Source organism: Streptomyces sp. NPDC048349 (assembly GCF_040651925.1).
In the GTDB taxonomy this organism is placed as follows: Bacteria; Actinomycetota; Actinomycetes; order Streptomycetales; family Streptomycetaceae; genus Streptomyces.
Genome location: NZ_JBEZLA010000053.1, coordinates 1 through 55,810, shown reverse-complemented (window position 1 = coordinate 55,810; position 55,810 = coordinate 1). Strand labels below are relative to the sequence as shown.

Sequence of the window (55,810 nt, the reverse complement as noted above, 5' to 3'; positions counted from 1 at the left end):
AACGCTCGACTGGGAAACCCCAGCCGAGCGCCTGCGTAAACTCCTCGCGACCTGATCAAACCGACTACGTGTTGCGACGATCCCTAGAAACCGCCAAGAATCCGCCGGGCCCTTACAGGGGGGTGTGGTCAGGATGTGGCGGCACGCCGCTGTGTACGGCGTATCCACGTGGGCAGAACGCTCAGCTGATGGATTTGATCGCGGTGTTCCAGCTGGTGGCGCCGACTTCCTCGGCGGAGCCGTCGATCGGATGGCCGGAGCCGTTCGTGGCGCCCTTGTAGAAGAGCAGCCGGCCCGTTCCATCCGACGTCGTGGCCCACATGTCCGCGATGCCGTTGCCGTCCGCGTCGGCCGCGCCTGCGATCAGCGGGCGGACGTCCGTCGTGTAGCCGTAGCCGTACTGGGTACGGGCTCCGAAGCCGCCGCCGGCTCGCCCGGGGTAGAGCCACACCTTGCCCTCGTCGGTCCCGCTGCGCTGCCGGGCCAGCAGGTCCGGCAGGCCGTCCCGGTTGGCGTCACCCGCGCCGCTGATGTCCATGACCCCCCAGCCGCCACTGCCGATCTCGACGGGAGCCTCGACGGCGGGTTCGGAGCTGCGCTTGCCGTTGTACCGGTACAGCTTGCCGGAGTTGGAGACGACCGCGTCAGGGACGCCGTCAAGGGTCAGGTCGCCGACTCCGGCGACCGTGGCGTTCAAGGAAAGCCCCGAAGCGACCCGCACCGGACTGCCGAGGGTGCCGGCGCCGAGGTTGGGGTAGACGCGCAGCTCGCTGCCGACTCGGGCGAGCAGGTCTTCCCGGCCGTCACCGTTCCAGTCGCCCCGGTGCGCGACGGAAGCGCCTGTCCATCCGCCCAATCCGATCTTCTGGGGCGGGGTGGTGATGCTGCCGTCCCCGCGGCCGGCGTAGAGACGCAGGGCTCCGTCGCTGTCGACGGCGACGAGGTCGGGCTTGCCGTCCCCGGTCATGTCGCCTGGGACCAGGGCGCCCGGCACCGGGGCCTGACGCAGGGTGGCGATGACCGGGGCGTGGTCCGACCATCCGTCGGGCTCGGTGCCGGCCAGGTTGTGGGTGCGGTCCAGCGCCGCGTGGTCCACCTCGCAGGAGGAGCCGAGCCAACGCGTACCGGCGTTCAACTTGTTCGCAAAGAAGTGGTCGAGGGACCACGTGCTCGGCGCCGAGGCGGTGGGCGCCCAGGTCTGCGCGGTGTGCTTGTCCGTCTCGCAGGGGTCCAGTGCTCCGGTCAGCCCGGCCAGGTCAGGGTCCGTCAGACTGCCGTTGAGGTCCCCGCCGATCACCACGTCGGGCGCCCAGGAGTCTCCGCCGAGCTGCTTCTTGAGTTCGGCCACCTGCTTCGCCTGGTCCGAGTTGCTGGAGGCCGACAGGTGCGCGGTGCACAGCAGATCCGGCCATCCGGTGAGCCGCCCGCAGACTGCCTGCTGGGAGTTGCCCGCGGGGTCTCCGGGGAGCGTCTCGATCCGCCGGACGTCCTGCAGCGCCCCCTTGACCGCGATGAGTACGCCGCGTTCTCCGCCGATCTCGCCGTATCCGGGCGAAGTGGAGTTGCGGCAGTAGGACTCCTTGTCCGTCGACCTCAATCCGGGCGCGTGGGCGAACGTCCACCCGGGGAGCTGCTGCTGCAGGTACGCCATGTGGCTCTTGCTGTTCAGGCCCGGGAACGGCGACGTGTCCCCTGGTTCACGCGGCGCCTTGCGCACCGCCATGGCATTGACGTCGCCCTGGTACCCGCAGACCTCCTGCAGCATGATCACGTCGGCGTTGTGCGTCGTCGCCAGTTCCGCGACCTTCTTCGCCTTGCCCTCGACGTCGGGCCGGTGCGGGCAGTACCCGGGTGCACTGCCGCGCAGTACGAGGTTCTCACCGCAGATGTTCCACGTCAGCACCTTGAGCTCGCGCTTGACCGGCCCACCATCGCCCTCCACGGCCTGCGCCGGGCTGGGCGTGAGGGCTACCAGGGCCGCTGCCGCGGACAAACCGGCCAGCACCCTCTTCAATCTCTTCAAGTTCCCCCCAAAAAACGGCACACCCGTATTCGGCCCTCTCCGGGCCGATCAAGGTGTCCTTGGCATCACCCGGAGCATAACCAGGTCCATCCACCGTCCTGGCCAGGGCCTCGCGACGGTCGCGAGACGGTTGGCAGGCACCGTTGTGGTGAGGGGGCTTGACGATGGAGGTCCTCCAGACGGCGGGAAGCAGCGCGGCAGCGGTCCCCTGCTCATCCCACCCAGCCGTAGCCACACGGAAGCGCGGTCACAGCCCGAATTTTCCTCAGAGCTACGCTTCGCCCCAGTTGGTTCACGGAGTGAACCAACCTGGGGAACGTGGGGAGCGGAGAGCCGGCGTGACGTGGCTGCTCTTCGACTGGTGTCAGAGCTGTAGGGAATGATCAGGCCATGCTGCAAGCGAGAGACGGGCACGGTCGTCAGGTGAGGAGTCCCGGGGCCCACGGCCTTGAGCCGGATGGTGGCGAATCTCGGGCGGGGCAACGCCTTCGTGATCGTCGAGCGAGTCGATGATGAGGCGGACGGCGACTGGTATGTCCAGGTGTGGCTGAGGGATGACAACACCTATCAGCTGGAGTTCCGTGACGGGACGGCGGCAGAGCACTACCAGACCAGGACGATCTCCCATGAAAAGGTGATCATCGCCCTGAATGGCTGGGCCAAAGGGCGCCCGGATTGGAAGGGCCTTCATGTGGAACAACATCGGTGCCTCGTTCGAAAACGCCGACTGACCCTGCCGCCCCCTGGGGCCGACAAGGTCAGCGAAGCGAGGTGGCCTGCGGTTGGGAAGGTGCTGCCGTCACCGACCTCGATCAGGATCCTGGCTCCGGTCCTGACGCCGACTCCCGGCATCGACCTCAGGACCTTCGAAAGAGGGTGGGCCTCCAGGAGTTCCTCGATCCGTCCGGCCAGAAGTTTGCGCTGGTCAAGCACGGCGGTCAGGGAACCGGCCAGGCTCGGGACGATCAGCGCGGCAGCCTCGGTCCCCGGAACGGTGACGGTCTGCTCGTCTAAGAGCCCATCTCAATTGGCGGCTCCGCTCACCGGTGCAAGTGGTCCAAGCCTCCTTCGGGCACTGGGTAGGAATGCTCTGCGGGTAGGAGGCGTCGTGCTGCAGTCAGGTCCCCGTCCCGTACGTGGTCGTGAATCGTGTGCGCAAGTGTGGTGATGTCGGTGATGGAGACGGTCCACTCGTCCGCGTAGCGGTGTGCGGCTTCTCCTGTGAGACCGAGCTGCAGCGAGCGGTGAGGAAGCGGCTGCAGGTGGAGGTCACGTTCCGGGTCCCACTGCACCCGGGCCGGAGACCGCTTCAACTGGCGTTTCCAGGTCGTGCGGTCAGGATGTAGCCCGTGCTCATAGTGGGCCAGGCAGGCATGTTCCAGTGCCCATTCGAAGCCTTCTCGGGTGATCTCGATGGCGAGGACGGTTTCCTGGCCGGCCTTGGAGCTCCATCCGCAGCGGTACATCATCCAGAGGAAGGAGGGCTTGATCCATGTCATCCGGTCCCGCTGCCAGGCCGCCGGGAAGCGATCGTCCCGGGCCGCGGGGAGGCCGATCTCCGGCCCGTAGGCCTGGTAGACGGTGACCGTGGAAGCCGTGTACAGGGCGCGGATCTGGTGCTTGGGTTCTACCACGGTGCCCAGCGTGGGGGCACCGTTCGATGCGCGCCATCGAATTAGCGGCGCACTTGGCTGTCGAGCCTGCGGTAGCAGATGAGGGTGCAGGCGATGCTGCTGAAGGCCAGGAAGTGTTCCGCCTTGCGTTCGCAGCGTCGGTGGAGGCGTCGACAGCCGGCGAGCCAGGCCAGGGTGCGTTCGATGGTCCAGCGGTGGCGACCCAGTCGCTGCGAGGTCTCGATTCCCTTGCGGGCGATGCGGTGGCTGATGCCGCGTCCGCGTAACCATCGCCAGGTGGGAGTAGTCGTAGCCCTTGTCGGCGTGCAGCTTGTCCGGCCTGCGTCGTCGGCGCCCTCGGCGCGACCGGATGGGTGGTATGCCCTTCACCAGGGGGATCAGAGCCTGGCTGTCGTGCAGGTTCGCCCCCGAGATTCCGACGGACAGGGGCAGAGCGGTCCGCTCGGTGATCAAGTGGATCTTCGAGCCGTACTTGCCCGGTCCACAGAATTCGGACCTGTCAGGTCCCCCTTTTCAGAGCCCGCATGTTCACCGAGTCGATCGCGCAGCGGGACCAGTCCAACTCGCCGCGGGAGCCGAGCTCGTCAAGGACCAGGCGGTGGAGCTTGGCCCACACCTTAGCCTTCGTCCACTCGGAGAAGCGCCGATGAGCCGTTGCCCCCGACGGTCCGAACGACGCTGCCGGCAACTGCTGCCACGTGCAGCCCGACGTGGCCACGAACACGATCGCCGCCAGTACTCCCGGTCGCCATGCCGGCGACGGCCACCACCCTGAGGCTGGTCTGGTGGGCGCCGCCGGCCGCGGCGGCGTCTCCGGATAGCTGCGTCGCAGCCGAAGGACGAGTTCTGGTGCGTACAGGCACGGCGACGTGTATGGCAACAGGTGCCGGATCTCTGGCCATCGCCTCTGGCGGATCCAGCTCCGCGGAGGCGACAGGCGGGAGCGGCAACACCGCCATCGCGATCGGCGAGCCGGTCCCCCTGGACGAAACGAATAGCGCGACGACGTTGGCGCGGGCGGTCCAGGGCGATGCCAACACCGCCGTCATCATCGGCGACGGCGGCTACGCCGAGAGCGGGGTCGGTAACCAGAACACCGCCGTTGGACTCGGCGACACCCCTGCCCTCGACTTCCACCAAACCGGCGCGCAGGCCGGCAATGGCGATCGGAACACCGCCCTCGCCCTCGGTGACGGAACAGGCAACTGGCTTCGACCGGTAAGCCGGCCGGCACCACCAGGCCGGGCAGGGGTGAGCCGGCTCGCGGGGCCTACGAGGCGTTCATGCTGCCGACGCTTCTCCCGACGGCCTGCGCGGCTCCGAGGGCACCTTCAACCTGTCAGCTTCCTGTACGTAGAGGCACTCGCCCGCGCCGGACGCCTGACCCAGGCACGCTACGCCTTCTCCAAAGTGCTCACCTACGCCAACCACGTCGGCCTGTTCGCCGAAGAGATCGGCCCCTCCGGCGAGCAGCTCGACTTGGGTCCTGGCTCCCGAGCCGGGAGACGGCCAGCTCTGACCGTGTCAGACCTGTGACGGCCTTCCACGCCCGGCTGATGGAGATGAACGGCATCACCATGCAGGGCGCCATGGTGCTGTCCGCCCTCAGCGCCGCGACGCTCGCCGTGATGACCCGCGGCACCCCGCGATGGCTGGCCGGCGGGGCGGGGCTGCTGGTACTGGCCTCCTTCCTGATAACCCGGCTGGGCAACGTCCCCATCAACGGCCGGATCAAGGGGTGGGCCGTCACCTCGCCGCCCGTCGATCACGCCGAGATCCTCGATCGCTGGGAGATCTTCAACCTCGCCCGCACCGGTACCGCGTTCGCGGCCTTCGCTCTGCTGATCCTGCTGGTCCTACGCCAACCCGGCGCCGAGCACGACGCGAAGTGACCGGCGCAGGGGCCATGCCGAGGCGGCGCGCACGTGGCTGCACGCCGAGGCCGAGGTCGTCGACACCACGCACCTCACACCCGCCCAGGGCGCCCAGCAGATCGCGGACGCCGTCAAGAGCTGAGAGAACGACCTGCCGGCGCGCGTCCTCGAAGGAGGACAGCGGCCTGCATCGAGCCGTTGCTGCCGGGCAGGTCGTCAAAGCGGGGTGGTCGGTGGCGGGAGCACCGGCTCCGACCGCGGCGCCCGCCATCCTGGCCGGCCAACCGGCCCGGCCGGCACCGGGCGCCGGTCGGACCAGCGCTCACGTCACCAGGCGCAGCGACGTCTCCGCGATGCCCAGGCGTACGCTCTGGCCCCAGGTCAGCTGCAGGGCATCGGCCTCCATGCCGTCGCCGAAGACCACGATCCGGTCCGACTCCACGGTCAGTCGTAGTCCCTGTCGCTGCTCCAGATGGCCGCAGACCCTTGAGGTTCCGGTCGCGGGCGACGGCCAGGCCTCGCGTACGAACCACAGGAGCCGTCGGTCGCAGGGAGCGGGCAGCTGCGCGGTGCCTCCGCGTTCCAGCCACAGGGAGCGCAGCCAGCCGGTGGCTCCGGTGCCGGTGCCGACCAGTACGCCGGAGGACGCCTGGGCCTCGCCCGGACCCTTCTCGCTGTCGGGGCCCAGGCGGTAGCGGGCCGTCTGGTGGCCGGGCGGACCCAGGTAGATCTCGTTCAGCGCGAGAAGACGCTGTGTGTCGTCGGCGACGGCCTCGACCATGGTCAGGTCGTCCGTCCGTCCCCCGGCGGTCGCGGCACGAAGGAGGGCGCCCGTGTCGGCGCAGCGGTGACGGACCAGGACTCCGGGGTTGCGTCCCGGGTCGGTGTCGATGCCGACCACCGGCTGCCCTGAGAGGTACTTCGCGGTGTTGGCGACCAGGCCGTCCTGCCCGACCACGACCACCACGTCCTCCGGCGCGAACAGGAAGCGGTCCAGGTCCGCCCGTTCCACCTGGGAGCTGCGCCAGGTGAGTGGCACGGCCGCAGCCACCTCGCGCAGTGCCTGGCGGGTCCGGTCGTGGCGGCTGACCACCTCGTCGATCGAGCGTCCCCGGCTGGAGAGGAAGAACGCCGCCTGCCCGTGTGTCCCGTGCCGGCCGATCAGTTCCTCGTACTCGGTCCTGCGGTGCACGAGCACCGCCCGAGGGGCCAGGCTCACGCGTCCGCCCCGGGGTCCGGACGCCCGAGCCTGCCGAGGAGGCCGGTGAGGACGTCCGGGGTGAGCGTGATGCTCTCGATCCGGGGCAGGTTCTCTGCCAGCCGGGTCGCCGCCAGGGCGTACAGCGTGCCCGGGCCGGTCTCGCCGTGCACCTGGAGCCAGGCAGCCTGGGCCTCGGCCCGCGCCGAGCCCGTCTCGCGCGCAGCTTCGGCGTCCGCCCGGGCCAGGCGGACCTTGCGGGCCGCCTCGGCCTCGGTCCGTACGCTGTCGGCCGCCGCCTTCTCCTCGGCCTCGCGACGCGAGTTGATGCCCCGCTGCTCGACCAGCTGCTCCTCGCGCCGGGCCAGTTCGATCTGACTGGCCAGCTCGTTCTCGGCGATCGCACGCTCGCGCTCGACGGCGACGGCCCGCCGTTCGTACGTGGCCCGGTCCGCCTCCTGCTGTATCTGCTCGCGGGCCGGTGTGCGCAGGGCGCGCTCCACCTCGGCTTCGGGTCGGATCGCGACGACGCGCACGGCCACCACGTCGATGCCGGTGGCCGGGAGTCTGGGCTCGGCGGCGAGACCGGCTGCGACGCTCTGCCGTACGGAGGCGACGCCGTCCACCAGGGCGACGGCCAGCGGCGTCCGGGCCAGGACGTCCAGCGTGTGCTGCTGTGCGGTCTCGGTGAGGAGGGTGGAGATCTGCTCCAAGGGCGCGCCGCGCCAGCTGCCGGTGTCCGGGTCCACGGAGAAGTCGAGCCGGTCCGCCGCCTCGGCCGGGTTGCTGATCCGGTAGGTGACGGTGGCCTGCACGGTGACGTCCTGGAAGTCGGCCGTACGGGCGTGGAACGCCATAGCCAGCTCCCGGTCGTCGACGGGCACTTCGGACAGCGCCGCAGACAACGACCGGTACCAGAAGCTGAGCCCCCGGCCGTCATGGACGAGCCGGCCGCGCTTGTGGTGGCGGATGTGGGTGGTGGGCGCGGATCGCAGATGACGCCAGCCAAAGCGCCGGGTGATGTCGGCCATGATGAACCCCCTGATTTCGTCACTATGACGATAACGGTCGGCATTCATATCGTCAAGTGGACGAAAAGAAGGGGCCGTCCCGAAGTCGGCAAGCCGTGGCAGCTGCTGTCGGGGATCGTCGAGCAGGTCCTCTGCAAACAGGCATGGACACGGTCCGGCCCCCCAGTCCGGTGACGCTGTCGCCGACCGGCCGCAGCGGTCAGCGCGTCTGCGATACCGAGCGCGTCCAGTCACCCGCAGGGCTCGGTCAGAAGCGTGACGCCGAGCGGCGCTGCGGCCGTTCACACCCGGCGCCCGCGGCCGGGGCCGTACAAGGAGACCGCGAGGCTACGGGTGTCGTTCCGGAGTGAGCGATCGGGTGGGGTTACCTCGGGCCGATCGTGACCTTGTATGTGGTTCCGCCTCGTCCAGGTGTTCACGGTGACGGTCTGGCCGTGGCCGTCCCACCTGGCGTGGCCGCCTTGGGCCGTGACGCGGTAGCCGTCGGGGTAGGTGTCCTCGGGCACGGTGATCTGGGTGGGGCCCCGGCATGGTCGCGGGTGCGGAAGGTGAGGGTGTAGATGCGTGTGGCGGGGGTCGTACGCGAGGCCGAGCGGGTCACCTGCGACGGCCCGCGCGGAAGGCTGGACGAGCAGCCGGGCGTTCGGCTTCGCCGTGCCTGTCTGGTCGAGAAGCAGTAGTCGCCGCCCCGGCACCACTGCCAACCCGTCCAGCCGCTGGAGAAGCGGTCCAGGGAGGCCGTCACGTCGGTGACGAACTGGCTCGCGTGCGCCACGTAAGGGTTGGCGCCCCACTTTGACGATCACCGGCATGCGGTTGCGGGTCGGGTAGTCGCTGATCGCGGCCTCGTAGGCGGGGATGAAGGTGCCGTTGGGGTCGTAGGCGGCCCCGGTTTCCATCGGGGTGTCGTAGAAGTGCGGCGCGTACCCGGCGTGCAGGGCGTCGATGTGCCCCATCCGGGTGGGGACGCCGAGACCGACGATGACGGTGGGTTCGACGAAAACCCACGACTTCTGGTCTACCAGGCGGGTCGCGCGCGCAAGGCGGTTCCCCATGTCGGTGAGCTCGCCGGCCTCGAAGCGGGCCGCGGCGGCGGGGAGGTCTTCGCCCTCGAGGAACTTCGCGAACGGCTCGTTCATCAGGTCGTAGCCGAGCAGCGCCGGATGCCGGCCGATGGCTGAGGCGACTGTCATCCACATGCGGGCTCAGTCGGGGACGCCACGGGAGCCGAAGTGCGGCCCGTATACGTCCTGGTGGGCGTCGAGTATGACCTTGACGTGGTAGCGGTCGGCCCAGTCGAGGATGCGGCGCAGCGAGGTGTGGGTCCCCTTACGTGTGCGCTGGATCCGTCGCTGTGCCACCCTCCGAAGCCTTTACAGCGGACCCCACGGCGCTGACCTCCTTGCGCTGGGCGCTACTCACCAGGACCTCGGCAGATGATCTCCACGCCGGGGTGACGGATCAGCCAGGCGGCCAGGGGTCCGGCTGCTCGAAGGCGGCGTTGGCGGTGTCCCACACGATCCCGAGCTCCTCCAGCTCGGCCGCCCGTTCCTCGTTCATCGGCCTGCTAGCGGCCGTACTGTGCTGAGCCTGCTCCGGTCAGCTCGAAGGTTCACCGGCTGCGCCACCGGCGTCTCGGAGCGTGTCCATGGCTTCGGTGTGTCACCGGCGTCGGCGGCACGGTCGAAGCCCTCAGAGTCTTCCGTCCCTGCGTCCTGAAGGAAGTCGAGGATGTCCGAAGGTTGCTGGGCGCCACCGATGGAGTCGCCGTCTCTAGGATGAGCCGTCTGCGGATCTCATCGGGCGGATAGATGACCGAACGGGGCGTGGGGGGCATGCCCCCACCCTCGACCGGCGCCCGCCCGCGATCATCCCGTTCCAGCCGGACGTGACCCGCGGCGTCGTGATCCAGAACGTTTCCGAGACGCTGATGGGCGACAACGTCGCCCCGAGGGGCAGAACAGGACGAACCTAACACCGAGTGGGACCCGCCGAAGAACACCTCCGGCCCCGCAAATACGAGTACCGGCTGCCCGAGATCAGAGCACGAGAGGTTGACCGCAGGAAGTGAGTCGAAGACAGGCCACCCCGCAGGACCAGGGCGGCGACTCGATCCGGGTCTCCGGCCCCCCGCCCCGCCGCTTCACCAGCTCGCCGGTGAGGTCCGCAGATCCGCCAGGCGCACGGTTCGGTCAGTCCAGCAGGCCGAGGGCGTTGTCGGGGTTGCAGTAGGGGCAGGCCTCGATGTCGTCGGCGAGCATGCGGCGGGCTTGGTCGCGGTCGATGGGCTTGCCCTTGCCCATGGTGCAGTCGCCGACGTGGATCCTCAGAGGCTTGGCGCCGGCCGCCGTGCGTATCGACTCGGCCTTCCAGTCCGGGGGCGGCGGCAGTGGCCGGCGGGACTGCTCGGCGGCGAGCTCCGCCTCCAGGCCGCGGATCCTCTCCTCGACCTGCCGCTGCTGCCACTGGAGCCAGGCCCGCACGGCCCGCCACTGGTCCAGGCGCGCCTGGACCCCGCTCACCTCGACCGCGCCCCTGCGCCGGCCGCGGCGAACCCGTCACGGGCGTGTACCGCCCCGCGCTGCGCTGCCTCGGCTGCCTGACGCAGCTCGACCCGGCCTGCGGTGGACCATCCGGACGCTTCCCAGTAGGGGTGCGCGCTGATCCGGCACGACAGCCCGATCAGCTCCCGCCGGAGCTCCGCTTCCCTGTGCCCGGGCCGGTCGGCGAGGCGCCGGTAGGCGGCGGTCCACTGCTGCTGGAGCTTGATCAGGTCGGCGGGGAACGGGAAGGACTTCATCCACTTATTCAATCACGTGTTCGAATTATTGTGCGAGTCCCCGCTGGGGCTCGTGGCGCCGGGGGACTGTTGGTGGCGGGTCTGCGATCCGGCCGTGACTGATACCTACTCTCTGCCGACTTGATCCACGCACAGAAACGCTCCGACTTGCCTGGCCGCAGCTCCGCGCCGTCCAGGACCGTCACGGCCCACCTTCTCGGGACGGCGGCTGGTCGAGGTGGCCCATGAGGAGTGGCGGGCCGCCTGGCTGGCCTGGGGGGTCCGGGCCGCGATCGAGGCGTGCCGCGGAGGGCGGGCAGCGGCGCATCGATAACGAGACCCATCAAAGGCGAGGTCCGAGGGGCAAGGACCCACAGGAATGGCCGCAGGAGTGGCAGCCGCTCGGGCGACAGGGCCGGCCCGTTCGGCAGCGCCCGCCGGGCCTTGGCCCGGCCCGCCGGTCATGCTGGGCGTGCCAGGCCCGACGCGGCGGCGAAGGAGGCCGCCCCGAGTGCCTCTGCTTCCGCCCCTCGAGCCGATGCTCGCCCAGGCCGCCGAGTCCGTCCCCGGATCCGGCGGCCTGGCGGGCGACCTGGCCTTCGAGCAGAAGCTCGACGGGTATCGGGTGCTGGTGTCACCGCGGCCGGGCCGGGTGGGCGGGCGCTGCTCCAGACCCGCCGCGGCGCTCTGGTCCAAGGCGCGTTCTCCGATCTCGTCGCGGCTGCGGAGGCGCAGTTGCCGCACGGCTTGCTCCTCGATGGGGAACTGCTCGTGTGGGACAGCGAGGCCGGCGCCCTGTCGTTTGAGGGGTTACAGCGCCGGGCAGCCGCCCGTGCCGGCAGCGTTCCTTCGCTGGCCGCGAACCTACCGGGCTCGCCGTCCGCTATGAGGCGACCGTCCTCACCGCAGCCATCAACGAGTGGCTGTGACCCATGCCCATCGGCCCTGGCCTCGGCCGTGCCTTACCTCTTATGCTGCGTGATCCACGTCGTTCGGGGGATCATGAACTTCACGCGGTATCGCAGGCCGTCGGCCTTCCTGCTGCTGACGGTGTCAGTCGTCCTCGGTGCTACGGCCGTGGCCGGACTTGAGTCGGGAGACGAGGGCTCGCTGACCCTGCTGATCGGGATCCGTGAGTACATCCTGTTGCTGGGATGGCTCGCCCTGGCCGCGCTGACAGGGGCAGTCCTCTTGGGGCTGACGAAGTCTTCACTGCGCGTGCCTCTGATCACCACACTGCTCGTCATCGGCGCACCGACGTTGCTTCTCGGCGGCTTTGTCTCGGCTGCGTTCGGTGGCTCGGACGAGGAGGTGAAGACTGAGCCGGCCCCCGATCGCGGCGACCGCCAGCTGCTCGTGGTAGCGCGGAGCGGCTCTCTTGACCCGGTTTGGTGCGTCTACGTCGACCAGGGGAAACCACCGCTGGAACGCCGCTGGAGTGTCGGCTGCTTCAACAGCGACTCCGAAGACAATGCGCTCAGCGAGACCGTGTGGGCGGCTCCCGGCCGAATTCGCATGACAACCCAGGCAGGCGCGGTCCACGAAGTGACCATCGCCCCAAACGGTCGGCCCGACCGGGTCCTTTCCGTCGGCTAGCGACCGGGGCGCGGCGCGTCTTCACACCGCTGATGGCTGTGCCTGAAAGCCGGGCGACCTTCGAAGACTTTCCGAACCAGGTCACTAGATCACTTCCGACACACGGCCTGGCAATGTCCCCTGCACGGCATAAGCCCGCTGGCGATGTACGACAGATCTCACTGCCATGGAAGACAACAGGAGGGCATCCGACCAGGATTTCAATGGGTGAAAGCACTATGTGGGTGAACACCACTAATCCCGTAGCGCATGGGCGGTGCCGCCGACCGTGATGGTCCACGCCGGCGATGGCGTGTGTTCGGCCGGCGCCCTCGTAGCAACGAAATCCCGCCATTCACCTACGAACCTGACCGCTCGCCGGCCGTTCCTCTCAGTAGGCTGCGGGTCGGGGATCAAGATCAACCGGGGGGGTGGGGCATGTCATTTGACGAAGAGTGGTCGCAGATCAGGGCCGAGCAGGCCGGGATGCGTCTCACAGCTCGATGGCGGCGCAAGCGGCGGAACTGGCAGCGAGGGGGCGCCCGACCTGAAGACTTCGGCCGGTGGCAAGAAGGCCGCAGCGGAGGCGATCCGGCAGGTCCTGTGCCCGGACACCGCCCGTGCAGGAGACCACGCCGACACCGCGACGACCGCCGCCCGGACCGCCTTCGGCGGCTGGCAGACGGCCTCCGCCCTCCAGACGGTCGAGGAGACCCGGTCGGGCCAGGTCAAGCTGCTCCTGGGCCGGCTTACCGGCGAAGCGAATGCGCTGAGCGGCTCCGGCCTCCTCTTCCAGCAGCAGGATCTGGCCGTCAGGGACGGGTACCAGCAGCTTCTGGGCGGTGGGGACGAAGCTGATGCTGAATTACCACGAGGTGACCACGGACTTCACCACCTTGGGCACGGCCGCCGCGGCCTGGGATGCCATGGCCGGGAAGTTCGAGTCGCTCAGGACGACGTACGAGAAAAAGGTGCCGTCGACCACGACGAGCGGTGCATGGCTGGGTCAGGCCCAACAGGTTCGTGAAACACGCCTCAGACATTCGTCCACCACACCCTGAAGTTCCCCGACTACGACGACGAGAGCCCCTGGTCAGGGTTGAAGCCCTGAACCACACCGGAGGACCGACCGCGCCGGAGGCCCCGTCCGCCCCACGCATGTCACCGCGTCCCGCGGGTATCCGCGCCTGCACAACAGTGGTCGTGGAGAATAGGAGCGCCCGTGCTGCCCTTCGAGGTGACCGAGAGCGGTGTACTGATCATCCGTCTGCGTGCCGACCTGGACATCGCCGGGCGGGCCGCCGCCGCGTGGGAGATCGACGGCAGCCTCGCCGCCCACCGGTCCGCGCCCCTCGTACTGGAACTGTCCGACGGCCCGGTGAGCGACGCGGCGGTCAGCACGGTCATACGGGCCCACCGCATGTGTCGGTACGCGGACGTGCCGCTGGGCGTCGTCGCTGCCGACCCCGAAACCCGCCGGAGCCTGGCGGCCGCAGCCGTGAGGGGGGCACTGGACGTTTATGACGGCCGATCGCAGGCCCTCGCGGCACTCTCGGCCCCGGTCGCCGTGGCGGCCTGACCCGCCGGGCACTCCTCCCGCTCGACGCCCGTGGGAGCCACGGCCCCCACGGGCGTCGACGCGTCTACCGAGCCGGCTCCTTGCCGGGCCAGTGGTCGTGCCATCGGTACGGGTGCGTGCACCCGGCGCCCGTCCACCCGAGTGCCGGTGGCGTGGCCGGATCACTTGGCTCCGGAACCCTCTTCGGTGCGCTCGACCAGCCGCGTACGTACGCCGGAACCGCGGGCGGGCACACGGTCGCCGCGGCGGGTCAGGCGGTGCCACCAGTGGTGGCGGCGCGGGTGGACGGCGCGGCCCATCCGGCGGCCGAGGACGAGGTAGCCGAGAAGCGCACCGGCGACGTTCAGGAGGACGTCGTCCACGTCGAAGGCCCGTCCGGTGACCAGGGAGCCCTGAATGAGTTCCACCAGGGTCATCACCACCGCCGTCACCGCCGACAGCCGCAGCACCCCGCGTGCTTGCGGGATGAGGACCGGGAGGAGCACCCCGAACGGCACGCCCAGCAGAACGTTGCCGCCGAGCTGTTTGACAGCTTCCCGAACGGACGCCCCGTCGAGGTAGAGGCTGATCGAGGCGCCCGGTCGGGTATTGCTGTGCACCACGCCTGCCGAAGCCGCCGAGGGCTCCAGGGTCACCCGCGCCAGGAGCAGGCTGAACAGCACCGTCCCGACGAAGGCGGCCAGCATCGCAAGGGCTCGTACCACCGGACGAGCGGGAGACCGAACCACGGCTACGGTCTCCCGCGTCCGCTCCCCCCGCTGCGCCCGCTGCGCCCGCTGCGCCCGCTTCGCGGCGAGATACTCGCGTACATCCATGTGAACGGCTCCCTCGGTGACGAGCTTTGACGGTGGATGCCCGTGTACCCACTGACGGCACCGCCGTGCGGATGAGCATCAACTCGGCAAGGTTTGCGTGGGGCGCCACCCGTGCCCACCAGCAGGTCCGTTTCGCCGACCTCACCGCCGACTCCCACGCCGACGATCTCCTCCAGCAGGCCGATGGCGGTACCGGCGTCTACGGCTTCAACGGCGGCGGCTCCGACCCGGCTGGCTGGACCCAACTCGGGGCCTCCCTCGAACGTCCTGCCTGATGACCACGGAGAGGCGCCGAAGGCCGAGCTGTAGCCCGTGTGCTCGATGGCCGCGCTGCGCCCTGGGCGTTATGCCGTGGCGGCTATGCCGATGGCGATGAAGAGCCAGCCGGTGGTGAGTTCCCAGCGGTGCCGGAAGGCGGGGCGGGCGAGGAGGCTGCGCAGGCGGGTGGCGAGGGCGACCAGGACGCACGCGACTATTACGTGACCAACCACCTTTGCTGGCCAAGAATTGGCCAGGTTCGCTTGCGTGGCGCTGCAGCTTCACCTACGAGGCCCCAGCGTTGGACTTCTCCGCAGCCGACCCGAAGGTGTCCTGGGCCCGGATCGAGGCCGGCACCGACGACGAGACGCGGGCGACCGTCGCAGTGATAGGCGGCGACGCCTGGAACCTGTGGGTGCGCGCCCTCGCCGCCCGCCACCTCCTCGCGGACAAGTTCACCACCGTGGCCCTGACCTACGTCGGATCGGAGGTCACCGCGCCGGTGTACCGGAAGGGCACGATCGGCGCCGCCAAGGAGCACCTGGAGCAGACCGCCCGCGACCTGACCAACTCGACCTTGCTCAAAGAGAAGGACGGCCGCGCGTTCACCGTCGTGGCAGGCGCAGCCGTCACCCAGGCATCCAGCGCGATCCCCTCCATCGCCCTCTACACCGCCTTCCTCCGCACCGTCTTCGGTGAGCACGGATTTCGTACCACGGCCGAGCAGGCCACTGACCTGTGGGACCAGCTGGAGGGCCACACCCCGCTGGTTCTGGACGAGGCGGGGAGGATCCGGCTTGACGGCTGGGAACTCGACGACCAGGTCCAAGACCGCGTCCGCCAGCTGGGGGCGGCCCTGAACAGGGCCTCGAAACAGCGCGCACCGGCGCGGACTGGTTCATGAACCAAGTCCAGCAGCTCTACGGCTGGGGCGTCGACGGCACGGTCTACGGCCAGCCGGTCGAGCCCGACCTCGCCTGGCCCGCACCCCGGTAAACCGGCAAGCACTCAAGCACGGACGGCGGGTCCGCGCACGACTGCCAGCAGCCCACGCAGACCCGGCCCCCGATCCCACACCGGTCAACCGGGCGACGCCGCGCCCGCACAGTGCAGGTCCTGGAACGTCGCGATCTCGGCCTTCAAGGTCCGCCACGCCGCCCGCTGCCGCTGCTCGCACTCTCCCCGCCCCACCAAGGCCTGGAGCGTTGAAATCTGCTTGCGGATGCCTGCGGCGCGCTGGCCGTCGAACGGCCGGAGCACCTCCACGCGGCGGGCGGCCTCGGCGAGCCGCGACGCGATCGGCATCGGCGCCCACGACGCAACCGCGGCCGGCGCCGAGCCCGGATCGAGCAATACCTCATTCGTATCCAAGCGCATCACCCGCCCCCAGTACGCCGCCGTGACGGGCCGAACACTGACGTACCAGGACGCCGCATCACCCCCAATGCCTCGACACCATGGCGGTTGCCGCACAGCTCACGCCACAACAGCCAGCAGAAGACTCCCGGCGCGGGAGCGACCAAGGTTCTGACGACCGGCTGGTCCGGATTCCGTGCGCCTGTACTGACGGCTGATCTCACGACGCCCCCCTCACGTCCCGTGATGCGCGCTGTTGCTCCTGCCCCAGGCGCCGTGCTTGTCAGCCGTTGGCCTCGATCACCCGTACGGATCCGGGAATGAGCCCCAGACACGGCTTTGGCCGAGCATCCCACCCCGCTTCCTGCTCCACACAGCGGCTGCTGTCGAGATCGAACACCGCGCAGGGCTGCCCGTTCAACGATGATGTGTAGAGCAGTCCCTGAGCGGGGTTGTCCGGATTGAAGACCTTGAGCAGGAACTCCGCGACCACCTGGGTCGGCACGTAGTCGATCTGGTCGTAGCCGTCACGAACTGGCTTGGCCATCTGCTCAATGAACTGATGCAGAAACAGCAGGGTGCGCCGCTGGTGACCGTGCTCGAGGTCGAACATCGACGGAATGTCGGGTAGCCGGGTGAAGTCGACCACCATGCAACTGCGGGAGAGCTGGAAGGCGCCTGCCGCCAGCCGTCGTCGCTCGCCGCGTGTTACCTCCTGCACCGCAGTGTCCTGATCGAACGAGCCATAGAACATCGGGATTCCGGCCGGGCTCATCCGGTTGGAAGTCCGTGCGAACTGCCGGGGCGCGGTGCCGAGGTCGGCGGCACCCCAGCCGGATGCTGCCGACACCTCACTGTCCCGGACCTCGCGAGCACGCCACAGCGCAGTGCCTGCGGGAAGCTCTCGGACCAGGTCGAAGTCCAGGATGTGGCGACCGATCTGATCAAGGATGCGTCCCGCGGGGATGTCTCCCCAGCGCTCCTCCTCCTGGTCCGCGTCGTCGCGGCGGAGCCAGAAGACGTATCGGGTCTTGTGCTGGATCTGTTCACAGAAGCTCTGCCAGCTGGAGCTGAGCTGCTCGTTGTAACGCAGGAGCTGCCACCCGACTTCAGTCCACATCTGTTCGCCGATCGAACCACGGACCGCCTCGAAGACTCTCTCGTTGGCGAATGCGTCGTAGTACTCCCCGACCAAGTCCCAGGTGTCCCAGGTAGCGGCGACCTGGTAGCCGCCTTCGGCACTGACGTAGGGGACTCCCTCGTCATCCGCATTGGCGTACTCGGTCCTCAACCCTTTGACGAACGCCCCGGTGAGAACGTCCAGCTCGGCGGCAGGGCTGTGACCGCAGAAGCTGCACTGCTCGTCGTCCTGGGCGGAATCAGAGATCACCCTCTGGAGAGCTGGCTCGTTGAGGCACCGTGCGCACACGTGCTCCCCGCTGGAGGACCACCCTCGGTCGAACTCCAGCTCCATCTGCCGTTTCGCAGCACCCATGTCCAGCAGCCTACGCGCGGCAGCGGCCCCGCCGTTCACCGGCTGAGCCGGATGTGCGGCCCCCACGCGAACTCGAGGTCGTCCAGGAAGGTCTCCAGCTCCTGCTCCCACAGCCCACGTAGGAGCATCGGAACGGTCTCCATCCGCTCGAGGATGGCCAGGGTCTCGGGCTGTCCGATCAGTGCGTAAAACCGAGGGTAGGAGCTGTGAACCCGGGTCGAGCAGGCTCCGCAGCCCGGGCAGGCGGCGCCGGCCGTGGTGCATTGCGTATCAAGGCGCACTTTCTCCATCTCCACGTCCACCGACAGCACCGCGATGTCCGCGACCGCCGGGAACAGCAGCTCCTTTAGCCGGAGCACGACCTCTTCCACGGCCCGGACTGTCCGCCCAGCGGCCCTGACCACCATCCATTTTCGGGCGGCTTCGCATGCCGCTCGGGAAAGCCCAGCGGTCACTCACCGTGGCGACTGCACGGAACCTGAGCCAGAACCGGTGGAGGTGAACATCGCGACAGCGCGCGTTGATGCGCGATGCACCGCCGGGGGTGCCTCATGTCCGGGATGCGGGAGGTGGTCCGATCAGGTTCACGGCTCCTACCTGCGGCTTCCTGCTGACGCTCCAGTGGCGGACGAAGCGCCGTACTCCAGCTGCGGGTTCGCCGGTTCACCAGCCGGAACGCCGAGTGCGGACGCCGCACACTCGTTGAGCACGGCGATGACCGACATGCGGATGGGGCTGCAGCGGGCTCTGTGGAAGATTCGCCAGGACTTCAGTCGCACGATGCTTCGCTCGCACGGCGCAGCAGGCCATGTCGCATGCCTTGCTCCCGCCCTCCCGTAAGGATCTCTCCCGTTCAACCCCAGAAACCCCGGAAGAAGGAGGAGGGTCACCCTGACGACAACACTGACGGTAGAACCGTCGGCAAGGACGTCTGCGTCACCGTGACGGCCGCCATGGGCCAAGAAGCGAGCCGCCACTGGCCACCGCGCGCCGTGGGAGGCGTGGTCGGCAGACGTCGGGCGGTGGGCGGGGTACTCGCCCGAACGGGCTGCCCGGCGGGCAGTGGCCTTTCGGTGGCCGCAGAATCGGTGCGGGACAAGCCCACGACGGGAGCTGATCAGGATGCCGAACACCGCCGGTCGCTCAAGGAGGGCCCGCGTCGTCGTGGTCTCGGGCGTGCTGGCTCTCGCCTGGGCCGTCGTAGCCGGATGCGGTGGCGGGGCGACAGACCGCGGGCAGGAGCCCGGGGCAGGGCCCCACCCACAGCCGGCGCGCTCCGGGCGGGTCACGGTCGTCTACGAGACCGGCACGGTCGCACCGCAGGACCGGGAGGTCGTGGCCCTGATCCAGAAGGCCCGGGTGCTGGAGCGGACAGCGGACTGGGTGAACAGAACGCTCACCCTCCCGCACGATCTGGTCGTGAAGGTCACCGGCGACGTCCCACGCGGTGTCACCGACGCCGTCACCCAACCCGACGGCAGGACCGTCTTCGTCCCGCCGTCGTTCCTGGCCGAGATCAAGAAGGCCTTCGCCGACGTCGTGAAGACCGTCGAGCGGCCCGACCCGTTCCCGGCGTCGGAGTACAACACCGACGATCTGACCGTGCTGTCCACCGAGTTCATCTTCGGCCACGAGATGGGCCATGCGCTGCAGCGCCAGCTGCTGCTGGCCAACCTCGGCCTCGAAGAGGACGCGGCCGACGGCTTCGCGTCCTTCTACACCGTCGACGAGGTCGGGCCGGGGCCATCGCTGGCCGCCGCGATCCTCTTCGACGAGATCGCCCGCAAGGAGGGAACGCCGACCCTGGAGAGTATGTCGAGCGACCACCCCGTCACCCAGCAGCGGGCCTACAACTTCCTGTGCTACCTGTACGGCAGCGACCCGCAAAAATACCAGCGGTCCCTCGTCGACAGCGGCCGTCTCCCCAAAACCCGGGCCCCGCTGTGCCCGCAGGCGTGGGCGATGCTGGACTACGGCTGGTGGACGCAGCTCCGGCCGCACTTCAGCCCGGCGTTCAAGGCCCGGGGCGACGAGGAGCAGAAGCAGGCGCAGGCGCAGTTGAACGAGCAGACGCGGGAATTGGCGAAGCGGATCGACGACATCCGCAGCAGCCAGTGAGCCTTCACAGCGCTGACACCCCAGGCTGAGGACGGCTGCTGCGATGACGGTCATGCCGTTATGGCTGCAGCGGGCTCTGCGGGCGTTTCGCCAGGACTTCAGTCGCGCGATGCGTCTCTCGACTGGTGCTCGCGCTGCTGACAGGACCCGGTTGATCGTTCGCGGGGTTGCGGTGAGGTCTAGGTTCGGGAGCCGTCTGTTCGGTGTGGTCACCCAGGGGCCGGCTCGGATGCAGGCGCGGTCGGTCGGCGAGGACGGGAACGCCCTGGCGTTCGCAGAGCCGGGTGATGCGGTGGGTGCGGGCGGCGGTCAGGTTACGGCCGGGCAGCGCGGGCGAGATAAACAGCAGGTTGGCCGCGGACTGCGCAGCCACCGCGAGCGGCGCGCGGCCACCACAGCTCTGCCCCCGGAGCTGTTCGAAGAGCCTGTTGGGGAACTGGCCGCGCTGCCGCCGGCTCCGCCGCATCCGGGGACATCGCGGGCCCGACGCCCGGGGCAAGAGCGCCACCACCGTCAGCGACATCCTCGGTCGCACCACCGCGACCTATGAGGGCATAGCAGTCGACCCGGCCAAGCAGGTCGACTTCGCCGCGCAGGACGGCGGTGATCGCGGCAGCGGAGAGCAGCCCGCTGTACATGGCCAGGTGCACGCCGGTGGACAGCAGCGGGTCCAGGAAGCAGGCGGCGTCGCCGGCGAGGTACCAGCCCGGTCCGCAGAACGCTTCGGCGGTGTAGGAGTAGTCGCTTTCGGTCTTCAGCGCGGAGTCCTGGCGCGCCCCTTGGAGGATCCGCCTCAGCAGCGGGCACCGGCCGAGTGCTTCCTCGTAGACAGCGTCTATGGAACCAAGGGTGTCGCGGGCCTGCTGGAAGGAGCGTTTGTCGGTGACCAGGCCGACGCTGAGGGTCCCATCGTGGAGCGGGATGGCCCACAGCCAGCCATGGTCGGGCAGTGAGAACACGCCGATCGAGCCTTCCGGGGCCTGCGGCAGCGCAGTAGCGCCGCGCCAGTAGCCCCACACGGCGACGTTTCGGAAGACGTCGTGGACCCGCCGCACCCCCAGCTGCCGGGCCCCCAGTACACCGGCCCGGCCCGTGGCGTCGACCAGCTGGGTGAAGCCGATGCACTGTCCTCGTCCCCGACGGTGATGTCCAGGACCACCAGGCCAGACTCCGTGGTGTGCTGCTCGTCAATGCTTCGTGAGCCCTGCGACGGCGGTGGAACCGACGCGGTTCGCCGCCGGACCCGGGTCCACCCGCAGGAGGGACCGGCTCAAGCCGTGGGCATCTCCACGGTCGGCAAGCCCTGTCGGGGTGCAGCCCCCGTCGCGGCCCCGTGGCCAGGGCCGCACCCCGTACGTCCGAACGTACTCTGCGGCCGACCACCGGTGTGGCTGCCCGCGAGAGGCCGCGATCTGCTGCCCCACCCGTTTTCGCGCGGCCGGTGCCGGTGGGGAGGGCGGGGAAGAGACTGCGCGCATGGCCGTACCCCTGCGGCTGAGCCGCAGGGGTACGCCACCGGCTACGGCGAGGCGTGACCGCTCCCTGGTGTGAGCGTTACCCGGGCATGGATTTCGACGACTTGATGAATCAGCCCGGTGACCGGCTGCCGCTACTGACTCGCGGTGAGGCTGAGGCCCTCGTGCGGCTCCTCGCCCAGCTCGACGGCGCCGATGAGGACGTACAGCGGGCCGGGCTGGAGATGCAGGCCAGGATCGCGATGCGGCTGCCCGCTGCGTAGGGGCGCCGCGGGGCCGGAGACGGCGGCCCCGCGGCGTGAACCCCGGAGCGGCCGGCTGCGCTACTTCGTTGCGGCCGATACGCACTCGTTGTCCCAGGACTCCAAGGCCCGCCACATCATCGGCCGTACGGCGCCGCATGGCCACTCAGGTGCGCGCCGTGTCCAGAGCGACCGCTGACGGCCGCCAAGCGGACACCTCTGGGGGGCGTCCGCTTGGCGGCCTCATGGATATCCCGCGACGCCCTGGCGACGCGACCCTGGTCAGCCCGGGCTTGGTGGCGGAGATCAGCGTCGACCGGTCCATCGACCGCGGCGGCGTCTACAGACATCCGCTCAGGTTCCAGCGGCTGCGCCTGGATGTGGAAGTAGAGGACGTTCCGGCTTTCGGGCAGGGTTCTGCTGCCGCAGTTGGCTGCAGCCGACCTCCAGGTCCTGCTCGAGAACGAACAGTTGCTGAGTTCCGCCGTTACGCGGCCGGGTTACTCGTGTCCTATCTCACATCGCAGTGCGCGTAATGTCCAAACACTCCGATTAACAGACCCGCTCCTCCGCTTATCGGACAGCGGCTAAAGCGTCTCATGTGCAGATATAACGGACAAGTTGCCCTCGAATTTTAGTGTTGAAACATCGTTGACTCAAGATCAGGCCATTGTTAGCATCGCCGCCAGTTGATCATTGGTTCATACTGCGTTCATAAAGCTTGCGTTATTGGAATCGGTCAGCTCGTAAACGATTCTACGAATGAAACGTGTACTGCATGATGCTCCTGAGGGTTTCACCAGCAAGGCCAGAAGCCCTTGCGAGGGTCTACCTATGTGCGCATGCCGGAGGCTCTTCTGCCGAGTTTTCAGGGTGGGACGATCCTGCCCGCTCGGTCGAGTTCGTGGCGGTGCAGCTACCTGGGCGCGGTGCGCGGTTCGGAGAACCCTCGATCGCGAACGTTAAAGAAATGGCGGAAGAGATTGCGTCCGCCATCTCAGATGACCTTCCGTACGGCTTCTTCGGGCACAGCTTTGGGGCTTTGCTGGCGTACGAAGTGTGTCGCGTGATCCGCGCTCGGGGGATGCGCATGCCCAGGTGGCTCGGCGTGTCCGCCTTCCCGCCACCGGACGGGATTCCAGCAGCGCCGGCGTTGCATATGCTTCCTGGACTGGAGCTACTGCACGAGCTTTCCAGGCGGTTCGACGCTATTCCTCGCGAGTTCCTCGAAGACGAGGAACTGGGGAACGTAGTGGTCGAGTACGTCCGCGCCGACTATGAGGCCCTGGAGACGTACGTATTTGTGCAGCTAGAACCGCTGGCGCTTGCCATCGACGTCATGGCGCCAGTGGATGACTATCAGGCGCCGCCTCTCCTCGGGGGCTGGGGTCGGCACACAAGCGGGGACTGCCGAGTTTTCGAGTTCACCGGAGGGCATTTTTATCTGCGCTCCCGCGGGAACAGGGAACGGCTCTGCAGAATTATCGCCACCGGCTTGCTCGATGGTGGCGCTGCGTAATTTTGGGGGAATTCTGTGAGTATTGGTCGTGACACGATCGAGGTGCTGGTTGCAGCACAGTGGGAGAAGGTTCTCGGCGCTCCGCCGGTCTCCATCGACGACAACTTCTTCAGCCTCGGAGGAGACTCTTTCAAGGCAGCTCGGGTTGCCAGCGGATTGCGTGTGGCACTTGGCAAGGAAGTCCCGCTGCACGAGATGTTCGAGCGTGCCAGCGTGCGTACGCAGGCTGAGTTCCTCCGGTCGAAGGACACCGCAGGCGCCCGGGGGCTGGTCACCATGAAGGCCGATGGCGACGGTGCGCCGCTTGTCCTGCTGCCTGGCGGCGGCGGAAGCCTCGTTGGCCTGGGAGCCTTTGCTGGCAGCGGATTTGACCGGCCGGTGTACGGCTTGCGCGCTCCTGGGCTGTGCTCGGGAGAAGACTCCGTCGAGTCCATGACCGAACTCAGTGCCCACTTCGTCGACGTGCTCTCGGCTGCGGGGATACCCCGCCGAGTTCACCTGGCGGGCTACTGCTTCGGCGGTGTGTTTGCCTACCACCTTGCCGAGGTGCTGACCGGGCTTGGCTGGGAGGTTCTGAGCGTTACGCTGCTCGACTCCTCCCTGGCCGCACCCGATCTGCCCCACGGCGAGATCGTTGGGCAGCGTCTGGCGCAGCTCATGGCGGGCGCCGGGATTGACGAGCCGAACAACGGCCCCCTGACTCCGGAAACGTTGTTTGCCCGCTTCAAGGAGTCTGGGCGTGATCTCCTTGAGGAGGACGCCGCAGCCTTCCAACGGCGACTGAACGTCTACGCCTCGCTCTGGCGGATCGTCGTCGATTATCGGCCGCAAGCGGTTGGCTTGCCAGTGCTCCTATATTCCCTGCCCGACCGCCTGGACCTCGCCCCCCAGACCCCTGCCGCCCCGGGCGTCCTGGACTGGTCCGAGCTGGGCTGCACCCGGTTCCGGCAGGTGAACTTGCCAGAGCTGGACACATCCCTGACGGCACACCCGCCGGTCCTCGAAGGCGTGGAGAAGTGGCTGCAGGAGAACGAGGGCACGGCATGTTGACCCAGCAGGACGTGGCAAGCCTTCCCGGATCGCACAGCGGACCAGCGATGGAGGGCGACAGCACTATTTGGGAACTCCTCGGCCCGGTGTTTGCCCAGCACGCCACAGGCCTAGCGGTGAGGGCTGACGACGCCACACTGGACTACGCCCACCTATCCTTGGCCGTCGACTCGCAGGCGGCGAGGCTGCGAGCGAGCGGCGTTGTGGAGGGTGACGTCGTGGCCCTGGCGCTCCCTCGGTCGACTGCTGAGATCGTGGCCGTCCTCGGTGTCCTCAGAGCCGGAGCCGTCTATACGGCGATCGACCACACGACGCCCGACGCCCGCCTGGTCTCGTTGCTGAGTCGTGTAGAACCGCGCGCTGTCATTGGCGACGGCGTTTCTGGGGGAGCTGCGGAACGTATCTCCCGGCTGACCCCTGGCGGCTGTCTTCGGGTGGATCCCTACCATCCGTCGGAGCAGCCGCAGCCCTTTACGGCCACGGTGAACCTGACACCGGACAGCCCCGCCTACATCGCCTTCACCTCTGGTTCCACCGGTGTGCCGAAGGCTGTCCGCATTCCGCACCGCGCTGTGGTCCGACTGGCCCTCGGTGCCTCGTACCTGCTCTGCGGGCCCGCCGAGCGTTTCCTGCGGCTCGCACCACTCGCCTTCGACGCCTCGACGCTGGAGATCTTCTGCCCGCTCGCCACCGGCACGGCCCTGGAGGTATTTCCCGACGGTCCCGTCGCCCCGGTAGAGCTGGCCTCTTTCCTAGACGAGCGCGAGGTAACGGTCGCCTGGCTCACCGCTGGACTTTTCAGACTCGTCGCTGACGACGCCCCGCACGCCTTCTCCCGGCTACGGCAGCTCGTCACCGGCGGGGACGTAGTGCCAGCCGACCACGTCCGCAGGATGCTCATGGCTCACGCGGGACTGAGGATCACCAACGGATACGGACCCACCGAGAACACCACCTTCTCCTGCACGCACAGTGTCCTGTCCGCTGCGGAGGTCGAAGACCCGCTCCCCATCGGACGAGCCGTGGCTGGCACCACCGTGATGGTTGTCGACGCTGACGGCCAGCCGGCTGCGGCCGGAGAGCCGGGCGAGCTCCTCGTGGGCGGCTCGGGTTTGGCGCTTGACTACCACAATGACCCTGTGGCGACGGCGCGGGCCTTCGTCACTCTTCCCGGGAGTTCCGAACGCTTCTACCGAACGGGTGACCTCGTACGGCGCGACGAACGCGGCCGCCTGCACTTCCTCGGCCGCAACGACCGCCAGGTCAAGGTGCGCGGCTTCCGTGTCGAACTCGGCGAGATCGAAGGCTGCCTGCGTACTCACGCGGCCGTTCAGGACGCTGTGGCGGCCGTACGGACGGATCCATCGGGGCACAAGCAGATGGTCGCGGCCGTGACCTCGACAGCGGGCCACGAGCTGGCGGAAGGCCTGCGCGCGCACCTTAGAGGCCAACTGCCGGAGCCGATGATCCCCAGCCGGTTCGTCGTGGTAGGTACCTTCCCGATCACCGCCAACGGCAAGGTCGATACCGAGAAGCTCTTCGGCGACAGCGAGCCCACTGGGGGCACAAGCGCGGCCGTGCCTGCCATTCCAGACGCGACACACAGCATGGGGCAGAGCCCTGTCGACTTCGAGGAGCTGATCGCCGGCGTGTGGGCCACCGTTCTGGGGACCACTGACTTCGAGTACGACGAGGCTTTCTTCGATGTGGGCGGCGACTCGCTGACCGCAGCGTCCGTCCACACCTCACTGCAGGCGGCGCTGCCTAGCCACGCCATACGCGTGGTCGACATCTTCAAATTCCCGACGATCGAAGGACTGGCGGAACATCTCCGCAGCGGTGACGCATCATGACTGACGCCACGGAACAGGGCCGCCACGACGCCGACACAGCAAACAGCGGTGTCGCGGTGATTGGCATGAGTCTGCGTGTGCCCGGCGCGAACACGCCCGAGGAGTTCTGGCGGAACGTCGCCTCGGGGACCAAGAGCACAACCCGATTCACCACTGAGCAGTTGGCCGAAGCCGGGGTCCCCGAGTCCGATTACAGTCACCTGGACTATGTGCCCGTGCGGGGAGTCCTCGCAGGGGCAGAGGAGTTCGACGCAGAACTGTTCGGCCTCTCCGCACGCGAAGCCCAGATCACGGATCCCCAGCAGCGGAAGTTCCTCGAGTGTGCCTACGAGGCCCTGGAATCCGCGGGCTACGGCCGGCAGGCCGAAGGATGCCGGGTGGGGGTCTTCGCCGGAACCGGCAGCAACACCTATCTGATCCGCCACGTCCTTCCGAACATCGACATTGTGAACGCCCTCGGAGAGACCGCGCTGCTGGTTGCGTCCGAGAAGGATCATGTTGCCACCCGGACGGCGCATAGGCTCGACCTCCACGGCCCTGCCATCACGATGCAGACCTCGTGTTCTACGTCGCTGGTCACCGTGCACATGGCCGTGCAGAGCCTGCTGCGTGGTGAGGCAGACATCATGCTCGCGGGCGGCTCCTCGATCTTCTTCCCGCAGAACTCGGGATACCTTTTCAGCCCCCACGACATCGCGTCCCCGGACGGCGAGTGCCGTGCCTTCGACAACGCGGCGGCTGGCACGGTATTCGGCAACGGTGTCGCGGTCGTCGTGCTGAAGCGGCTCGACGCCGCGCTGCGCGACGCGGACGTGATCCACGCCGTCATTCGAGGCAGCGCGATCAACAACGACGGTTCACGCAAGGTGGGGTACACGGCACCCAGCGTCGACGGTCAGGCAGCGGCCATTCGGTCCGCCTTCGCGGCTGCAGGCGTCTCCGCGGATACGGTCAGCTATGTCGAGACCCATGGCACGGCCACGGAGATCGGCGATTCCATCGAAGTCGAGGCACTGCGAGAGGCCTTCCGGCACGACACCGAACGAACAGGCTTCTGCGCACTGGGAACCCTGAAGCCGAACATCGGGCATGTGGACAGTGCTGCCGGAGTGGCAGGGTTGATCAAGGCGGTGTTGGCACTCAGCCATGGGCAGCTGCCGCCTTCTATCAACGTGACCGAGCCGAACCCCGACCTGAAGTTGGAAAACAGCCCGTTCTACATCAACGATGTGCTCCGGAGCTGGCCTGCCCAGGAAGGCCCCCGACGTGCCGGGGTGAGCGCGTTCGGCCTCGGAGGGACCAACGCCCACGTCGTACTTGAAGAGGCCCCTGTTCCCGCACCGCGCCCTCGCGACCTCTCGACACCGCGTCTCTTCCCGGTCAGCGGGCGTACGGACATCGCAGCCCACGAGGCGATGGCCCGGCTTCGGCGAGCCGTCACGGACAATCCTGAACTGAATCTCGCCGATGTGGCCTTCACGCTGCAGGAAGGGCGTCGAGCGCTTCCCTTCCGTGCTGCGGTCGTAGCGTCAAGCAAGGACGAGTTCCGGCGGGAACTGACCGCGACGCCGGCCCGACTCGCGCGACGTTCCACGTCCGTCGGCTTCATGTTCAGCGGGCAGGGCAGCCAGTGGCCCGGGATGGCGGCGAGTGCCTACCGTGCCTTCCCGGTGTTCCGCGATGTGATGGATGAGTGCGCGGAACGGCTTCTGCCCGCCCTGAGCCTGGACATCCGCCGACTCGTCTGCAAGGTCCCCGACGATGTGGCGAGCGTGCAGCAACGCCTGGACGACTCTCTGATCACCCAGCCAGTTCTGTTCTCGGTCCAGTACGCGCTCGCCGAGTTGCTGCGATCCTGGGGCCTCGAGCCGAAGGTCCTGGTTGGGCACAGTGCGGGCGAGTACGTAGCGGCAAGAGTCGCCGGGGCGATGTCGCTGCCCGACACCCTGAAGCTCGTGGTTGCCCGAGCTCGGCTGATGAACGAATTCGGCTTCGGGGCGATGACAGCCGTACTCGCCGACACTGCGATGGTGACGTCGCTCCTGACGCCCGGGGTCTCCGTCGCCGCGATCAATACTCCCAGCTCCCTGGTCGTATCAGGGCTTCCCGAGAACATCGCCGTCTTCGAAACAGAGCTCACGGCGCGGAAGGTGAAACACCGCAGACTGCCCATCCCTTTCGCCGCGCACTCCTGTGCCATGGACCCCGCGATGGAGGGAATGCGGCGGGCCGCCGCAGAAATCGAGTACCTCCCGCTGCGGACGCCGGTGATTTCTACACTCACTGGTGCTCGGATGGACCAAACCTCTGGTTTCAGCGCGGACTACTGGGTACGGCACCTGCGCGACACTGTGCGTTTCGGTGAAGCGGCCACGCAGCTGGTCGCCATGCGCAACCCCTTGCTGATCGAGGTCGGGCCGGGTCACGCACTGGCTCACCTGGTACGGCAAATCGCCGGCACCAAGTCGGTGACGGCCATCGCCACGCTGCCGGGCCGGGAAGACCCGGGTGATGCACTGCGCGCCCTCCTCCAGACTGCGGGTGAGGCGTGGACCGCGGGGGCGCAAATCGACTGGCCAGCCCTCCGGACCGAGGACGACGGCCGCCGTACGCCACTGCCCGGCTATCCGTTCGAGCGCCGCCGACTCTGGCTTGATGCTCTCAGTGTCCAGGAGTCCGCAGCGGCGCGCCTCCCGGTGCCGCTTGAGGAGAGTGGCAGCGGCATTGGGGATCCCGTACCCGCAGGAGCCCCCGCGTCTGCCCCCTCCCCGGAGGAGCTGGGTGACATGGAGCAGAGGGTCGCGGACACCTGGAAGGAGTTGCTCGGTGTCGACCACGTCGGCCCCGAGGACAACTTTTTCGCACTCGGTGGCGATTCCCTGTTGATGGTCCGGTTGATCGCGAAGCTTCGTACGAACTTCAGGGTCAGCATCCCCCTTCGAGTGATCGCTGCCATGCCGACCTTGCGCATGGTCGCCCAGCTCGTCACACGTGCACAGAGCGAAGGACAGCGATGAACGTTGCCGACACATCCCGACCGCTGGTCAGCTTGAGCGCGCTCAGCTCCGGCGACGACGCTCCTGTGGTGGTCGTCGATTTCAGCAAGTTCACCGGTGAGAAGACCGTCTCGGAGCTGCTCGGTTCGCTGATCGAGGACCGTCCTGTGCTGAAGGTCGACCCGGTAGCGGACCTGAGCGTTACCACAGCTTGGCTCTCCCTTCAGGAACTTGCTCGCGCCTATACGGAGCTGCTGTGCGAGCTGGAGCAGTCGCCTGCCCTCCTCGTGGGCTATTGCAGTGCGGCTCCGCTGGCACTGGCCATCGCGGAGGAGCTAGCTGCCGCAGACCGGACGGTTCCGGTCCAGCTGATCGCGCCGGGCTTCCCGGACCGTCTGCTAGTCCATGAGGAACTAACCGAGATCCGGCAAAGCATCGGCGCACCTTCAACGGCAGAAGACTTCGGGTTGGACAGCGACTCAGGCGTGGCAATGGATCAGATCAGAGCTGTCTTGCAGCGAGACCTGGTGGCCGCCGCAGTAGCCAATGGGCTGTCCGTCGTGGAGGCCGAGATCCTGACCGAGGAGCTGGGAGCCCGGTACGGTGCCTGGCTGGCCTATGTCCTGTCCGCTGCCGACGCAGCGCCGCCGTGCGTCCCGTCTGATGTGCGTGTCGTGACCAGCCACGATGTCTGGAGCGCCCCTGCGGAGGGATGGCCGTCAGCGGCACGCATTCAGATTGGGGATGAGCTGCGACCGCAGTTCCTCGACAGCGAGCGGGTCGCGCAGGCTGTTTCCGATCAGCTCGGTGAGCTCCTGTGACCCGGCTGGCCGTCGTGGTGGCACGTTCGGCCGTCACACCCGGTGATCTCCTAGTCGGGGTCGAATGGTGCGACGAAGTGCTCTTCGTCGGCGAGCAGTCGGACTACGTGGACTCGATTGCCTACCTGCTCGAGAACGCGGGCAGCCTCGTTCTGATCGACGAAGACGAGGAGGCACTTACCCGTCGCGTAGCGGCTTTCGCACCCGACGGAATCGTGACGTTCAGCGAACACATGTTGCCGCTGGCGGCGAGGATTGCCGAGCGTCTGTCTCTCCGTTTCCACACCCCGGACACCGTCATCGGTCTTCGCGACAAGACCGTCCAGCGTGAGCGGCTGCGTGCCGCTGGTGCCGACGACCTCCGAGTAAAACCGTTCTCCACCGTGTCTGAGTGGCCGTCCGTACTGGAACACGTGGGCCTGCCGCTCGTGCTCAAACCGAGCCGAGGAGAGGGCAGCCGCGACACACATCTGGTGACCGATGCTGCCCGCGGTACCCAACTGGTGACGGAGCTCCTGACCGGAACCTTGGTTCCGGGACGCGAGTTCATCGCAGAGGAGTACCTCGTGGGACGTGCATCAGGGCCGTTCGGCGACTACGTCTCGGTCGAGAGCATTGTCTGCGACGGGCGAATGGTTCACCTAGGTGTCACCGGAAAGCTGCCTCTCCTCGTTCCGTTCCGTGAGACGGGGCAGTTCTACCCGAGCGGACTGCATGCGGCCGACGAGAGGGCCGTTCTGGATCTGGTGGAAGCAGCTGCGGCCGCACTGGGCGTGACCCAGGGTGTCCTCCACACCGAGATCAAGTTGACCGCCGCGGGCCCCAGGGTGATTGAGGTCAACGGCAGAATCGGTGGGTACATCCACGAGCTGTACTCCAGAGTCTGGGCCACCGACATGGTGGAACTGGTGACTCTCGCGGCCTGCGGTGCCGCGTGGGAATTGCCGGACCTCCCGCAGGAAGGCGTCCATTTTCAGCACACGAGCCAGCCTCACCCGCAGGCCGTGAGATTCCTCGGGGTGGATGGTTCCCGCACCGTGACCCGAATGGCCGGAGTCAGCGGGTACCGTCGGCTGGCGCGACCTGGCAGCGAGTTGCCGTCGGATTCCCGCACCCACGATTTGGATCTGCTGAGTGGCTGGGCGTTGTCACACGACGCGATGCTGACACTGCTGGACGAGTGCCGGCGACTGCTTGTCTTCGAATTTGCCTCGCCTGCCGGTGCCCTTAGGTGCACAGGGCAGGAACTCTTCTCGGCGAGCGGTGCGGCCGATGAGTAGGCCCTCGAGGGGAGCTACGGTCGAGTTGCTGCGGCACCGCCCCTTCCGCAACCAATTCCTCGCGAACGCGCTCTCCATGGTCGGCAGTGCGCTCACGCCCGTGGCCCTCGCCTTTGGTGTGCTCCACGTGACTGGTTCAGCGGGGCAGCTCGGCCTGGTGCTAGCGGCCTACTCCGTGCCGCAAGTGGTCCTCATGATCGTGGGCGGGGTATGGGCCGATCGGCTGCCGAGGCAGCGGGTCATGATCACTGCTGACGCTGTACGCATGTTGACCCAAGCGGGGTTCGGTGTTCTGCTCGTGACTGGGTGGTCGCCGCTGTGGGCCATGATGGCGCTACAGGCCCTGTGCGGGTCGGCGACCGCGTTTTTCCTGCCAGCATCGGTCGGGCTAGTTGCGGACACGGCCCCGCCCGACCGGATCCAGGAGGCTAACGCCCTACTCTCTCTGACTCGCAACCTGACGGGGACAGTCGGACCCATCGTTGCGGGCGGCCTCGTGGCGGTCACGGGCGGGGGATGGGCCCTCATCATCGACGGGATCACGTTTGGAGGAAGCCTGCTTTTCCTGGCAATGCTCAGGCTGCCGACACGCGAAGCGGCCTCGCACAGATCTGACTTCCGCGCGGAGTTCATATCCGGATGGCGCGAAGTATCCCAGCGTTCATGGGTATGGAGCACGATCCTCTACTGCATGGTGTTCAATCTGGCATTTTCCAGCTATCAGGTACTGGGGCCAGCCGCGTTCGCTGGCCAAAGCGGCGGATCAATGGCTTGGGGCGTTATGGTCGCGGGCCTAGGGATCGGCCAATTGGCGGGTAATTCGATTGCGCTGCTGTGGAAACCCAGCCAACCTTTGCTGGTAGGCCGGCTGATCATGCTGGGCGGGGCTCCGGTATTCTTCTTCATGGGCTCGGATGCCCCCTTCTGGCTCACTCTCGCAGCTTCGTTTGTCTGTGGTATTTCCATCAGCTTCCCGGATACGCTCTGGGATGCAGTGCTACAGCAGCACATCGACGGATCGGCTCTTTCGAGAGTTTCGTCTTTTGACTTCCTTGGATCGTTTCTGCTGCGACCGGTGGGGTTCGGCCTGTCAGCTGGCGCGGCAAGTTGGTTCGGGGCTGACAACACACTCACTGTGAGTGCGGTGGTAGTTATTGTCGCGACGCTGGTGAGTTTGACCGACTCGTCCATGCGACGCCTTGGCCGGGAACCGGCAGAGGATTCTGCTGGGCATCTGGTCCAAAAACATTGAATAGGCTTGCGGAGGGGGATCCGGGAAATGTCGGCTCATGTATTGGCAGGACTGCCGCCTGCCGTCAAGCAGCGCACTTCCTTCGTGGCAACGCTCGGGCCAGCGGGAACCGATGCGCAGGCCGAAGCGAAGCGGCACTTCGAGAACGTCCTTCTGGCCGATTCATTCGAGGGAGCGATGCGGGTCGGACAGGACGGGGGCGCCTACGTACTGGTGGCCGCCGGCTTCCTGGAAAGGGATGGAAATGACGTCGTCGACTCATGGGTCGACATGCATTTCCGGAACCACGGCAGGATGCGTCTTACTGCAACCTGGGAAAGCAACACCAAGGTGATGTGTGTCGCCACGAATCCGGCTTCGGCAGAAAGCCCGGAGGAGGTGAGAACGCTTGCCATTCACCCCGCAACAGTGGCGTTCGCGAAGCGTTTTGTTCCTCTTGCTTCACACGCTTACGTGAACGCCAAGCCCATCGCTGTGCAAATGGCTGCAGAAGGACGGGCCGACGGTTGCATAGGTTCTCTCGATGTTGTACAGCAGCAAAAGTCACTCAAAGTCCACCAGATCTTTCGGCCGACGATGGTCTGGTGCCTGTACGAGCCTGTTGGCGGAGCATGAGGCCGCAGGCGACGCAGCCATCGACCGGCAACCGCTAGGCTGTGACGCGCAGTCACAGCCGTCGCAGCAGGCGACGTCGATCTGATCTGAATAGGAGTCACCAATGAAGGTACTTATCGCCGGTGGTGCCGGTTTCATCGGCAGTACGATTGCCTCTGCCTGTGCGGATGGCGGTATGGAACCCATCATCCTCGACAACCTCGTGACGGGCCGCCGTGAATTCACAGAGGACCGCACCTTCTACGAGGGCGACATCGCCGACGGGGCACTGCTCGACCGCATCTTCTCGGAGCACCCGGAGATTGAGACGGCCATCGACTGCGCGGCGCTCATCGTCGTGCCGGAGTCGGTTTCCGAACCTCTCCGCTACTACACCGAGAACGTGGCCAAGGGCATCCAGTTCCTCGGCCATCTCGCTCGCAACGGCTGCCGGCGCCTCATCTTCAGCTCTTCCGCGTCCATCTACGCGGCCGGCGACGACTTCGCTGTCGACGAGGACTCCGCCCTGGCCCCGCTGAGTCCCTACGCGCGGACGAAGGCGCTCTTCGAGACCGCTCTCGAAGACATCAGTTCGACCGGGGACATGCACATCATTTCGCTGCGCTACTTCAACCCGATCGGTGCGGACCCGAAGATGCGGACCGGCTTGCAGGTGCGCCGGCCCACGCATGCTCTCGGCAAGATGATCGAGGCCTACCAGAACGGTGACACCTTCCAGGTCACGGGCGTGGACTGGCCCACCCGTGACGGCTCTGGCATCCGTGACTACGTGCACGTCTGGGACCTCGCCCGGGCGCACATCCAGGCCCTGACCCGGTTCGAAACGGTCTTTCCCGAGGGCGGCACGGAGACGTACAAGGTCATCAACCTGGGCACCGGGACCGGTACCACGGTCTTCGAGCTTCTCGAGGCCTTCGCCAAGGTGACCGGGCAGCGGCTGCCTTCGGTCGAGACGGACCGGCGGCCCGGTGACAGCGCCGGCGCCTTCTCCCGCGGCACGCGCGCTTCCTCCCTGCTCGACTGGCGTCCTGAGCGTTCCATCGAGGAGGGCATCCGGGACTCCCTGACCTGGTTCGACAAGCGTGACTCTGTTATCGGCACGGAAGGCTGAGGGACCGACACGCCGTGAGCCTGCCTGAGATATCCCGAGTCGGTATGGATCTCCCGGCAGCGACTACCAGGTCGCTGTTGGCCACGAAGTACCCGGGCGCCATCGGCGCATGGGTGGCGGAAATGGCTCTCGGCGTGTCGGAGCCCATCCAGGAAGCCCTGTTGAGGGAAACACGCAACGGCACCCTCGGGTACAACGACCCCACCAGCATCCAGTTGGGCCGCGAAGCGGTGGTCCGACGGATGGCTGACTGCTACGGCCTCGACGTCGCCCCGGAGGCTGTGGGCTTCGTCAGCGATGTGGTGAGCGGCTTCGCAGCTGTGCTGCGGCACTACCTCCCGGCGGGCGAGGCGGTGGTGGTCCCCACCCCCGCCTACACACCCTTCCTCACCACTCCGCAGCAGTTCGGCTACCCGGTCGTCGAGGTGCCCGGTACCTACGGCCCGAGCGGCCACCACATGGACCTTGAGGGAATCGACCGCGCCCTGGCCAGGGGGGCCCGACTGATCGTCCTTTGCAACCCGCACAACCCCACCGGCCGCTCCTTCACCCACGAGGAGCTCGCGGCGCTCGCCAAGGTCGTCGAATCTCACGGTGCACGCGTCTTCAGTGACGAGATCCACGCGCCCCTCGCGCTTACCTCCCGCCGACACGTGCCCTACGCGTGCGTAAGTGAGGCAGCCGCTAACCACAGCATCACGGCGACCTCCGCCTCGAAGGCGTGGAACATAGCAGGCCTCAAGTGCGCCCAGCTCATCTTCACATCGGCGAGCGACGCAGCCCTGTGGAACACCGTCGCCGACTTCTACGTGCGCTCCGTCTCCCGACTCGGAGTGGCTGCCTTGATAGCCGCGTATGAAGACCAGTCCGCATCCGAGTGGCTTGCCAAAACCCTGTTGCGGCTCCGTAGTAACAATGCCATGGTGGCCGACGCCGTCGCCGGAAGCATGCCAGGCGTGGATTATCGCCCTGCCGAATCCACGTACCTGGCCTGGCTCGACTGCACTCGTCTGGGCGTGGACACGCCAGCCGCCCTCCTTCGTGAACGGGCCGCAGTGGCCATGTGCGAGGGGGCGGAGTTCGCTGGCCCGGGGTACGTGAGACTCAATTTCGCACTGCCCGAACCCGTGCTGAACCAAGCCCTGACCGCGATGGGACGGGTCGTACGAGAGGTGATGAGGCAATGATCAATGTCCTGGTGGCGGGATACGGCGTGATGACGCGCGGCGTCATCCCGCACATCGTGCAAAAGGCCAGTGGCGAAGTCTTCTTGATGAGTCGACATCTGAATTCTCCGCCGCCGGGGGTGACGATGAAGAAGACGAGTGAGCTTCAGGACGCGCCCCCCGATGTGATTCTTGGATGCTTCGAGAGCGACGGGCGGAGCAAGGAGTTCTGGACGACCCCCGAGGTGCTCGCGGCCGTCGCCCGGCGCGGGATCGTATGTATCGAGATGTCCACCCTGACCCCGGGGTGGGTCGAAGACTGGCACGAGCTCATACGCCGCAACGGCGGCTCCACGGTTGAGTGCCCAGTGACCGGCAGCAAGGTTGGAGCAGCGAACGGCGCACTGTCCGCGTTCCTGTACGAAAGCGAACCCGACCCGCGCGCCGCGCAGGTCCTGGACACATTCGTGAAGAAGAAGTACCACTTCAGCGCGCCCGGCAACCCGGCCCGCTTCAAACTTGTCTACAACGCGTGGGGGGCTGCGCTGCTGCACACGCTCACGGCCTTCATCCCTACCCTGCAGGACGAGCTAGCTGAGGACTTCGGCGTCGCCGCTGACATCGTTACGGGTGACGGCTGGATGTCGCTCGTCGCCGCTAGCAAGCTCGAGCGAATGATTGACCAAGACTTCGGGGACCCGGATTTCGCTCTGAAGTACATGTTGAAGGACCTTCGGTACGCCCGCGGAGTATTGGGCGAGTCTAACTCCTTGGTGAATTTGGTCTATCAGACTTTCCTCAATGCGGAATCAATTTACGGAGGGTCCGCGGATTACACCGCGGTCACGGGGGAAAAGATTCGTGAAAATATCAGAAATAGATGAACTCAGGCCTTTTCTGCACGCCATATTTGCTCGGGCCGAGAACATGTCGGTAGCTGTATCAGGCTCTATTTCCCGAGGCGACTTCCGGGTGCGTGAAGGTGAAGTGGACTCAGACGTCGACCTGATTCCTGTGGTCGACGACAGGGCTTACGTCGCGGCTGCCCGGCGGCAGTTGCTGCCCGCGCTGCGGCAGATATCTGACAGGTTCCAGGTGACATGCACGGCGGCTATCACCCTGTCTGGGCATTTCCTGCGTACCAGGCACGCGGGCTACGTCACCAGCATGAGCGCCTCCCCGTTCGTCTGCGACGCGCTGGGTTTGCAGACCCGGCTGGATAAGGGGCCCGTTGTCCAAGGCAGTCCGCTGCCCTGGCGTGCGCAGCCTGTCACTTACTACTTGGCCAAGGCCGGCTCATCCAAGCCAGCCCAGAACCTGGCGAAGGCGCGCGCCGCCAGCGAGCGCCTGCTTAGCGACGCCCCCGTATCCACCGGAGCTCTCGCCGCTCTGGGAACAGAGCCCGGGCACGACGAGATCCGGGCAGCGTGCCTTGACGTGCTCCAGAGTGTTGTCGCGGCGCACAACGTGCAGCTCCTGCCTTCCTCTCAGGAGTTCCTGGCGGGCATAAGAGCTGGCAGGGACAGTGCAGAAGTCTTCGAGGCCGTCCGCAGCAGGGCGTTCCTGGAAAACCAGGGCATTCCTTTCGAGCAGTCATCACTGATGGCGCAACCGACCGCACTTCTAGGGAAGGCGTAAGACCGATGTCCGTAGTTCTCCCCAACACATTCTCCTGCGCTGCACGCACAGCAGTGTTCGAGTCTTCGGACCCTGTCGACTTTCGTTACCTCGCCCAGCCCGGCCTACCCGCCGAAGTTCGTGACCAACTTGAGGTGAATCGTTTCCTGGTCACCACTTCACGTGTCAGCTCGACCGTGTCCGAACACCATTCGATGGATTTCGTCGAAACGCTGCTGAAGGTCCCCGTCACTGTCAGGGGTACGGAGTACCTCTTCCCTGTGGTCACGTACGTAGACCACGAGTACTCACTCATCCGAGGCTATTTGATGGGCTTCAACAAGCTCCTCCGGAGCCGACCGGAGGGCGCAGACCCCCTGACGCTGCAGCTATCTGACCTCGACATCGACTTCCGGTCGGCGCCGGAGCCTGCCCACGAGAAGCCACTGCCGCGTGAGCAGGACTTCCCCATGCTCCTGTGGACTGACTACTCGGTGGGCCGTGTGCAATCGCGCGGGTTCGCGACACTCGCCATCGAAGACTACGAGCGCAAGAGCCTGGTCACACTAAACGTCCTCCGCAGCGAGCAGACCATCGCGGGCCGACGGCTGAATGTCAAAGCACTTTACGAGATTCACGACAGCTTCGTGATCCCTCGAACGACGCCTATTGAGGGTGAAGCGACCTGGATGCGGAACTGACCGGTTCCCCCTGAGCGGACTCGGCGCCCCGTTATCGAGCTAACGCAGAACCCGCCGTACCAGGTACCGCGGGCTGATCCGATCTGTCGACCAAGGTGAGATCACATGCCGGAGAAAATCCCTCAAATCCTTCCTCCGCATCCACTTCGACCCGATTACGACCGCAGCCTTGCACCAGGGGACATACGCGATGACTTCCAGAAGAGGTTAGAGCCGCAAAACTTCAATGTGGCGTATCTCAGTAGGCTCGCTGCAAGAATGTCGGAGGCTCTGAAGCATAGCCCGGACGATCCGTCACTGCGCTACCAGCTGGCGTTCGTCACGATGCAGAACGCGCCGACCACCTCAGGGCTCGCTCTGGCCGACGAACTGCTCGCTGGTATTCGCCGGCGCAGTGGCACCGACGCGGCGGCTGTCGCCCGTCTTCGCCAGCTGCTCGATGGCATGCTGTCGCGCGCCAGCAGCGCGCGGCCCAGTGACTATACGGTCCAGCGAGTCAACTGGTCGATTAACAACCGTTGCCCTATGGCGTGCCGCGGTTGCTACAACCCTTTCGTGGACGATCAGATCACCTTGGGTCAAGCCACGATGATCGTGGACAAGCTTGCCCGCCACGGCACCACGGATTTGGTCATTGCCGGCGGAGATCCGTTGCTCTGGGAACCGATCTTCGACACGGTCGACTACGCCATTGGAACGGGCCTCCAGGTCGCCCTCGACACCACCGGCTACACGCTGACCCATGAGAAGCTGGAACGGCTGACCAGGCTGTCGACCCTCCGCCTTCCCATGGATGGCAGCACACATGAGGTACAACGGGCCTTCCGCCGGAGCGCGGACCGTGACCTGACCAGCCGATTCAAAAAATCACTGCAGATGTGTGACGACGTCGGTTTCCGGCGCGTGCGGGTCCACACGGTCGCGTCACGCCAGAACGTCAATGACCTCGAGGCCATAGCGGAAATCATCTTCGGCTATGAGTCCGTGCAGCAGTGGGTTGTGTTCCAGTGGTGGGGCAGGCGTGCTTCGCGTGCACTGTCAGACGAGATGACAGTGGCAGCGGAGGAGATCGAGTCCCGGATGGCCAGGATCAGGGCAGCTCACCCGGACAAAGAGGTGATCTTCGCTGAAGCAACTGACCGAGAGTTCCTGAACTTCATGATCCAAAGCAACGGCCAGGTGGTGACCTTCGCGGCAGGTCTCGCAGAGGAGTTCATCGTAGGGAACCTCCTCCACGACGAGATGGGGGAGATCATCGCTCACCCCATCCTCGATTTCGCAGCGATGCGTCGTGGTGTTCCGGTCGCCCTTCAGGAAGCTGGCGCTTCCTGACAGGATTGTTCTTGATCTTTGGTGTGTCTGGGCTGTAGGGAAGGGTTGCAGGTGCTGGTCTTCGCCCGACCCGCGGCGACGACCAGGCGAGCCAGGCGAACTTAAGGGTGGACTTCTCCACTTTCTCCACCTGCCCCGCCGTGGGTGCGGGATCGTCGTCCTCGGAAACGGCACACGTCCGGACCGTGGATGTGAGAAAGGTGTGGGGTGGACGACGAGACATGGACGTCGGATGAGTTCGGGGCATCGCATGAGGGCCGAGTGGGTGTGCTCCTGGCCGACGGGAGCGTCCCCAAGCCGGTGTACTTCGACGGCTCTGCCAGCACGGGACACGGTGTCGCGCACTGAAGTGTCGACGACGGCGGTAGCTGGCCGGAGCACCCCCGCGCGGCGGCACTGCGCGCCGAGTGCTCATGCGGCTGGACCGGCGGCCCCCACACCGTGGACTGGGCCGGGTTCGGCGACCTCCCGTTCCGCCGGCACCGGGGACGCCGACCGCTGCATGGACGACTGGGACAGCCACCTTGCCGACGTCACCCGACGCACCAACCCGCTCCCAGAGGAACTGGAGACGCTGCTGGAGTCTGTCAGCGCCGCGATCGAGACGCTGGCCGCTGACGCGCGAGTCGCTGCGGTGAAGGCGGCCCAGCAGTTGGAAATCATCGCCCAGCGCACCGGGTACTGGCCCGCTAACCAGGCCCGCTCCCAGGAACCGGAACAGGTGGCCGCGGCGCTCGGGCGCAACGTGGATCAGACTCCTTTGCTGCTGGCCCGCTTCGGACGCTGGAGCCCCTACCGCTGACCCACCACGTGAAGTTGGCGGCTCGGCCGGTCCGACGTGCGAAGCGGAACCGGACGGGCTCTCTGGGGTCAGCCTCTCAGGCCGACCTTCTTGGGCAAGGCGGCCACGCTGGCCATGGGTCCGTACGTGACGCGCCGGGTTGGGCAGGCCCCTGATGTCCTCCTCGTTGGTCAGGTTCCTCACGAATGCGTGCTCTGGCAGCGCACCGACTGGCGCGACACCACCTAACTCTTCATCACCGCCCTGCGACGCCGGGCCACCAGGGCCCCTCCCAAGGCCGACAGCCGGGGCGCGGCCCGCAACGCGTAAGGCGCTTGGCTCCTCCTCCTGGACCAGGATCCGCCGGCAGCACGCGACCTCGCCGCGCCCCTGGCGGACATGCTCGCCATTCTCGGATGGGACACCCACCGACAGGACGCCCTCGCCCGGACCGCAGTACCTGCCTCCGGCTGACCAGCTGTGCGGCACACCTGGCCGGGGCGTCACTCATGGGTGGCGTGTTCGGCACGCGCCCGTGTCGCCATCGCGCTAGCGGCAGTGACCGGGCATGAACATCAAGAACGCCATGGTGGCGGCCCTGGCCGTGGTGGCCGTGGCGGCACCGGCCGCGCCCACCGCCACGGCCGCGCCTGCCTACAAGTGCGCGAGCAGCACGCAGGACATTGACGGCAGCAGCTATGACGGGCCTGGCCGGACAACTGGAAGATCACGGTGAAGACGTGCGCGGCCCGGTCCGGGGCCACGGTCTATGCCTATGCCGAAGCGAAGTGGAATGGCACCGCGTTCCCCGAGGTGGACGATCCGACGATCTTCGACGGGGCCAAGCTGCGGTTGCAGATCAAGCGGTCCCGCGTGGGCACCGACCCCGTGATGGTTGAGAAGGACCTCACCGCGATCGAGGACCGGCTGGAGGACAGCACGTCGAGCGGAAACTCCAACGGCCACTACCGCACGCCGACGATCCGTCACCGGGCCGGCCGCGGCGCCCTGGCCGACTTGGTTCTGTTCCTGGACTGGCACAGTGACGGCCGCGGCTACGGGCGGCATGACTACACCGGGTCCCCGACTGTCTGACCTGCCGCTTTTTGTCAGTCGCCCGGGTCGGGCACGTCCTCTTGGCCGTGGCGCAATCGGCAGCAGGGTATCGGCGGCGTCGCACCCCGTGCACGCCGCCGTGCCGGGCCGTCCCAGGACATCGAGGGGCCGCCATGGTGCCCAGCGGCCGCGCGCGGTCGGACGCGAGCCGGCACCCCTCGGCATGGATGGTTGCGACCCGGCCGCTGGTCCGGCCATCCAAAACCCATGCCCACCGGCCGGCGGATGCTGCCGCAACGGCTGGCCGGGGAGTCTTCGGGACCCCGTCCAGGCTCACCCCGGGGATCGGGCGCAGCTGGTCGGAAGTTACCCAGGTCCCGTACTCGGCCGCCTCGACGCCGCCGCACTGGTGGAGAGTCAGTATTCCGAACCTGCGGTATTCCTCGTGGCCACGAGCCCGGGCCGTTTGCCACGGCAGTACCGCCGTCTCGGTGTCCGGGTGCAGGGGTGGGGCGCGGCGCGATCCCGGGTGGGGTGGCTCCCGGCACAGATGCCGTGTTCAGTCCACGAACATCTTCGACCTCCACCCCACAGCGAAGCCCGCGACTCGGACGCGCGCTCACGGTCCGCATCACCACGTCCTCCCGGGGAGGGCCATGCGCGAACCGGTCTGCTGTTCCTGACGCAGGCCCTGCACGATGGGGACGCCTGGCGTGGTCGCCCTTTCCGTGAACGCTTCCCTCTGAACAGCAGCAGGCAGCAGACTCACCCTTACGGCCTTCGTCTTGGTCACGTGCACCTTGGTCGGAGCACATGATCAGATGAAGGCCGCCCCCAGGTCCGGCGAATCCCCAGGTGAGCGACTCAGTTCGAGACACCATTCGAGGCCGGAAGATTAAGAACAAGCTAGTGGCGCCCACCGAGTGGGGCCATTGAGCGGCGGCCACCGAGTGGTGATGTGGCCCCTTGAAAATCGCCACCCCGGCTCAGGCGTTTCCCAGACCTGCTCATCTTGATTCCCCACCCAGGCTCGCCGATCTGAGGACGGGCGCCATTCGGGAGGGCCGCCCGATGGCCAGCCAGGGGTCGGCCCGCCCAACGGAGTGAACTCGCCACTCACCTTGGGCCGTGGTGTTCGGTCGTAAATGATGTGGGACCAGGTTGTCCGTACCTTGACGGGATGATCCCGTCTACTCCCCTGTATGAAGTCGGTTCGCGCTCTCGACGCCCCAGTACACGCGAACAGGTGACCAGGCCGCGTCTCGGGCGCTTCGCACTGCGGGCCCTGGCCACGGTCGCGGTCGGACTGGTCTGGTGGGCGCCGCCGGCCGCGGCGGCGTCTCCGGATAGCTGCGTCGCAGCCGAAGGACGAGTTCTGGTGCGTACAGGCACGGCGACGTGTATGGCAACAGGTGCCGGATCTCTGGCCATCGCCTCTGGCGGATCCAGCTCCGCGGAGGCGACAGGCGGGAGCGGCAACACCGCCATCGCGATCGGCGAGCCGGTCCCCCTGGACGAAACGAATAGCGCGACGACGTTCGCGCGGGCGGTCCAGGGCGATCACAACACCGCCGTCATCATCGGCGACGGCGGCTACGCCGAGAGCGGGGTCGGTAACCAGAACACCGCCGTTGGACTCGGCGACACCCCTGCCCTCGACTTCCACCAAACCGGCGCGCAGGCCGGCAATGGCGATCGGAACACCGCCCTCGCTCTCGGTGACGGAACAGGCGCCTACGGCCGCAGCGGGAACGGGAACGTCGCCACAGCCGTCGGAAACGCCATCATTGCCGGCGCGGCCGCCGGGAACGACAACCGCTCCACCCTCATCGGAGGTGGTGGCAGCACCACGTTCGCTTTGTTCGGTGACCGCAATGCCGCCACTGCGATCGGCAGCAGCAGCGGCGCCGGTGCGGGAGAGGGAGTGGACAACGCCGCCACCGTCATCGGCGACAACAGCACCGCTGGCGCTTACGCGCCACTGGGCTGCACGACGACCGTGATCGGCGACGGACAAAGCCGCAGCTGTCCGTAGCGTCCGTACTGGCTTGGACCGGTAAGTCGGCCGGCCCCAGCAGGCCGGCGGAGCGTTGGCGCCGAGGTGGGGACGATGGCCTGTCCGGCGTCCACGCTGATGGGGGTGAGGTGGTCGGCTTCGCCTGCTCCGTCGTGTCAGCAGAGGTGGCAGACGGTGGCGTAAATGGCGGCGGGCCCTGCGGTAGGGGCGGCCCGTGCGGCGCCGGGATCGGGGCGTGCCGGCCTCCGTTCCTGGCGGGACGGATACCGTCCGGGGCCCTCGCCCCGGACGGCACGTCCCGCGCCCACCCGCCCCGAGTGGTTTGGGGTTGCTCAGTACGTGGGGCAGATGTTGGCCTGCACCGCGGCGAGAATCAGCGCGCTCTTGGTGGGCCCGAACCCATCAGGGTGGTTGGGCCCGATGAACCGCTTCTCGACCTGGGCAACGCGCTTGGTGGGGTCCTTCTCGTCCTTCATCGCTGCGCACTGGTCCCGGCCCCGTGAGACGGCCTTGTCTTCCTTGCCGTTGACGATCTCGGGGTCGATGCCGTTCAGTGCGGCCAGGTAGATAGTCCGCTGCTGCGGGCCCGGCTCCGGGGGAATGCCGGTGTCGTTGGACGGACTGGCGGCGGTCGGCGTGGTGTCGGACGGCGCGGCGGGCGCTGAGCTGTTGGTGGGCGCGGCGGTGTCGGGTTTCGGGTCGCTTGAGTCGCTGGAGCAGGCGGTCAGGGCGAGTGCGGCGGCCACTGCGAGGAGCGCGGTGGCGGTGTGATGTCTGTGCATCGCGCCATGATCGCGGGTGCGCGCATGGGGCGTAAGGGTTGTGACGGTCCTGTGACGCGCGAAAGCCCCGCGGGTGGGCGGGGCCTCGGTGTCCGGGCACGTCGGACATGGCCTCAGAATGGGCATGGCGGACAGTTTTGAAACTCGGTGCAGGACGGCTCTGCCGGGGCGGGGGGCAGGGCCGTTTCTGTCCGCACGCTGGCCGGGTGGGAGTGCCAGCGTCCCCCAGGTGGTGGATCACGCTGCGCCCGGGAAGGCTGAAATAGCACTCTTGGTATGCCCTTTTCAGTGCTGCGCCTGCTGCCGGCCTGGTCGATGGTGATGTTGCGGCGCATCGGGATGACGTCTGGTTAAACAGCAGCGGGACCGACAGGGGCCCAGCGACGCCTGGCGGTCCTGCGACACGCCGAGGAAGTCACCGGCAACGTCTCGCTGACCTGCCGCTACTACGGCATCAGCCGAAACTGCTTCTACAAGTGGCAGCGGCGCTACCAGGACGAAGGCATCGAAGGGATCGAAGCCAGGAGCGGTTGAAGAGGGTGGGCATCTAGAAGAGTGCTGATCTGGGCCTCGAGGGCCCGGCGCTGATCGTGGACCGCGGCGAGCGAGCGGGCCAGAGACGGGATGCCCACGTCGAGCGTGCCGGTTCCCGGGACCACGACAGTCTGCTCGTCGAGGGCCGCGAAGACGTCGTCGACCAACCTCTGTGCCATCCGCGGGGCCTTGGGGCGGATCACCTCGACGAGTCTTCGGCGGGAAGAATGAGGTCAAGAGTCCGCGGCCGGACCTGGCGGGCAGGATAGAGACCGAAGTGCGGCGCCGTCGGCAGCCCCTGGTCCGCAAGAGAGCCGTCCAGACCGCCGCGACACGCACCGGCCTGGTCATCGAGACATGCGCCCGGTTCGGCTTCACCGCCGCGCCCGGAATCACCGACGAGGGGCGGATGCGGTGGATCACCCAGCACGTGGCCCCGGGGCTCGCAAACCGTCTTCTGGAGGTGCAGCAGGCGGGCGCGACGGAGGGGGATCTGCAGGCCTTGGCCGCGGAGTCCCTGCAAGAGGCCTACTGCAAGGACGGAGGCCGCCGAGCAGGGGACTTGCTTATAAACTGCTGGACGTTGGTTACACATGGGTCTCCGATCGTGACGGAGAACTGGCATGCCCCCTTCACCACAAATTAAAAGCCTCACGATGGGCTCCTGTCTTTCTCGGGACCGCCTTGGTTGTCTGCTGGGGTCTTTTTACAGAAGGGGTGCAGGCCCAGGAGGTCTCTGGCTGCTTTCCCGCGTGTGCTGCTGGGGTTGATCAGCACGATCAATACGAGCAGCAGGTATGAGCCTGCGATGGTGCAGGCAATGATCATCGCGGCGTTAACACCACCGTGGAGGAGTTCGTTTATAGTCATCCGTCGTTTCACGGGCAGCCCATTCGTAGAGGGCGGCCGAGTAAACGCTACGGTGGTAAAGAGCGACCGGGTGCCGAGTCCGTCATGGCTATGAGGAATGCAAAGCGTCGATTAGTCCTGGGAGTCATTCCACGGACCCTTCGAGTGACTAGGGGTTTGCTGTGAAGCGGGCGACTTGCCCCCCTCGGCTTCCATTAGGCCCCACTAGCGGCATCAGGTCGTGTCACGGGAAATCGTGACTTGACAGCAGCGCACAGGCCGGAGTGCAGGTACGGGGGCATGAAGCTGCAGTCGTGATCTGACAGGATGTGCCATTCGGGTGCCGCTGCGCGCCGCTTGTTTGGGGGAGGCGAGGGCTTTCGGGTCCTCGGGGGGGCGTCTCTATGTCTTTCGTCAAGGACGTAGTCCCGGGTTCGAAGCGTTTTGGGGTGGTCATGCGGCGGGGGTGACGGTGCGGATTCTGCACTCGTAGAACGTGCCGCCGCCAAGCATGGCGAACAGGACGCTGATGCGTTGGCAGGCGAGCCGGAGGAGGGCTTGGGGTTGGGTCTTGCCGCGGGTTCTTTGCCTAGTAGGTGCGTGAGGCGGGATCGGCGTTCATGCAGGCGAAGGCGGAGAGGAACATGGCGCGTTTGAGCTGCCGGCTCCTCCGGGTGCGCGTTCGCCGTGGATTGACGTCCCGGACGACCTGGTCGTGGGCGAGAGGCCGACGTAGGAGGCCAGGTGGGCGGCGCTGGGGAAGCCGGTGCGGTCGCCGACGGTGACCAGCGGGACGGCGGCGGTCCTGACTCCGACTCCGGGCATCCGCGATCGACGACTGCACCCGGCTGCGGGTCCTGCGGATCTACCCGCGCTGCGACCAGAAGACCGCCGTCCAGTTCCTCGACTACGTCCTCGAGCGGCTGCCGTTCCGCGTCGAAGTCATCCAGACGGACAACGGCGCGGAGTTCCAGTCCGCCTTCCACTGGCACGTACTCGACAAGGGCATCGCCCACACCTACGTCAAGCCGGCCTCCCCCCACCTCAACGGCAAGGTCGAACGCTCACACCGCATCGACGCGGAAGAGTTCTACCGCATGCTCGCCGGTGTCGTCATCGACGACACCGGCGAGCTGAACGACAAGCTCCGAGAATGGGAGGACTATTACAACTACCACCGCCCACACGACGCTCTCGGCGGCCAGAAACCCTACGAACGCCTCAAGCAGAAGACCCAGACACGGATGTAACCAAGCTCCAGCAGATGGACAGCTAGTTGGCGGATGAGCGCTTTGCTTGGCGGAGCTGAGCATTCTGATTGGCTGGTCCGGCGTCCTCCCCGGCGGGACCGGAGGTGGCCTGTCCCAGGCCCCGGCGGATCGCGATCTCCACAGGTGAGTACGCGCCGTCGGCCCGCTCCAGTTCATACGGCGCGGCGGGCATCAGCGGCGGCTGGGCCATGAAGCGCGGTCGCACTCCGTGGTGCGGCTGTGCCGCGTGGACCAGGAACGGATGGCACAGGAAGACGTCGCCCGGGGAACCGGTGGCGAGGGCGAGCGGCCGGTGGGCGGATGCCGCTACGAGGTCTGGCGCGATGGCCAGGCCGCTCGCGCCCTCCTCCCCGAACGGCTCCAGCACCTTCGGCACGTTGAGGTGGGAGCCGACCCGGATCCGAGTAGGGGCGTCCTCTTCCCCCACCTCGCTGAACAGAAACAGCATCAGCAGGGCCCGGCCGCGTGAGTGGAGATTGGTGAAGGGCCAGGTTTCGCCCTCTACCGCGTAACTGCCCTCGATGTGCCAGCCCGCGTCGCCGGGCTCCTCCTTGTGCGGGAAGCGCAGCGGGAAGGTGCCGAGCGAGTAGCGCGGCTCCCAGCGCCCGGAGCCGACCAGAAGGTCGTACGCCCGGTGCAGAGCCGGGGAGTTGGGCGCGGCGGCGAACGGTCCCTGTGCCATCCCGCCGACCCAGTGCACGGGCTGCGTCCAGGTCTCCGGGTCGTCCGGGTCGCAGCCCGTCTCCCGCCACAGCAGCCGCGCGCAGCTCGCGGCCACGCGGGGCGCGACGGCGCCCTCCAGCTTGACGAAGCCGTCGCGAAGGAAGCGGGATACCAAAGTCGTGTCGTCCATGCGCCCATCGTGCGGCGCCGCCCGTCCCGGCCACCCGACACTTGCCGCACCGCTTTTCTCGGGTGCGGTGTGCAGGACCGGGCCTGATTGAATCAATGGTCGGGATCTTGGGGGCGATCATGCTGGAGCGGCTCAATCAGGCCATGGAGCACATCGAGCGGCAGCTCGACAGCTCCGTCGACGTAGGAGAGCTGGCGCGGGTCGCGGCCACCTCGGAGTACCACCTGCGGCGGATGTTCTCGGCGCTCGCAGGGATGCCGCTGTCGGAGTACATCCGGCGCCGGCGGCTGACCGTCGCGGGCGCGGAGGTACTGGCCGGTGAGCGGACGCTGCTGGAGATCGCGGTCCGGTACGGATACGGCTCGGGAGAGGCATTCGCGCGGGCGTTCCGCGCGGTGCACGGCGTCGGTCCCGGCGAGGCTCGGCGCACCGGCGCGGCGCTCAGCTCCCAGCCCCGGATGACCTTCCGCCTCATCGTCGACGGGAGCAGCAGCATGCGCTACCGCGTCGTGAACAAGCCGGGGTTCAGCGTCGTCGGGGCGAAGGCCCGGGTGCCGCTCGTGCACTCGGGGCCGAACCAGGCGATCATCGATTTCGTCCGCGGGATCGGCGATCAGCCAAAGGAGCTGCTGGAGAAGCTGTCCGACCAAGAGCCGCAGGGCATCCTCGCGGTCTGCGACGATCTCGATCCCAGCCGGGCGGAGGGCACCTACCTCGACTACTACCACGGGGTCATCACCTCGGCGTCCCTGCCGGAGGGCATGGCCACGCTGCCCGTGCCGGCCGGGACATGGGCGGTCTTCACCACCTCGGGGCCGGCGCCGGAGGCGATTCAGGCGCTGTGGCGGGATGTGTTCACCGAGTGGTTCCCATCCAACCCGTACCGGAGCCGCCCCGGGCCGGAAATCCTTCGTACGCGGATGTCGGCGGACGGCAGCGAGGCGGATGCCGAGCTGTGGCTGCCAGTGGAACGGGAGGCCGATTGATTCTTGATCCCTTCCTGGCCCCGTTCGCCGACGCCAGCGTGCTGGTTTCAGCGAGAAGGCCGACGGCCGTCCAGTTTGGCATGGGCGGGGCCGGCAACGGGCCCAGGTCGAGCAGGGCCTGAGCCTGCGCGAAGTCGCCCGCCGACTCGGACTGGGCCGCAACACGGTGCGGAAATACGCCCCCCTACCTGGAGCAACGGATCACCGAGGGCTGCACGAACCTTTCGAGCCTCCATCGCGAGCTGCAAGAACTCGGGGCCCGCTGCGCCTACAGCACCCTGCGCGACTACGTCCATCCGCTGCGTCCCGGACGCCGATCCGCAGCCAACCGTCCGCCGATGGCCCGGCCGCCCTCGCCCCGCGAAGCCACCCGCTGGATCATGAGCCACCCCGACCACCTACGCGACGACGACCAACTGCGCCTCAAGACGCTGCTGGCCCGTTCGCCCGAGCTCACCGCCGCGACGACGCACGTCCGGACGTTCGCCACCGTCATGACCAACCGTGAGGGAGAACGGCTGCGCGGATGGATCGCCGATGTCTGCGCTGACCAGCAGTGCGGCCTGGCCTCCTTCGCCGCCGGGCTGATCACCGACCTCGACGCCGTCGTCTTCGGCATGAGCACCGAATGGTCCTCCGGCCCGGTCGAAGGCCGCGTCAACGACCTGAAAGCCTCAAGCGCAGCATGTTCGGCAGGGCAAAACTTCCGCTGCTGCGCAAGCGGCTCCTCCTGATCGCGGCCAGCCGCCGACCCTAACCTCTGGCGCCTCGGGCCTTGCGGTCCAGGAACTCGATCAGTCGCGTCTCCGAACGCAGGAGCTGTTCTCGCTGCTCAGGAGGAAAAGACGCGACAAGGTCGACCAGGACTCGTTTCCGCGGGACGTACACCATGTTGCCGGAGTAGATGCGGCACGTGGAACACCAGGCGAGTCCGACGCACCGCTCGAACATCGGGGACTCGGCCGGATGGAAGCGATACTGGTACGAACATACGGGCGTTCCACAGTCGGCGCAGACGCGTCGATCGCTGTCGGGAATCGTGTCCCAACTCCCGACCTTTCGCCAATGCTGTCGCCCGGCCGGTGCTCTTCAAGTCGTCATGCCGAGCATCCTCGCGCACACAGGTCCACCAGCACAGCCTCCGAGGAAGACTCCGGCCGACCACAGAACGTAACCGGCTCTTGGTCACCTTCACGGAATCCGTGCATGAACCCGTTCATCCCGCCGAAAAACACGCTGCCCGATGCTCAGCATCAACCCGAAGATGCTGCCCCGCCTCAACGAGCTGGAGGAGGACCTCCTCGCCCGCCGCAAACGAGCCGTCGAAGAGGACTGGCGAGGCGAGATCGAAGGGCTCGACGACGCTCACCTTCTTGCGGAGCAAGCGCGAGCAGGCCCGCCGCTTCCAGCGCAGCGATCCTGTCTCCCTCGGAATGCCTGCGATCCCTCATCAGAAACCCAAGGTCACAGGCGGGTAAGCAGCACTGCGAACACCAGAAACGCGGCCTGGGTGAGAATCAGGGGTATGGATGTTCCCAAGCTGCTGGAAGCCGCTTCCCTGCTCGTCCCCGAGGAAATCGCCACCGAGAACGACATCACGGTGGCCGACGTCTGGGAGTACCTCACCCAGGACGAGTGGGAGGTGGCTCTCGGGCTGCTGGAGGAACTCGGAGAAGTCCAACCGCTTCCACTCAGCTTCTGGGAAGCTCTGGCCACCGCAGCTGAGCAGATGCGGATGGAGAAGAGCGCGGCCTGGTGCCACTGGCGCTGCTACGAAACCCGCAACGGCATCATCCGGGCCGACCTCACCCTCCGCCCGGCCGCCGAGGCCAGACGACAGACGCCCATCTCCGGCGCCGGCGTCCTGCGACCGATGTGGAACATCGGAAACCGAACCCCGACCGGCGAACCGGCCCTCAACATCGCCATGCTCTGGATTGAGCGCACGCCGTTCCTCGAACCTGGCGGGCGAGCCTCGGTGCGACTCGCGCCCCTTGACCCTCAGCAGTGGCAGCACCTTGAGCCCGGCCAAGTGATCACCATGCACGAGGACCGATCCGTGGCCGGGACGGCAGTCGTCCTGGAGGTCCAGCGACCCTGCGGCCACGCCCACGGCATAGAGTCGAACGATCAGTAACGACCGCGGGAGGGGAACATGGCGGAGCGGAGTTGGCAGCTCAGACAGGGTGAGCGGCTGGTGGGAACCTTGGCCCTCGAAAGCGGCGACATGTTCTGGTCCGACTGTCGCTTCGAACCCGGCCCAGCCTGGGAAGGGCTTGCTTCCCTGTTCGCCGCTTCCCGTGATGCCTGGCGCCATGGTGACGAGGATGTGGCCTTGGCAGCAGACGAAACGATCTACGCCCAGGACCTCGTCCTCGTTCCAGACAGCGGCGAAGCCCCGGTCACGGAGTTGCTGATTCGGATCGAGGGGAAGGTCGCCCGATTCCGTCACTGATCCGGCGCAGTCACGCTCCTTCGGACTTCTAACGCCCGCCTTGGTGCAGAGAAGATCCATGTCATCCGGTCCCGCTGCCAGGCCGCCGGGAAGCGACCGTCCCGGGCCGCGGGAAGGCCGATCTCCGGCCCGTAGGCCTGGGGGCGAGCGGCTGCTTCGGACACACTGCTGGGCCGGCGAGGACCGCCGTTTGGTCCGCGAGTACGAGGAGTTGGGGTTCACGGCAACGCTGGATTTCGAAGTGCGGCGGTCGGACGGTTCGATCTGGCCGGGCCAGATGCTGCAGACTCGAGTGTGAGCGGTCAGGGCCGCCCAAGGCGGCGCGCCATCAGGGTGCTAGTGGCTGGGCCCGCTGCCCCACCGATCGAGAAGTTTGATCGCGATCCAGGTGCTGGGGCCCGCCAGGAATACCGCTCGGTTTGAGTAGCGCTCCCCGCCAGCTGGGGCCTCGGCGTGGACCGCGGCGCGGCGGGAGGCGTACGCGAACGACCAGGGTCAGCCGACGTCGCTGGTGGCGGTGACGGCCCGGTCGAATCGCAGTAACGCCGACCAGGATCCGGCGCAGTGGCTGCCGCCGTCGCCGGAGGCGCTGTGCCGGTACGGCGCGGAGTGGACGGCGACCAAGCTCCGCTGGGGCCTGGCGGTGGATGAGGCCGAGCGGGAGCGGCTGTACGGCATCGCGGCCGGCTGCGGCGGCACGGAGGTGGAGTTCACCCCCGCCCCGTAACTGGGGCGCAGAAGGGTCTGGGGCCGTCATCCCGTGAGGGGGCGGCCCCTTGCCGACTGGGGTCGCCGTAGTATCCGCCGTGAAAACAACGCAAGGGAGGTGTCCATGTATGACCCGTTTCCCTGGCCCGCGCGCATCAGCCCCGACCATGAGCGCGCCCACGCGGTCCACTTAGCCTGGCCTCGGTCTTTCGGCTTACTGGCCAGCTCCGAAGCCGCCCGACAGCATGCCTCGGCGCACTACGCGGAGCTTGCTGCCCGCTTCTACGTCACCGCCACCGGCGACAGTCTCGACCTCGGAACCGACCTCATGAGCTGGTTCTTCCTTTTCGACGATGCCGTGGATGGCGCCACCGCAGGCTCCCGTATCGAGCACTTCCAACGGACCTGCTCGTTGATTAACGAGCACATCGACGCCCTTACCCAGCCGCCTGGTCCGGACGCTAACCCCAGCACGCGTGCCTTCCATGACCTGTGGACTCGCTCGCGGCCCGGCATGAGCCACGCGTGGATCGTGCGCAGCGCGCGCCACTGGAAGCAGTTCTTCGACGGGTTTCACACGGAGAACAAGAACCGCTGCGACCAGTACCAGCCCGGTCTCGAAGAGCACCTCAGCAACCGTCGCCGTACTATCGGCGCTCAGCCCACGGTCGACCTCTGCGAACGCCTACGTCACCAGGAAGTGCCCGAGACGGTCTTCTTCACCCAAGCGTTCACCGAACTCAGAAACCTGGCCATCGACATCACCTCCTCGACAACGATCTCTACTCCTGCGCGAAGGAACGGCGGGCCCACGACCCGAACAACGCCGTCCTCATTCTTCAGCGCACCCGCAACCTGACCGAGGACCAGGCAGTCACCCGGATCCAGAACCACATCTGCGCCAAGGTCCAGGACTTCCTGTCCGCGCAGCAAGAAGTCCCCCGCCTCTGCCACGCCCGAGGCCTCACCCCGCAGGCACCCCGCACCGTCCACACCTACATTTACGAGGACCTGCCCGCTCTCATGCGCAGCGGATATGACTGGGCCCAAAATTCCGCCCGCTACGCCTCCCTCTGAGGGCGCCGGCCGGGTGCCGTACGTCCCGGTTCCGGCTCGATGGCCCGCACCTGGTCCTGGTCGACGATGCCGAAGGGGAGGACGAGTTATCTGGTTGGTCCAGCGATGCGGACGCCGATGTGCTGGCCGCACTGACGGCGGGGAGTTTGGGGCGTCGGTGAGTCGGCTGACGGCGCCGTTGGCGGTGCTGGGGGAGGTGCGGGTGGTCGAGCGGTTCCGTTCGGGGTCGGGTGGCCTGAGGGTGCCCCTGTCTTGGCCGGCCCGGCTGCGAGGCATGGCGGCGCTGGTGGGCGGGGTGGTTTGCCACGGGGTGGCGTATGCGGCTCCGGGCGAGGCCTGCGTGCGCCGCCAGTTTGACTGCGGTGGAGTGGATCCGGTGGGCTGGTGCGCAGAGCACGGGGACGCGGCTGGCCCGGTGAGGGAGTGGCATCCCGGAGGCAGGATCTGCTGTACGGCCCTGGCGCGACAGGGGACACGACACCGTACGCGGCTGATTCAGGCGGCCCGGCCCGGCTAACGGATGTCTGAGAACGCCAGCGCATGGCGGGTGACGTGCGGCACGGTGTGACCATGACGACGCTGCCGCTCATGCTCACCACCGCAGGCACGTGGGTTCAGCTGGAAAGCGACCCGCTTGCCCCCTTCCGACAGCTCGATGATTGGGACGAAGAAGTCAAGAACGCGGGCTACTACAGGTGGGGCGGCCTTGGTCGTCGTGACGACAATCCTCTGTGGCTGGAGATCTACCATCTTCGCACCGACAAGGAAGGCAACGCACCCTCCTTCCTCGTCGTCCTGTCGAATAGCGGCTACTACGAAGTGCTGTACGCCGAGAGTGCGCCCGCCCTGATGGAGCTCCAGTCGCGATGGGCGCCGGCGATCCAAGCGGCTGCCGTGACCGACCTTCTCGGACGGCTTGACGACAGCACGTCGCAGTACGGATTTGCCGGACTGGTCCGCAAGGCATTGACGTAGCGCTCGCTCAACGCTGACGCCCATTAGCCTTGGCGCGCAGGGGCGTCGCGGAAGGGGCTGGCACGGTCCCGCTACGTCCAGACGTAGCTCCGGCAGGTTGCCGAGCACTTGGCCCGCGGCCCGTGCCGGGCACCGCTGGACCGGGGTGTGTTCCGGCACCCGGTCAGGTTCGTCCGGACGCAATTTCGGTGGGTTGCGGTGGCACGGTGATGGAGTTCACTGGCGGGTTTGTCGTCGCCGGTACCGCCTCGGAGGATGCCGTGGCGGGCCGGGCAGGGGCGGGGTGAACGGTGGCGCATCCGGAGGCGGCAAGGAGCGCGGCGAGGAGCAGTGGCAGGGTCCAGCGACGCATGCCGCCACCGTGCCGCACGCAGGCCCCTGGCCGGCTCTGACGGCCCCGCTGCGCCCCTCGGACGGATGATGCGGCGGCCGCCCCGGTCCGCCCGCTCGTGGCTGCTCTGGCCGACTCTGGAAGAGGGGCAAGCCGTGAGGGAGGCCGCGGGGATGGTGCTCAGACCGCCGGTGGAGCCGATGCTGGCGCAGGCCGCGGAGCGGCTGCCGGGGCCGGCCGTGCTGCGGTCTGGGGTGGCCTTGAGCAGAAGTTATGGACAGGGTGGTGGGCTGTCCGTTGTCTCTGGTGGCCGTGGCTGACGGCGGGGCTACCGGGCGAGGCTGTGGCGGGTCCTTACTCGTCTCGCGCAGTGTGTGCGCTCCGCCCGTTCAGGATGTTTCGTGCGGCGGTGTGGACGACGGGGTGGGGGTCGTCGGCCGCTTATCTTAGGGCGGGTTCGGCTGCGGGGCCGAGGATGCGGGCGACGTTGTCCAGGGCACGGGCTCGGACGGCGGGGGCGGGGTGGGTGGTGCTGAGGTGTTCGAGGAGCGGGGCGGTGCGCTGATCGCTGAGGTGGCCGGCGAGGTCGCACAGGATCTGGTGGCTGCGGGGCTCGGCGTGCTGCGGGTGAGGCGCTGGCGGTCGGTGTCGAAGAACCGCTGCTCTGTGTGGGGCTTGTCGCGGTGGTGGATGAGGAGGTTGAGGGAGACGCAGAGGGCAGGCGGGTGGTGCTGGGTGTGGATGTCGCGGCTGGCCCGGTAGAACATGACCTTGCCCGGCGGGAGCTCGGTGTGTTCGAGCAGCCGGAGTTCGACTTGCTCGCCGGGGTGCCCGGTGACCTGGTGGGGGTCGTACTCCCAGATGGTGGTCTCGTAGCCGGGGCCTAAATGGCCGACGGTGAGGAACGAGAAAGGATGGTCGTGCGGCAGCTCGTAGGAGTGGAGCGACTGCTCCTGCTGCGGGTTCATGCCAGTGGGCGGAAGCCAGATGTTCGCCCTCACGATGAAGCTGTTGCCGCGTCCCAGGAGCAGCGCCGGCCCCATGTACGGGTTGCCGTTCTGCCAGGAGGCAAGATCGGCGAGCTCTCGGTTCAGGTGGTCCACCAGCAGGTCTGGGTCGCTGCTCAGTGCGTGCAGGGCGTCGGCCGAGCCGAGGACGGAGTCGGTGTCGGCCGGGTCGACGGTCGCTTGGATGTGGTCAAGGTAGTCGGCCAGGCCGATACTCGGCTGCCGGTCGACGGCGAGGGTGTAGGCCACAGAAGGGGGTCCTCTCAGACGGTCCACACCGGCCGGGGGGCGGGTACCGGGGGAATGCCGAGGGCGGCGGCCGCGGTGGCCCTGATCTCCGGGTGCGGATCACGTGCGGCAGCCTCCCGCAGACGGATGGTGCCCGCTTGGCGGTCGATGCGGAACAGGGCGCGGATGGCCTCCCAGCGCACTTGGTGCTGCGGATGCCCGGCGAGCTCTTCAAGGCGGGGCACGGAGGTGGCCCGGCCCGCGGCGGAGAGGAGGCGGATGGCGTAGGTGAGCCGGGTTGCGGTGAGATCGGCACTGATGACCTGCACGGGGCGTAGCGTGGCCCGGTCGTAGGCGAAGCGGTACGGCAGGACCGGCGGTGTGGTGAGCAGCAGGTGCGGGTACGGGGCTGAGGGCTCGGTGAAGACTCCCAGGTGCTGCTCGGTGTGCAGGGCAAGTACGTGGCCCTTGCCCACGACTCCACCACCGTGCGGGCCCATCAGCACGCTGCCGGGGCCCGAAAAGGGGGCCCTGGCCGGGCGAGGCGATCGGCCGCTCCCGCGGCGGGCTGACCACAAAGATCCACCTGGCGTGCGACGGCCGCGGCCTGCCACTCGCCTTCACCCTGACCGGCGGGAACGTCAACGACTGCACCCAGCTCGAAGCCGTCATGGCCCGCATCCGCATCCAGCGGTCCGGGCCCGGCCGGCCCCGGACGCGTCCTGAACGGGTCGTCGCGGACAAGGGCTATTCGTCCCTGAAGATCCGCTCCTACCTGCGCCGGCGCGGGATCGCCGCCACGATCCCGGAGCGGATCGACCAGATCAACGGACGTATCCGCAGAGGCGAGAGCCGGTGCCGGCTCGACCGGGCCGCCTACCGGCGGCGCAATGTCGTCGAACGCTGCTTCAACCGGCTCAAGCAGAACAAGGCCCTCGCCACCCGTTACGACAAACGAGCCCGCCACTTTCAGGCCCTGGTCACCATCGCCTGCCTACGGCTCTGGCTCCCATGACTTTGCGGACACGCCTTAGGTTCTTCTGCGGGACGGCCGAGCCATTCGTAGGGTTCTGTCACCCAGGGGTGCCGGGTGTGGCTATCAGTTGATTGCCCTTGATGGCTCGGGGAGATTGGC

The 55,810-nt window shown here is 67.3% G+C and carries 51 protein-coding genes and 12 pseudogenes; 38 read left to right on the top strand and 25 right to left on the bottom strand.

The genetic code is table 11. The features are described from left to right. Positions 1-181 precede the first annotated feature (181 nt). The 4 genes and pseudogenes from AB0D44_RS25855 to AB0D44_RS25840 all read right to left on the bottom strand — a co-directional run. Positions 182-1,993, bottom strand: a complete 1,812-nt coding sequence (locus AB0D44_RS25855) for an FG-GAP-like repeat-containing protein (RefSeq protein ID WP_362595145.1) — start codon at positions 1,991-1,993, stop codon at positions 182-184. 792 nt (positions 1,994-2,785) lie between these two features. Beyond that, positions 2,786-3,037, bottom strand: a pseudogene (locus AB0D44_RS25850) (transposase); the annotation flags it as partial. A gap of 26 nt (positions 3,038-3,063) precedes the next feature. After that, a complete protein-coding gene (locus tag AB0D44_RS25845) occupies positions 3,064-3,657 on the bottom strand; it encodes a DUF4291 domain-containing protein (RefSeq protein WP_362595143.1) in 594 nt (197 codons plus the stop codon). Between the two features lie 41 nt (positions 3,658-3,698). Beyond that, positions 3,699-4,443 (bottom strand): annotated as a pseudogene (locus AB0D44_RS25840) (IS5 family transposase); the annotation flags it as partial. A gap of 508 nt (positions 4,444-4,951) precedes the next feature. On the opposite strand from AB0D44_RS25840, the pseudogene AB0D44_RS25835 reads away from it, so the two are divergent. The 3 genes and pseudogenes from AB0D44_RS25835 to AB0D44_RS25825 form a co-directional block, all read left to right on the top strand. Next, positions 4,952-5,133, top strand: a pseudogene (locus tag AB0D44_RS25835) (glycoside hydrolase family 15 protein); the annotation flags it as partial. Positions 5,134-5,189: 56 nt separating this feature from the next. Next, entirely contained in the window at positions 5,190-5,549 is a 360-nt protein-coding gene (locus tag AB0D44_RS25830) for a DUF1772 domain-containing protein (RefSeq protein WP_362595141.1), read from the top strand. Between the two features lie 13 nt (positions 5,550-5,562). Beyond that, a pseudogene (locus AB0D44_RS25825) lies at positions 5,563-5,673 on the top strand (ATP-binding protein); the annotation flags it as partial. Positions 5,674-5,853: 180 nt separating this feature from the next. Here AB0D44_RS25825 and AB0D44_RS25820 read toward each other — a convergent pair. From AB0D44_RS25820 to AB0D44_RS25795, 6 genes are all read right to left on the bottom strand, one after another. Continuing rightward, a complete protein-coding gene (locus tag AB0D44_RS25820) occupies positions 5,854-6,750 on the bottom strand; it encodes a hypothetical protein (protein ID WP_362595139.1) in 897 nt (298 codons plus the stop codon). Next, positions 6,747-7,760, bottom strand: coding sequence for an SPFH domain-containing protein (locus AB0D44_RS25815; protein WP_362595137.1), 1,014 nt, complete (start codon positions 7,758-7,760; stop codon positions 6,747-6,749). Before AB0D44_RS25815 ends, AB0D44_RS25820 begins: the two co-directional genes overlap by 4 nt. Positions 7,761-8,041: 281 nt before the next feature. After that, positions 8,042-8,953, bottom strand: coding sequence for a hypothetical protein (locus AB0D44_RS25810; protein ID WP_362595135.1), 912 nt, complete (start codon positions 8,951-8,953; stop codon positions 8,042-8,044). A 12-nt stretch (positions 8,954-8,965) separates the two neighbouring features. Beyond that, positions 8,966-9,121, bottom strand: coding sequence for a hypothetical protein (locus AB0D44_RS25805; RefSeq protein ID WP_362595133.1), 156 nt, complete (start codon positions 9,119-9,121; stop codon positions 8,966-8,968). An 831-nt stretch (positions 9,122-9,952) separates the two neighbouring features. After that, complete coding sequence (locus AB0D44_RS25800; RefSeq protein ID WP_362595131.1) at positions 9,953-10,282, bottom strand: DUF6233 domain-containing protein; 330 nt, start codon at positions 10,280-10,282, stop codon at positions 9,953-9,955. Continuing rightward, the gene (locus AB0D44_RS25795) at positions 10,279-10,560 is read right to left on the bottom strand and encodes a hypothetical protein (protein ID WP_362595129.1); all 282 of its coding nucleotides are present in this window, start codon (positions 10,558-10,560) and stop codon (positions 10,279-10,281) included. The genes AB0D44_RS25800 and AB0D44_RS25795 overlap by 4 nt, the downstream gene beginning before the upstream one ends. Positions 10,561-11,517: 957 nt before the next feature. Here AB0D44_RS25795 and AB0D44_RS25790 point away from each other — a divergent pair. The 3 genes from AB0D44_RS25790 (at position 11,518) to AB0D44_RS25780 (ending at position 13,693) form a co-directional block, all read left to right on the top strand. Further along, complete coding sequence (locus AB0D44_RS25790; RefSeq protein ID WP_362595127.1) at positions 11,518-12,135, top strand: hypothetical protein; 618 nt, start codon at positions 11,518-11,520, stop codon at positions 12,133-12,135. A gap of 821 nt (positions 12,136-12,956) precedes the next feature. After that, the gene (locus AB0D44_RS25785; protein WP_362595125.1) at positions 12,957-13,175 is read left to right on the top strand and encodes a hypothetical protein; all 219 of its coding nucleotides are present in this window, start codon (positions 12,957-12,959) and stop codon (positions 13,173-13,175) included. Positions 13,176-13,336: 161 nt separating this feature from the next. After that, positions 13,337-13,693, top strand: coding sequence for an STAS domain-containing protein (locus tag AB0D44_RS25780; RefSeq protein WP_362595123.1), 357 nt, complete (start codon positions 13,337-13,339; stop codon positions 13,691-13,693). 161 nt (positions 13,694-13,854) lie between these two features. Here the strand turns inward: AB0D44_RS25780 and AB0D44_RS25775 are convergent, their stop codons facing one another. Further along, positions 13,855-14,508 (bottom strand): VanZ family protein, encoded by a 654-nt coding sequence (locus AB0D44_RS25775; RefSeq protein ID WP_362595121.1) that lies wholly within the window; start codon positions 14,506-14,508, stop codon positions 13,855-13,857. Positions 14,509-14,579: 71 nt separating this feature from the next. On the opposite strand from AB0D44_RS25775, the gene AB0D44_RS25770 reads away from it, so the two are divergent. Beyond that, positions 14,580-14,783, top strand: coding sequence for a hypothetical protein (locus tag AB0D44_RS25770; RefSeq protein WP_362595119.1), 204 nt, complete (start codon positions 14,580-14,582; stop codon positions 14,781-14,783). A 69-nt stretch (positions 14,784-14,852) separates the two neighbouring features. Here AB0D44_RS25770 and AB0D44_RS25765 read toward each other — a convergent pair whose 3' ends face one another. Then, on the bottom strand, positions 14,853-14,999 hold the full coding sequence (locus AB0D44_RS25765) for a hypothetical protein (protein WP_362595117.1): 147 nt from the start codon (positions 14,997-14,999) through the stop codon (positions 14,853-14,855). A 68-nt stretch (positions 15,000-15,067) separates the two neighbouring features. On the opposite strand from AB0D44_RS25765, the gene AB0D44_RS25760 reads away from it, so the two are divergent. Continuing rightward, the gene (locus AB0D44_RS25760) at positions 15,068-15,670 is read left to right on the top strand and encodes a hypothetical protein (protein WP_362595116.1); all 603 of its coding nucleotides are present in this window, start codon (positions 15,068-15,070) and stop codon (positions 15,668-15,670) included. 176 nt (positions 15,671-15,846) lie between these two features. On the opposite strand, the gene AB0D44_RS25755 is transcribed toward AB0D44_RS25760, so the two are convergent. The 4 genes and pseudogenes from AB0D44_RS25755 to AB0D44_RS25740 all read right to left on the bottom strand — a co-directional run. After that, positions 15,847-16,137, bottom strand: coding sequence for a hypothetical protein (locus tag AB0D44_RS25755; RefSeq protein WP_362595114.1), 291 nt, complete (start codon positions 16,135-16,137; stop codon positions 15,847-15,849). 268 nt (positions 16,138-16,405) lie between these two features. Further along, positions 16,406-17,617, bottom strand: coding sequence for a HEPN-associated N-terminal domain-containing protein (locus AB0D44_RS25750; protein ID WP_362595112.1), 1,212 nt, complete (start codon positions 17,615-17,617; stop codon positions 16,406-16,408). Between the two features lie 35 nt (positions 17,618-17,652). Then, positions 17,653-17,988, bottom strand: coding sequence for a hypothetical protein (locus AB0D44_RS25745; RefSeq protein WP_362595110.1), 336 nt, complete (start codon positions 17,986-17,988; stop codon positions 17,653-17,655). Between the two features lie 333 nt (positions 17,989-18,321). Continuing rightward, positions 18,322-18,417, bottom strand: a pseudogene (locus AB0D44_RS25740) (IS5/IS1182 family transposase); the annotation flags it as partial. A 322-nt stretch (positions 18,418-18,739) separates the two neighbouring features. Between AB0D44_RS25740 and AB0D44_RS25735 the strand changes: the two are divergent. Then, positions 18,740-19,735, top strand: a complete 996-nt coding sequence (locus tag AB0D44_RS25735) for a DUF4344 domain-containing metallopeptidase (RefSeq protein WP_362595108.1) — start codon at positions 18,740-18,742, stop codon at positions 19,733-19,735. A 9-nt stretch (positions 19,736-19,744) separates the two neighbouring features. Here AB0D44_RS25735 and AB0D44_RS25730 read toward each other — a convergent pair. Further along, positions 19,745-20,084: pseudogene (locus AB0D44_RS25730) on the bottom strand (transposase family protein); the annotation flags it as partial. Next, positions 20,050-20,856, bottom strand: a complete 807-nt coding sequence (locus AB0D44_RS25725; RefSeq protein ID WP_362595156.1) for a tryptophan 7-halogenase — start codon at positions 20,854-20,856, stop codon at positions 20,050-20,052. The pseudogene AB0D44_RS25730 and the gene AB0D44_RS25725, both read right to left, overlap by 35 nt. Positions 20,857-21,299: 443 nt before the next feature. Between AB0D44_RS25725 and AB0D44_RS25720 the strand changes: the two genes are divergently transcribed. The 19 genes from AB0D44_RS25720 (at position 21,300) to AB0D44_RS25630 (ending at position 42,637) form a co-directional block, all read left to right on the top strand. Further along, a complete protein-coding gene (locus AB0D44_RS25720; protein WP_362595106.1) occupies positions 21,300-21,473 on the top strand; it encodes a hypothetical protein in 174 nt (57 codons plus the stop codon). A gap of 757 nt (positions 21,474-22,230) precedes the next feature. Further along, positions 22,231-22,971 carry an alpha/beta fold hydrolase gene (locus AB0D44_RS25715; RefSeq protein ID WP_362595154.1) on the top strand — a complete coding sequence of 247 codons (741 nt, stop codon included), beginning with the start codon at positions 22,231-22,233 and terminating at the stop codon, positions 22,969-22,971. 15 nt (positions 22,972-22,986) lie between these two features. Further along, a complete protein-coding gene (locus AB0D44_RS25710) occupies positions 22,987-24,021 on the top strand; it encodes an alpha/beta fold hydrolase (RefSeq protein ID WP_362595104.1) in 1,035 nt (344 codons plus the stop codon). Continuing rightward, positions 24,015-25,874: a non-ribosomal peptide synthetase gene (locus tag AB0D44_RS25705; RefSeq protein WP_362595102.1), complete on the top strand. Its 1,860-nt coding sequence runs from the start codon at positions 24,015-24,017 to the stop codon at positions 25,872-25,874. The genes AB0D44_RS25710 and AB0D44_RS25705 overlap by 7 nt, the downstream gene beginning before the upstream one ends. Further along, the gene (locus AB0D44_RS25700; protein WP_362595100.1) at positions 25,871-28,891 is read left to right on the top strand and encodes a beta-ketoacyl synthase N-terminal-like domain-containing protein; all 3,021 of its coding nucleotides are present in this window, start codon (positions 25,871-25,873) and stop codon (positions 28,889-28,891) included. The genes AB0D44_RS25705 and AB0D44_RS25700 overlap by 4 nt, the downstream gene beginning before the upstream one ends. Continuing rightward, positions 28,888-29,691: a hypothetical protein gene (locus tag AB0D44_RS25695; RefSeq protein ID WP_362595098.1), complete on the top strand. Its 804-nt coding sequence runs from the start codon at positions 28,888-28,890 to the stop codon at positions 29,689-29,691. Before AB0D44_RS25700 ends, AB0D44_RS25695 begins: the two co-directional genes overlap by 4 nt. After that, complete coding sequence (locus AB0D44_RS25690; protein ID WP_362595097.1) at positions 29,688-30,971, top strand: ATP-grasp domain-containing protein; 1,284 nt, start codon at positions 29,688-29,690, stop codon at positions 30,969-30,971. The genes AB0D44_RS25695 and AB0D44_RS25690 overlap by 4 nt, the downstream gene beginning before the upstream one ends. A gap of 25 nt (positions 30,972-30,996) precedes the next feature. Continuing rightward, positions 30,997-32,223, top strand: coding sequence for an MFS transporter (locus tag AB0D44_RS25685; RefSeq protein WP_362595095.1), 1,227 nt, complete (start codon positions 30,997-30,999; stop codon positions 32,221-32,223). 27 nt (positions 32,224-32,250) lie between these two features. Further along, the gene (locus tag AB0D44_RS25680) at positions 32,251-32,838 is read left to right on the top strand and encodes a hypothetical protein (protein WP_362595093.1); all 588 of its coding nucleotides are present in this window, start codon (positions 32,251-32,253) and stop codon (positions 32,836-32,838) included. 103 nt (positions 32,839-32,941) lie between these two features. Beyond that, positions 32,942-33,949 (top strand): UDP-glucose 4-epimerase GalE, encoded by a 1,008-nt coding sequence (gene galE, locus AB0D44_RS25675; protein WP_362595091.1) that lies wholly within the window; start codon positions 32,942-32,944, stop codon positions 33,947-33,949. Between the two features lie 14 nt (positions 33,950-33,963). Further along, on the top strand, positions 33,964-35,136 hold the full coding sequence (locus AB0D44_RS25670; protein WP_362595089.1) for an aminotransferase class I/II-fold pyridoxal phosphate-dependent enzyme: 1,173 nt from the start codon (positions 33,964-33,966) through the stop codon (positions 35,134-35,136). Further along, positions 35,133-35,999 (top strand): NAD(P)-binding domain-containing protein, encoded by an 867-nt coding sequence (locus AB0D44_RS25665; protein ID WP_362595087.1) that lies wholly within the window; start codon positions 35,133-35,135, stop codon positions 35,997-35,999. The genes AB0D44_RS25670 and AB0D44_RS25665 overlap by 4 nt, the downstream gene beginning before the upstream one ends. A gap of 103 nt (positions 36,000-36,102) precedes the next feature. Further along, positions 36,103-36,753, top strand: coding sequence for a hypothetical protein (locus AB0D44_RS25660; RefSeq protein WP_362595086.1), 651 nt, complete (start codon positions 36,103-36,105; stop codon positions 36,751-36,753). A 194-nt stretch (positions 36,754-36,947) separates the two neighbouring features. Continuing rightward, a complete protein-coding gene (locus AB0D44_RS25655; RefSeq protein WP_362595084.1) occupies positions 36,948-37,433 on the top strand; it encodes a hypothetical protein in 486 nt (161 codons plus the stop codon). A 105-nt stretch (positions 37,434-37,538) separates the two neighbouring features. Then, entirely contained in the window at positions 37,539-38,765 is a 1,227-nt protein-coding gene (locus AB0D44_RS25650; protein WP_362595082.1) for a radical SAM protein, read from the top strand. A 502-nt stretch (positions 38,766-39,267) separates the two neighbouring features. After that, positions 39,268-39,567 (top strand): hypothetical protein, encoded by a 300-nt coding sequence (locus AB0D44_RS25645; protein ID WP_362595080.1) that lies wholly within the window; start codon positions 39,268-39,270, stop codon positions 39,565-39,567. A gap of 547 nt (positions 39,568-40,114) precedes the next feature. Next, positions 40,115-40,282: a hypothetical protein gene (locus AB0D44_RS25640; protein WP_362595078.1), complete on the top strand. Its 168-nt coding sequence runs from the start codon at positions 40,115-40,117 to the stop codon at positions 40,280-40,282. Further along, positions 40,279-40,641: a hypothetical protein gene (locus AB0D44_RS25635; protein WP_362595076.1), complete on the top strand. Its 363-nt coding sequence runs from the start codon at positions 40,279-40,281 to the stop codon at positions 40,639-40,641. The genes AB0D44_RS25640 and AB0D44_RS25635 overlap by 4 nt, the downstream gene beginning before the upstream one ends. A gap of 1,363 nt (positions 40,642-42,004) precedes the next feature. Then, a complete protein-coding gene (locus AB0D44_RS25630; protein WP_362595075.1) occupies positions 42,005-42,637 on the top strand; it encodes a hypothetical protein in 633 nt (210 codons plus the stop codon). A gap of 314 nt (positions 42,638-42,951) precedes the next feature. Here AB0D44_RS25630 and AB0D44_RS25625 read toward each other — a convergent pair whose 3' ends face one another. After that, positions 42,952-43,401: a hypothetical protein gene (locus tag AB0D44_RS25625; RefSeq protein WP_362595073.1), complete on the bottom strand. Its 450-nt coding sequence runs from the start codon at positions 43,399-43,401 to the stop codon at positions 42,952-42,954. A 387-nt stretch (positions 43,402-43,788) separates the two neighbouring features. On the opposite strand from AB0D44_RS25625, the gene AB0D44_RS25620 reads away from it, so the two are divergent. Further along, the gene (locus tag AB0D44_RS25620) at positions 43,789-43,935 is read left to right on the top strand and encodes a helix-turn-helix domain-containing protein (protein ID WP_362595152.1); all 147 of its coding nucleotides are present in this window, start codon (positions 43,789-43,791) and stop codon (positions 43,933-43,935) included. Here the strand turns inward: AB0D44_RS25620 and AB0D44_RS25615 are convergent. Together AB0D44_RS25615 and AB0D44_RS25610 are read right to left on the bottom strand one after the other, a co-directional pair. Next, positions 43,905-44,156: pseudogene (locus tag AB0D44_RS25615) on the bottom strand (IS110 family transposase); the annotation flags it as partial. The gene AB0D44_RS25620 and the pseudogene AB0D44_RS25615 overlap by 31 nt on opposite strands. 1,081 nt (positions 44,157-45,237) lie before the next feature. After that, positions 45,238-45,609: pseudogene (locus tag AB0D44_RS25610) on the bottom strand (IS110 family transposase); the annotation flags it as partial. A 5-nt stretch (positions 45,610-45,614) separates the two neighbouring features. Between AB0D44_RS25610 and AB0D44_RS25605 the strand changes: the two are divergent. After that, on the top strand, positions 45,615-46,034 hold the full coding sequence (locus AB0D44_RS25605) for an integrase core domain-containing protein (protein WP_362595151.1): 420 nt from the start codon (positions 45,615-45,617) through the stop codon (positions 46,032-46,034). Between the two features lie 22 nt (positions 46,035-46,056). Here the strand turns inward: AB0D44_RS25605 and AB0D44_RS25600 are convergent, their stop codons facing one another. Continuing rightward, a complete protein-coding gene (locus tag AB0D44_RS25600) occupies positions 46,057-46,908 on the bottom strand; it encodes a phytanoyl-CoA dioxygenase family protein (RefSeq protein WP_362595071.1) in 852 nt (283 codons plus the stop codon). A gap of 119 nt (positions 46,909-47,027) precedes the next feature. On the opposite strand from AB0D44_RS25600, the gene AB0D44_RS25595 reads away from it, so the two are divergent. The 4 genes from AB0D44_RS25595 (at position 47,028) to AB0D44_RS25580 (ending at position 50,349) form a co-directional block, all read left to right on the top strand. Then, positions 47,028-47,894, top strand: coding sequence for an AraC family transcriptional regulator (locus AB0D44_RS25595; RefSeq protein WP_362595149.1), 867 nt, complete (start codon positions 47,028-47,030; stop codon positions 47,892-47,894). A 380-nt stretch (positions 47,895-48,274) separates the two neighbouring features. After that, entirely contained in the window at positions 48,275-48,628 is a 354-nt protein-coding gene (locus tag AB0D44_RS25590) for a hypothetical protein (protein ID WP_362595069.1), read from the top strand. A gap of 791 nt (positions 48,629-49,419) precedes the next feature. After that, the gene (locus AB0D44_RS25585; protein WP_362595147.1) at positions 49,420-50,031 is read left to right on the top strand and encodes a hypothetical protein; all 612 of its coding nucleotides are present in this window, start codon (positions 49,420-49,422) and stop codon (positions 50,029-50,031) included. Between the two features lie 18 nt (positions 50,032-50,049). Next, entirely contained in the window at positions 50,050-50,349 is a 300-nt protein-coding gene (locus AB0D44_RS25580) for a hypothetical protein (RefSeq protein ID WP_362595067.1), read from the top strand. Positions 50,350-50,402: 53 nt separating this feature from the next. Here AB0D44_RS25580 and AB0D44_RS25575 read toward each other — a convergent pair. After that, positions 50,403-50,513: pseudogene (locus AB0D44_RS25575) on the bottom strand (DUF4291 family protein); the annotation flags it as partial. A gap of 275 nt (positions 50,514-50,788) precedes the next feature. Here AB0D44_RS25575 and AB0D44_RS25570 point away from each other — a divergent pair. The 3 genes and pseudogenes from AB0D44_RS25570 to AB0D44_RS25560 form a co-directional block, all read left to right on the top strand. After that, a pseudogene (locus tag AB0D44_RS25570) lies at positions 50,789-51,076 on the top strand (HNH endonuclease); the annotation flags it as partial. Positions 51,077-51,181: 105 nt separating this feature from the next. Then, positions 51,182-52,134 (top strand): annotated as a pseudogene (locus AB0D44_RS25565) (pentalenene synthase). A 570-nt stretch (positions 52,135-52,704) separates the two neighbouring features. Continuing rightward, positions 52,705-53,109, top strand: a complete 405-nt coding sequence (locus tag AB0D44_RS25560) for a hypothetical protein (protein WP_362595065.1) — start codon at positions 52,705-52,707, stop codon at positions 53,107-53,109. Between the two features lie 777 nt (positions 53,110-53,886). Here AB0D44_RS25560 and AB0D44_RS25555 read toward each other — a convergent pair. Further along, positions 53,887-54,696: a hypothetical protein gene (locus tag AB0D44_RS25555; protein ID WP_362595063.1), complete on the bottom strand. Its 810-nt coding sequence runs from the start codon at positions 54,694-54,696 to the stop codon at positions 53,887-53,889. 14 nt (positions 54,697-54,710) lie between these two features. Beyond that, entirely contained in the window at positions 54,711-55,151 is a 441-nt protein-coding gene (locus AB0D44_RS25550) for a HEAT repeat domain-containing protein (RefSeq protein WP_362595061.1), read from the bottom strand. On the opposite strand from AB0D44_RS25550, the pseudogene AB0D44_RS25545 reads away from it, so the two are divergent. Continuing rightward, positions 55,152-55,690: pseudogene (locus tag AB0D44_RS25545) on the top strand (IS5 family transposase); the annotation flags it as partial. Positions 55,691-55,810: the final 120 nt, after the last annotated feature.

Coding starts and splice junctions, on each gene's coding strand:
- AB0D44_RS25590 (WP_362595069.1), top strand. CDS start 48,275: ATGAGCCACCCCGACCACCTACGCGACGACGACCAACTGCGCCTCAAG.
- AB0D44_RS25630 (WP_362595075.1), top strand. CDS start 42,005: ATGGCAACAGGTGCCGGATCTCTGGCCATCGCCTCTGGCGGATCCAGC.
- AB0D44_RS25715 (WP_362595154.1), top strand. CDS start 22,231: ATGATGCTCCTGAGGGTTTCACCAGCAAGGCCAGAAGCCCTTGCGAGG.
- AB0D44_RS25695 (WP_362595098.1), top strand. CDS start 28,888: ATGAACGTTGCCGACACATCCCGACCGCTGGTCAGCTTGAGCGCGCTC.
- AB0D44_RS25815 (WP_362595137.1), bottom strand. CDS start 7,760: ATGGCCGACATCACCCGGCGCTTTGGCTGGCGTCATCTGCGATCCGCG.
- AB0D44_RS25775 (WP_362595121.1), bottom strand. CDS start 14,508: ATGGATGTACGCGAGTATCTCGCCGCGAAGCGGGCGCAGCGGGCGCAG.
- AB0D44_RS25810 (WP_362595135.1), bottom strand. CDS start 8,953: ATGACAGTCGCCTCAGCCATCGGCCGGCATCCGGCGCTGCTCGGCTAC.
- AB0D44_RS25650 (WP_362595082.1), top strand. CDS start 37,539: ATGCCGGAGAAAATCCCTCAAATCCTTCCTCCGCATCCACTTCGACCC.
- AB0D44_RS25705 (WP_362595102.1), top strand. CDS start 24,015: ATGTTGACCCAGCAGGACGTGGCAAGCCTTCCCGGATCGCACAGCGGA.
- AB0D44_RS25600 (WP_362595071.1), bottom strand. CDS start 46,908: ATGGACGACACGACTTTGGTATCCCGCTTCCTTCGCGACGGCTTCGTC.
- AB0D44_RS25795 (WP_362595129.1), bottom strand. CDS start 10,560: ATGAAGTCCTTCCCGTTCCCCGCCGACCTGATCAAGCTCCAGCAGCAG.
- AB0D44_RS25655 (WP_362595084.1), top strand. CDS start 36,948: ATGGATTTCGTCGAAACGCTGCTGAAGGTCCCCGTCACTGTCAGGGGT.
- galE (WP_362595091.1), top strand. CDS start 32,942: ATGAAGGTACTTATCGCCGGTGGTGCCGGTTTCATCGGCAGTACGATT.
- AB0D44_RS25580 (WP_362595067.1), top strand. CDS start 50,050: ATGGCGGAGCGGAGTTGGCAGCTCAGACAGGGTGAGCGGCTGGTGGGA.
- AB0D44_RS25640 (WP_362595078.1), top strand. CDS start 40,115: ATGAACATCAAGAACGCCATGGTGGCGGCCCTGGCCGTGGTGGCCGTG.
- AB0D44_RS25735 (WP_362595108.1), top strand. CDS start 18,740: ATGCCGAACACCGCCGGTCGCTCAAGGAGGGCCCGCGTCGTCGTGGTC.
- AB0D44_RS25665 (WP_362595087.1), top strand. CDS start 35,133: ATGATCAATGTCCTGGTGGCGGGATACGGCGTGATGACGCGCGGCGTC.
- AB0D44_RS25595 (WP_362595149.1), top strand. CDS start 47,028: ATGCTGGAGCGGCTCAATCAGGCCATGGAGCACATCGAGCGGCAGCTC.
- AB0D44_RS25720 (WP_362595106.1), top strand. CDS start 21,300: ATGGATTTCGACGACTTGATGAATCAGCCCGGTGACCGGCTGCCGCTA.
- AB0D44_RS25560 (WP_362595065.1), top strand. CDS start 52,705: ATGACGACGCTGCCGCTCATGCTCACCACCGCAGGCACGTGGGTTCAG.
- AB0D44_RS25625 (WP_362595073.1), bottom strand. CDS start 43,401: ATGCACAGACATCACACCGCCACCGCGCTCCTCGCAGTGGCCGCCGCA.
- AB0D44_RS25700 (WP_362595100.1), top strand. CDS start 25,871: ATGACTGACGCCACGGAACAGGGCCGCCACGACGCCGACACAGCAAAC.
- AB0D44_RS25585 (WP_362595147.1), top strand. CDS start 49,420: ATGGATGTTCCCAAGCTGCTGGAAGCCGCTTCCCTGCTCGTCCCCGAG.
- AB0D44_RS25645 (WP_362595080.1), top strand. CDS start 39,268: ATGGACGACTGGGACAGCCACCTTGCCGACGTCACCCGACGCACCAAC.
- AB0D44_RS25750 (WP_362595112.1), bottom strand. CDS start 17,617: ATGGGTGCTGCGAAACGGCAGATGGAGCTGGAGTTCGACCGAGGGTGG.
- AB0D44_RS25680 (WP_362595093.1), top strand. CDS start 32,251: ATGTCGGCTCATGTATTGGCAGGACTGCCGCCTGCCGTCAAGCAGCGC.
- AB0D44_RS25770 (WP_362595119.1), top strand. CDS start 14,580: ATGAGCATCAACTCGGCAAGGTTTGCGTGGGGCGCCACCCGTGCCCAC.